Origin of the sequence: Herbiconiux sp. (genome assembly GCF_004297105.1) — a bacterium.
In the GTDB taxonomy this organism is placed as follows: domain Bacteria; phylum Actinomycetota; class Actinomycetes; order Actinomycetales; family Microbacteriaceae; genus Herbiconiux.
Genome location: NZ_SCVE01000009.1, coordinates 1 through 54,530 on the forward strand (window position 1 = coordinate 1; position 54,530 = coordinate 54,530).

At 68.0% G+C, this 54,530-nt stretch carries 55 protein-coding genes and 1 rRNA gene; 51 read left to right on the forward strand and 5 right to left on the reverse strand.

Translation table 11 applies throughout. The features are described from left to right. Positions 1–87 precede the first annotated feature (87 nt). Together EPO52_RS05450 and EPO52_RS05455 are read left to right on the forward strand one after the other, a co-directional pair. The gene (locus EPO52_RS05450; protein ID WP_290803078.1) at positions 88–1,254 is read left to right on the forward strand and encodes an aminotransferase class I/II-fold pyridoxal phosphate-dependent enzyme; all 1,167 of its coding nucleotides are present in this window, start codon (positions 88–90) and stop codon (positions 1,252–1,254) included. Then, on the forward strand, positions 1,251–2,336 hold the full coding sequence (locus EPO52_RS05455; RefSeq protein ID WP_290803081.1) for a ketopantoate reductase C-terminal domain-containing protein: 1,086 nt from the start codon (positions 1,251–1,253) through the stop codon (positions 2,334–2,336). The genes EPO52_RS05450 and EPO52_RS05455 overlap by 4 nt, the downstream gene beginning before the upstream one ends. 88 nt (positions 2,337–2,424) lie before the next feature. On the opposite strand, the gene EPO52_RS05460 is transcribed toward EPO52_RS05455, so the two are convergent. Beyond that, the gene (locus tag EPO52_RS05460) at positions 2,425–3,312 is read right to left on the reverse strand and encodes an NAD-dependent epimerase/dehydratase family protein (RefSeq protein ID WP_290803084.1); all 888 of its coding nucleotides are present in this window, start codon (positions 3,310–3,312) and stop codon (positions 2,425–2,427) included. Positions 3,313–3,391: 79 nt separating this feature from the next. On the opposite strand from EPO52_RS05460, the gene lepA reads away from it, so the two are divergent. From lepA to hemW, 3 genes are read left to right on the forward strand one after another with little or no spacing between them, the layout of a single operon-like run. Continuing rightward, the gene (gene lepA / locus EPO52_RS05465) at positions 3,392–5,242 is read left to right on the forward strand and encodes a translation elongation factor 4 (RefSeq protein WP_290803086.1); all 1,851 of its coding nucleotides are present in this window, start codon (positions 3,392–3,394) and stop codon (positions 5,240–5,242) included. Positions 5,243–5,244: 2 nt separating this feature from the next. Further along, positions 5,245–5,910: a DUF1990 domain-containing protein gene (locus EPO52_RS05470; protein WP_290803089.1), complete on the forward strand. Its 666-nt coding sequence runs from the start codon at positions 5,245–5,247 to the stop codon at positions 5,908–5,910. Between the two features lie 8 nt (positions 5,911–5,918). After that, on the forward strand, positions 5,919–7,139 hold the full coding sequence (gene hemW, locus EPO52_RS05475; RefSeq protein WP_290803093.1) for a radical SAM family heme chaperone HemW: 1,221 nt from the start codon (positions 5,919–5,921) through the stop codon (positions 7,137–7,139). 90 nt (positions 7,140–7,229) lie between these two features. Here the strand turns inward: hemW and EPO52_RS05480 are convergent, their stop codons facing one another. Beyond that, a complete protein-coding gene (locus tag EPO52_RS05480) occupies positions 7,230–7,724 on the reverse strand; it encodes a DUF4870 domain-containing protein (protein ID WP_290803096.1) in 495 nt (164 codons plus the stop codon). A gap of 287 nt (positions 7,725–8,011) precedes the next feature. Here EPO52_RS05480 and hrcA point away from each other — a divergent pair, with 287 nt between their 5' ends. The 20 genes from hrcA (at position 8,012) to dapF (ending at position 28,449) form a co-directional block, all read left to right on the forward strand. Next, positions 8,012–9,046: a heat-inducible transcriptional repressor HrcA gene (gene hrcA / locus EPO52_RS05485; RefSeq protein ID WP_290803099.1), complete on the forward strand. Its 1,035-nt coding sequence runs from the start codon at positions 8,012–8,014 to the stop codon at positions 9,044–9,046. Positions 9,047–9,093: 47 nt separating this feature from the next. After that, positions 9,094–10,206 (forward strand): molecular chaperone DnaJ, encoded by a 1,113-nt coding sequence (gene dnaJ, locus EPO52_RS05490; RefSeq protein WP_290803102.1) that lies wholly within the window; start codon positions 9,094–9,096, stop codon positions 10,204–10,206. Positions 10,207–10,225: 19 nt separating this feature from the next. Beyond that, positions 10,226–10,981, forward strand: a complete 756-nt coding sequence (locus EPO52_RS05495; RefSeq protein WP_290803105.1) for a 16S rRNA (uracil(1498)-N(3))-methyltransferase — start codon at positions 10,226–10,228, stop codon at positions 10,979–10,981. A gap of 95 nt (positions 10,982–11,076) precedes the next feature. Further along, positions 11,077–11,442 carry a histidine triad nucleotide-binding protein gene (locus tag EPO52_RS05500; protein WP_290803109.1) on the forward strand — a complete coding sequence of 122 codons (366 nt, stop codon included), beginning with the start codon at positions 11,077–11,079 and terminating at the stop codon, positions 11,440–11,442. Positions 11,443–11,506: 64 nt separating this feature from the next. Continuing rightward, entirely contained in the window at positions 11,507–12,499 is a 993-nt protein-coding gene (locus EPO52_RS05505; protein WP_290803236.1) for a PhoH family protein, read from the forward strand. 11 nt (positions 12,500–12,510) lie between these two features. Continuing rightward, positions 12,511–12,975 (forward strand): rRNA maturation RNase YbeY, encoded by a 465-nt coding sequence (ybeY, locus tag EPO52_RS05510; RefSeq protein ID WP_290803112.1) that lies wholly within the window; start codon positions 12,511–12,513, stop codon positions 12,973–12,975. Further along, entirely contained in the window at positions 12,975–14,378 is a 1,404-nt protein-coding gene (locus EPO52_RS05515) for a hemolysin family protein (RefSeq protein WP_290803114.1), read from the forward strand. Before ybeY ends, EPO52_RS05515 begins: the two co-directional genes overlap by 1 nt. Continuing rightward, positions 14,375–15,283: a GTPase Era gene (gene era / locus EPO52_RS05520; protein ID WP_290803118.1), complete on the forward strand. Its 909-nt coding sequence runs from the start codon at positions 14,375–14,377 to the stop codon at positions 15,281–15,283. The genes EPO52_RS05515 and era overlap by 4 nt, the downstream gene beginning before the upstream one ends. Before the next feature lie 59 nt (positions 15,284–15,342). Continuing rightward, positions 15,343–16,323: a 4-hydroxy-tetrahydrodipicolinate synthase gene (gene dapA, locus EPO52_RS05525; protein WP_290803122.1), complete on the forward strand. Its 981-nt coding sequence runs from the start codon at positions 15,343–15,345 to the stop codon at positions 16,321–16,323. Between the two features lie 82 nt (positions 16,324–16,405). Then, positions 16,406–18,079 (forward strand): ribonuclease J, encoded by a 1,674-nt coding sequence (locus EPO52_RS05530; RefSeq protein ID WP_290803125.1) that lies wholly within the window; start codon positions 16,406–16,408, stop codon positions 18,077–18,079. Positions 18,080–18,229: 150 nt separating this feature from the next. Further along, positions 18,230–21,052 carry a DNA translocase FtsK gene (locus EPO52_RS05535; protein ID WP_290803128.1) on the forward strand — a complete coding sequence of 941 codons (2,823 nt, stop codon included), beginning with the start codon at positions 18,230–18,232 and terminating at the stop codon, positions 21,050–21,052. 3 nt (positions 21,053–21,055) lie between these two features. After that, positions 21,056–21,664, forward strand: a complete 609-nt coding sequence (gene pgsA / locus EPO52_RS05540; RefSeq protein ID WP_290803131.1) for a CDP-diacylglycerol--glycerol-3-phosphate 3-phosphatidyltransferase — start codon at positions 21,056–21,058, stop codon at positions 21,662–21,664. A gap of 56 nt (positions 21,665–21,720) precedes the next feature. Next, positions 21,721–22,179, forward strand: a complete 459-nt coding sequence (locus EPO52_RS05545; RefSeq protein ID WP_290803239.1) for a CinA family protein — start codon at positions 21,721–21,723, stop codon at positions 22,177–22,179. A gap of 162 nt (positions 22,180–22,341) precedes the next feature. After that, positions 22,342–22,650 carry a helix-turn-helix transcriptional regulator gene (locus EPO52_RS05550; protein ID WP_290803134.1) on the forward strand — a complete coding sequence of 103 codons (309 nt, stop codon included), beginning with the start codon at positions 22,342–22,344 and terminating at the stop codon, positions 22,648–22,650. Positions 22,651–22,693: 43 nt separating this feature from the next. Next, on the forward strand, positions 22,694–22,921 hold the full coding sequence (locus EPO52_RS05555) for a DUF3046 domain-containing protein (RefSeq protein ID WP_290803137.1): 228 nt from the start codon (positions 22,694–22,696) through the stop codon (positions 22,919–22,921). Between the two features lie 313 nt (positions 22,922–23,234). After that, a complete protein-coding gene (gene recA / locus EPO52_RS05560) occupies positions 23,235–24,326 on the forward strand; it encodes a recombinase RecA (protein WP_290803140.1) in 1,092 nt (363 codons plus the stop codon). 6 nt (positions 24,327–24,332) lie between these two features. After that, positions 24,333–24,932, forward strand: coding sequence for a regulatory protein RecX (locus EPO52_RS05565; RefSeq protein ID WP_290803142.1), 600 nt, complete (start codon positions 24,333–24,335; stop codon positions 24,930–24,932). A gap of 38 nt (positions 24,933–24,970) precedes the next feature. Continuing rightward, entirely contained in the window at positions 24,971–26,629 is a 1,659-nt protein-coding gene (miaB, locus tag EPO52_RS05570) for a tRNA (N6-isopentenyl adenosine(37)-C2)-methylthiotransferase MiaB (RefSeq protein WP_290803145.1), read from the forward strand. Positions 26,630–26,632: 3 nt separating this feature from the next. Beyond that, positions 26,633–27,562 (forward strand): tRNA (adenosine(37)-N6)-dimethylallyltransferase MiaA, encoded by a 930-nt coding sequence (gene miaA / locus EPO52_RS05575; RefSeq protein ID WP_290803148.1) that lies wholly within the window; start codon positions 26,633–26,635, stop codon positions 27,560–27,562. A gap of 5 nt (positions 27,563–27,567) precedes the next feature. Beyond that, positions 27,568–28,449: a diaminopimelate epimerase gene (gene dapF / locus EPO52_RS05580; RefSeq protein ID WP_290803151.1), complete on the forward strand. Its 882-nt coding sequence runs from the start codon at positions 27,568–27,570 to the stop codon at positions 28,447–28,449. A 4-nt stretch (positions 28,450–28,453) separates the two neighbouring features. Here dapF and EPO52_RS05585 read toward each other — a convergent pair whose 3' ends face one another. Continuing rightward, entirely contained in the window at positions 28,454–29,074 is a 621-nt protein-coding gene (locus EPO52_RS05585; RefSeq protein ID WP_290803154.1) for a methyltransferase, read from the reverse strand. A 41-nt stretch (positions 29,075–29,115) separates the two neighbouring features. Here EPO52_RS05585 and hflX point away from each other — a divergent pair, with 41 nt between their 5' ends. Beyond that, positions 29,116–30,648 (forward strand): GTPase HflX, encoded by a 1,533-nt coding sequence (hflX, locus tag EPO52_RS05590; protein WP_290803157.1) that lies wholly within the window; start codon positions 29,116–29,118, stop codon positions 30,646–30,648. 75 nt (positions 30,649–30,723) lie between these two features. On the opposite strand, the gene lexA is transcribed toward hflX, so the two are convergent. Next, on the reverse strand, positions 30,724–31,398 hold the full coding sequence (gene lexA, locus EPO52_RS05595; protein WP_290803160.1) for a transcriptional repressor LexA: 675 nt from the start codon (positions 31,396–31,398) through the stop codon (positions 30,724–30,726). 235 nt (positions 31,399–31,633) lie between these two features. On the opposite strand from lexA, the gene EPO52_RS05600 reads away from it, so the two are divergent. The 6 genes from EPO52_RS05600 (at position 31,634) to EPO52_RS05625 (ending at position 36,111) form a co-directional block, all read left to right on the forward strand. Next, positions 31,634–32,047 carry a LysM peptidoglycan-binding domain-containing protein gene (locus tag EPO52_RS05600; protein WP_290803165.1) on the forward strand — a complete coding sequence of 138 codons (414 nt, stop codon included), beginning with the start codon at positions 31,634–31,636 and terminating at the stop codon, positions 32,045–32,047. A 90-nt stretch (positions 32,048–32,137) separates the two neighbouring features. Then, positions 32,138–33,265 carry a histidinol-phosphate transaminase gene (locus EPO52_RS05605; protein WP_290803168.1) on the forward strand — a complete coding sequence of 376 codons (1,128 nt, stop codon included), beginning with the start codon at positions 32,138–32,140 and terminating at the stop codon, positions 33,263–33,265. A gap of 10 nt (positions 33,266–33,275) precedes the next feature. Beyond that, positions 33,276–33,881: an imidazoleglycerol-phosphate dehydratase HisB gene (gene hisB, locus EPO52_RS05610; RefSeq protein ID WP_290803171.1), complete on the forward strand. Its 606-nt coding sequence runs from the start codon at positions 33,276–33,278 to the stop codon at positions 33,879–33,881. Next, positions 33,878–34,513, forward strand: a complete 636-nt coding sequence (gene hisH, locus EPO52_RS05615; protein WP_290803174.1) for an imidazole glycerol phosphate synthase subunit HisH — start codon at positions 33,878–33,880, stop codon at positions 34,511–34,513. Before hisB ends, hisH begins: the two co-directional genes overlap by 4 nt. 91 nt (positions 34,514–34,604) lie before the next feature. Continuing rightward, complete coding sequence (gene priA / locus EPO52_RS05620; protein ID WP_290803176.1) at positions 34,605–35,351, forward strand: bifunctional 1-(5-phosphoribosyl)-5-((5-phosphoribosylamino)methylideneamino)imidazole-4-carboxamide isomerase/phosphoribosylanthranilate isomerase PriA; 747 nt, start codon at positions 34,605–34,607, stop codon at positions 35,349–35,351. Next, a complete protein-coding gene (locus tag EPO52_RS05625; RefSeq protein WP_290803243.1) occupies positions 35,344–36,111 on the forward strand; it encodes an SseB family protein in 768 nt (255 codons plus the stop codon). Before priA ends, EPO52_RS05625 begins: the two co-directional genes overlap by 8 nt. Before the next feature lie 22 nt (positions 36,112–36,133). Here EPO52_RS05625 and EPO52_RS05630 read toward each other — a convergent pair whose 3' ends face one another. Further along, the gene (locus EPO52_RS05630; RefSeq protein WP_290803179.1) at positions 36,134–36,472 is read right to left on the reverse strand and encodes a DUF1844 domain-containing protein; all 339 of its coding nucleotides are present in this window, start codon (positions 36,470–36,472) and stop codon (positions 36,134–36,136) included. A gap of 279 nt (positions 36,473–36,751) precedes the next feature. Here EPO52_RS05630 and infC point away from each other — a divergent pair, with 279 nt between their 5' ends. The 19 genes from infC to EPO52_RS05725 all read left to right on the forward strand — a co-directional run. Continuing rightward, complete coding sequence (infC, locus tag EPO52_RS05635; RefSeq protein WP_290803247.1) at positions 36,752–37,387, forward strand: translation initiation factor IF-3; 636 nt, start codon at positions 36,752–36,754, stop codon at positions 37,385–37,387. Positions 37,388–37,442: 55 nt separating this feature from the next. Beyond that, a complete protein-coding gene (rpmI, locus tag EPO52_RS05640) occupies positions 37,443–37,637 on the forward strand; it encodes a 50S ribosomal protein L35 (RefSeq protein ID WP_259524713.1) in 195 nt (64 codons plus the stop codon). A 42-nt stretch (positions 37,638–37,679) separates the two neighbouring features. After that, positions 37,680–38,066 carry a 50S ribosomal protein L20 gene (gene rplT / locus EPO52_RS05645; protein WP_290803188.1) on the forward strand — a complete coding sequence of 129 codons (387 nt, stop codon included), beginning with the start codon at positions 37,680–37,682 and terminating at the stop codon, positions 38,064–38,066. A gap of 57 nt (positions 38,067–38,123) precedes the next feature. Beyond that, on the forward strand, positions 38,124–38,924 hold the full coding sequence (locus EPO52_RS05650) for an RNA methyltransferase (protein WP_290803192.1): 801 nt from the start codon (positions 38,124–38,126) through the stop codon (positions 38,922–38,924). Between the two features lie 105 nt (positions 38,925–39,029). Beyond that, positions 39,030–39,809 (forward strand): amino acid ABC transporter ATP-binding protein, encoded by a 780-nt coding sequence (locus EPO52_RS05655; protein ID WP_290803197.1) that lies wholly within the window; start codon positions 39,030–39,032, stop codon positions 39,807–39,809. Between the two features lie 77 nt (positions 39,810–39,886). Beyond that, a complete protein-coding gene (locus EPO52_RS05660) occupies positions 39,887–40,750 on the forward strand; it encodes a glutamate ABC transporter substrate-binding protein (RefSeq protein WP_290803200.1) in 864 nt (287 codons plus the stop codon). Positions 40,751–40,829: 79 nt separating this feature from the next. Further along, positions 40,830–41,477 (forward strand): amino acid ABC transporter permease, encoded by a 648-nt coding sequence (locus EPO52_RS05665; protein WP_290803205.1) that lies wholly within the window; start codon positions 40,830–40,832, stop codon positions 41,475–41,477. Continuing rightward, positions 41,474–42,325: an amino acid ABC transporter permease gene (locus tag EPO52_RS05670; protein ID WP_290803208.1), complete on the forward strand. Its 852-nt coding sequence runs from the start codon at positions 41,474–41,476 to the stop codon at positions 42,323–42,325. The genes EPO52_RS05665 and EPO52_RS05670 overlap by 4 nt, the downstream gene beginning before the upstream one ends. 52 nt (positions 42,326–42,377) lie before the next feature. Beyond that, on the forward strand, positions 42,378–43,418 hold the full coding sequence (gene pheS, locus EPO52_RS05675) for a phenylalanine--tRNA ligase subunit alpha (RefSeq protein ID WP_290803211.1): 1,041 nt from the start codon (positions 42,378–42,380) through the stop codon (positions 43,416–43,418). A 2-nt stretch (positions 43,419–43,420) separates the two neighbouring features. Then, positions 43,421–45,952, forward strand: coding sequence for a phenylalanine--tRNA ligase subunit beta (gene pheT / locus EPO52_RS05680; protein ID WP_290803212.1), 2,532 nt, complete (start codon positions 43,421–43,423; stop codon positions 45,950–45,952). Positions 45,953–46,057: 105 nt separating this feature from the next. Continuing rightward, a complete protein-coding gene (argC, locus tag EPO52_RS05685; protein ID WP_290803215.1) occupies positions 46,058–47,110 on the forward strand; it encodes an N-acetyl-gamma-glutamyl-phosphate reductase in 1,053 nt (350 codons plus the stop codon). Beyond that, entirely contained in the window at positions 47,107–48,267 is a 1,161-nt protein-coding gene (gene argJ, locus EPO52_RS05690; RefSeq protein ID WP_290803218.1) for a bifunctional glutamate N-acetyltransferase/amino-acid acetyltransferase ArgJ, read from the forward strand. Before argC ends, argJ begins: the two co-directional genes overlap by 4 nt. Next, positions 48,267–49,184, forward strand: a complete 918-nt coding sequence (gene argB / locus EPO52_RS05695; RefSeq protein ID WP_290803221.1) for an acetylglutamate kinase — start codon at positions 48,267–48,269, stop codon at positions 49,182–49,184. The genes argJ and argB overlap by 1 nt, the downstream gene beginning before the upstream one ends. Positions 49,185–49,227: 43 nt before the next feature. Next, positions 49,228–50,424: an acetylornithine transaminase gene (locus EPO52_RS05700; RefSeq protein WP_290803223.1), complete on the forward strand. Its 1,197-nt coding sequence runs from the start codon at positions 49,228–49,230 to the stop codon at positions 50,422–50,424. Positions 50,425–50,452: 28 nt separating this feature from the next. Further along, on the forward strand, positions 50,453–51,412 hold the full coding sequence (argF, locus tag EPO52_RS05705) for an ornithine carbamoyltransferase (RefSeq protein WP_290803224.1): 960 nt from the start codon (positions 50,453–50,455) through the stop codon (positions 51,410–51,412). Then, positions 51,412–52,878, forward strand: coding sequence for an argininosuccinate lyase (argH, locus tag EPO52_RS05710; protein ID WP_290803226.1), 1,467 nt, complete (start codon positions 51,412–51,414; stop codon positions 52,876–52,878). Before argF ends, argH begins: the two co-directional genes overlap by 1 nt. Further along, positions 52,875–53,042, forward strand: coding sequence for a hypothetical protein (locus EPO52_RS05715; RefSeq protein WP_290803229.1), 168 nt, complete (start codon positions 52,875–52,877; stop codon positions 53,040–53,042). The genes argH and EPO52_RS05715 overlap by 4 nt, the downstream gene beginning before the upstream one ends. 5 nt (positions 53,043–53,047) lie before the next feature. Continuing rightward, the gene (locus tag EPO52_RS05720; RefSeq protein ID WP_290803231.1) at positions 53,048–53,641 is read left to right on the forward strand and encodes a DNA-3-methyladenine glycosylase; all 594 of its coding nucleotides are present in this window, start codon (positions 53,048–53,050) and stop codon (positions 53,639–53,641) included. 510 nt (positions 53,642–54,151) lie between these two features. Continuing rightward, positions 54,152–54,530 (forward strand): 16S ribosomal RNA (locus tag EPO52_RS05725); the annotation flags it as partial.

A 54,530-nucleotide genomic window follows, 5' to 3' on the forward strand; every position in this document is an offset into this window, starting at 1 on the left:
CAGCGCACCGCCCACAGGATCACATCACCCTGGAAATGGCGCCACTTGAAATCCGTCATCGTTCCGTCCGTCCAATCTCCGCCAAGCATGCTCAAGCTTCACGATTTTTGCAACAGAGCCGACGACACCGCCTACACGCCGAACGGGGGCATTCCCGAGCTGCGCCGCGCGATCGTCGACACGGTCGCCGAGCGCAACGGCATCCGAACGGATGTGGAACGCGTCTGGGTCACGAACGGCGCCACCCAGGGGCTCTATCTCGCGATGTCGCTCGTGCTCGATCCCGGCGACGAGGTGCTCGTGCCGGATCCGGGCTACACGACCTTCACGATGAACGCCCATCTGCTGTCCGCGGTGCCCGTGCCGTACCCGCTCCGCGCGGAGAACGGGTTCGAACCCGACCTCGAGGAGCTGGGCCGGCTGGTCACCGACCGCACGCGACTGCTGATCGTGAACTCGCCCTCGAACCCGCTCGGGGCGGTCTTCCACCGAGAAACACTGCAGGCGCTGCTCGACTTCGCCCGCGAGCACGACCTCTGGGTCATCAGCGACGAGGTCTACGAGCGCTTCTCCTACGGTTCGCCGCACACGAGTCTGGCAGCGCTCCGGGCGAGCGGCTCGAGCGGGTCGGATGGCGACGACGAGCGTGTACTCACCGTCTTCTCCGCCTCGAAGACCTATGCCCTCACCGGCGCCCGCGTGGGCTGGCTGCTCACGCCGTCGGGCTTCGCGCCGCTGCTCCGCTCGGCGCAGGAGGCCATGATCAGCTGCGTGAACACGCCGGCCCAGCGCGCGGTGGTGGCGGCGCTCACCGGTCCGCAGCACCACGTCGATGTCGCGGCCACCCACTACCGCGACAACCTCCAGGCGGCGACGCACCTGCTCGCCGAACGCGGCATCCGCTACCTCGAGCCGACCGGGGCGTTCTACCTCTGGGTCGACGTCTCGCACTCCACGAACGGCGATGTGGCGGCGTGGGCCGAGCACTTCCTGCTCACGCAGAAGGTCGCGGTGGCCCCGGGCGCCGCATTCGGGCGCCAGGGCGAGGGGTGGATCCGCCTCTGCGTCGCCGCCTCCCGGGCCGACCTCCTGGAAGGCATCCGCCGCCTCCCGGCCCCATCTGCGCCGGCACCGGCCGCTGTGCTTCCGGAGGCTTCCGCTCCCCGGGTCGCCTCGCCGCGCGCCGCCGTCGCGCCGCCCGAGGCCTCCGGTACCTCCACCGACGGCTCCGCGCCGGAGGCCGGTCGGCCGTGAGGATCGCCGTGATCGGTGCCGGCGCGGTCGGCGGAGTGATCGCCGCCGTCGCCGACCGCGCCGGCTACGAGGTCATGGTGACCGCGCGCGGGGATCAGCTCGAGGCGATCCGGGAACACGGGTTGCATCTCACCGGCGGCTGGGGTGAGCACACCGCCCGACCCCGTGCATCCGCGACTCTGGGCGGTGACGACCGCGCCGCGGGCAGCGGTCGCCACGGCCGTGGACTCGTCCGCGACGACGGCCCCGATGCCGGCGGGGGTGACGGTGGCCGCCCCCAGCTCGCCGTGCTCACGGTGAAGGCGCAGGATGCGCGTGCCGCGCTGGCCGAGAACGCGAACGCCCTGCACGGCGTGCCCCTCGTGGTCGTGCAGAACGGCCTCGGAGGTGCCGACGCGGCGGCGTCTCAGCTCCCCGGCACCCCCGTGATCGGCGGGCTTGCGCTCTTCGCCGCCTCTTACCTGTCGCCGGGCGAGGTGGCGATCACCACCGCCGAACCCACCTACCTGGGCCGCCTCCCCGGAACCTCTCTCGAGGCCTTCGACCTCGCCGCCGACACGCTCGGCGGCTTCCTGGAGATCGAGCGAGCACCCAACTTCCTCGGCGCGCAGTGGACGAAGCTGCTCGTGAACCAGGTCAACGCCCTCCCCGCGATCACGGGACTCTCGGTGCAGCAGACCGTCGCCGACGATGCGCTCCGCGCCGTGCTCACCGCGAGCATGCGCGAGGCCGTGGGCGTGGCCCGCGCTCGCGGCATCCGCTTCGAACCGCTCCTCGGCCTCGACGACGAAGTGCTCACGCGCCTGGCCGCCGCGACGCCCGCGGCCGCCGAAGACCTCCCGCGGGCGATGGCGGCTCGAATGGGACCGACGCCGAATCCCGCGTCGACGTTGCAGAGCATCCGTCGTGGTCAGCTCACCGAGATCGACCACCTCAACGGCGCCGTGGTGGCCGAAGCCGCGAAGGCCGGGCTCGAGGCCCCCGTGAACGCCGCCCTCGTGGCCCTGGTACACGACGTGGAGCGCACCGCCCACTTTCTCACCCCCGCGGAGGTCACCCGCGCCACCCCGCTCCCGCACTGACCCGCCCGCCCGGCGCGGGGTCGCAGAATGTGTCGCCGAATGGCCCGTTGCCCGACACATTCTGCGACCCCGCGTGAGTGCGAGCGGGTCAGCTCGCGTAGGAACCCGAGCGCAGCTCCTCCAGGAGCGAGGGGCCGTTCGGCTCCCAGCCCAGGTCGATGCGGGCGGCCGAGCCTGTGGCCTGCTGGTCGAGCAACAGCGCGTCGCCGAAGGCCTCACCCAGGCGTGCGTGCACGTCGGACACCGACGTCGGCGTCACCCGCCCCTCGAGACCCGCCGCGAGCGACGCGGCCTCGCCCAGCTCGCGCACGGTGGGATTCTGGCCGCTCGCGCCGATGTAGTACGAGCCGCTGTCGGCCAGGTCGAAGGCGAGGATGTAGAGCTCGGCGAGGTCGTCGACGAACACGGTCGTCCAGTGCTGCTCGCCCGAGCCGATCAGGTCGAGCGAGGGGACCGTGCCCGACCCGCGCGACGCATCCTTCACCAGGTTCGGGATGCCGCCCCCGTGTCCGAACACGATGCCGGGCGCGATGATCGTGGTCTTGACCCCGGCGGCCGAGCGCACCCGTGCTTCGACGGGCAGGCGCCAGGCGGTGAGGGCCGGCGGATCGAACGGCGACCGCTCGGTGAGATCGGAACCGTTGCCGAAGATCCAGATGCCACCGGTGTGCACGTAGGGCTTGTCGCTGCCCTCGAGGCCGGCGAAGACGGCGGAGACGAATGCGTCGTCGGTCGGGGCGCTCGTCTCGTCACCCGGGGAAGCCACATGGATGACGCCATCGCTCTCGAGGGCGAGGTGCGTCACGATCTCGCGGTCGGTGATGTCGCCGAGCACGGCGGTGGCGCCCAGCGCCTCCACCTCCCGCGCCTTGTCTTCTGTGCGCACGAGCGCGACGACGTCGCGGCCCTGTGCGCGGAGCTGACGGAGAACTGCGGATCCGATGTAGCCGGTCGCGCCGGTGAGGAAGATAGCCATACACCGATTCAACCCGGTCGGAGCGTCGGCATTCCAGTACATGGCAGAATGGGACGTCCGATCGAGTCCAGAGGAATGCGTGAGCCCCCAAGCCCTGAAGGCCCTTCAACCGGCCTCCACCGACCCCGCTTCCATCCGCAACTTCTGCATCATCGCGCACATCGACCACGGCAAGTCGACGTTGGCCGACCGCATGCTCGGCATCACCGGCATCGTCAGCGACCGCGACATGCGCGCGCAGTACCTCGACCGCATGGACATCGAGCGCGAGCGCGGCATCACCATCAAGAGCCAGGCCGTGCGCATGCCCTGGGCGCTGAACGGCGAGACCTTCGCCCTCAACATGATCGACACCCCGGGGCACGTCGACTTCTCGTACGAGGTGTCGAGAAGCCTCGCCGCCTGCGAGGGTGCCATCCTGCTGGTGGATGCGGCGCAGGGTATCGAGGCGCAGACCCTCGCCAACCTCTACCTGGCGCTCGAGAACGACCTCACCATCATCCCGGTGCTCAACAAGATCGACCTGCCGGCCGCCGACCCCGACAAGTACGCGAAGGAACTCGCGAGCCTCATCGGGGGCGACCCGAACGACGTGCTGCGCGTCTCCGGCAAGACGGGCCTCGGCGTCGAAGACCTCCTCGACCGAGTGGTCGAGCTCATCCCCGCTCCGGTCGGAGATCCGGATGCGGCGGCCCGCGCCATGATCTTCGACTCCGTCTACGACGCCTACCGTGGCGTCATCACCTACGTGCGCATGATCGACGGCAAGCTGAGCCCCCGCGAGCGCATCCAGATGATGTCGACGCGTGCCACCCACGAGATCCTCGAGATCGGGGTCTCGAGCCCCGAGCCCACGCCGTCGAAGGGTCTCGGCGTCGGCGAGGTGGGCTACCTCATCACCGGCGTGAAAGACGTGCGCCAGTCGAAGGTGGGCGACACCGTCACCACCGCGGCGAAGCCGGCCACCGTCGCGCTGCCCGGCTACACCGAGCCCCTTCCGATGGTGTTCTCGGGCCTCTACCCGATCGACGGCAGCGACTACCCGGTGCTCCGTGAGGCGCTCGACAAGCTGAAGCTCAGTGACGCGGCCCTCGTCTACGAGCCCGAGACATCCGTCGCCCTGGGCTTCGGGTTCCGCTGCGGCTTCCTCGGCCTGTTGCACCTCGAGATCATCACCGAGCGCCTCGAGCGCGAGTTCGACCTCGATCTGATCGCCACGGCCCCCAGCGTGATCTACGAGGTCACCACTGAAGACAAGAAGACCATCACGGTCACGAACCCGAGCGAGTTCCCGGGCGGCAAGATCCTGAACGTGAAGGAGCCCACGGTCAATGCCGCGATCCTCGCGCCGAAAGACTACGTGGGCACCATCATGGAGCTCTGCCAGAGCCGCCGCGGCACCCTGCAGGGCATGGACTACCTCGGCGAAGACCGGGTGGAGATCAAGTACACGATGCCGCTCGGCGAGATCGTGTTCGACTTCTTCGACAACCTGAAGTCGAAGACGGCGGGCTACGCCTCGCTCGACTACGAGCCCGCCGGCGAGCAGGAGGCCGACCTCGTGAAGGTCGACATCCTGCTGCAGGGCGAGCAGGTCGACGCGTTCAGCGCGATCGTGCACCGCGACAAGGCCTATGCCTACGGTGTGCTCATGACGGGCCGCCTGCGCGAGCTCATCCCGCGCCAGCAGTTCGAGGTGCCCATCCAGGCGGCGATCGGCGCCCGCATCATCGCGCGCGAGTCGATCCGCGCCATGCGCAAAGACGTTCTGGCCAAGTGCTACGGCGGTGACATCAGCCGAAAGCGCAAGCTGCTCGAGAAGCAGAAAGAGGGCAAGAAGCGCATGAAGATGGTGGGCCGCGTCGAGGTTCCCCAGGAGGCCTTCATCGCCGCGCTCTCGGGCGACGTCGAGAAGAAGGACAAGAAGTGACCGTGGCCGCGCCCCAGCCTGCGCCGGCCGCACCGATCGACACCCCGCTGAGTTACGCCGCCGTCGGCGCCACACAGGCCGCCGATCTGCTCTACTTCCCGCCGAAGGGGTTCCGCCCGATGGAGCGCCGTGCACGCATCGGCTCGGGTGGCGCCCGCTTCGAGACCGCGAGCGCCAAGCTCATGGCCTGGGGTGTGCAGCGCGGATCGGGCATCACCGTGGGCGACATCCAGCTTCCCGCGCCCACCGACACAGACTGGGCCGGGCTCGACTACGACGAGGCCGGCAACCCGCTCGGCCCGCGAGCGGCCGATGCCGAGCAGGGCTACAGCGAAGACGGCACCCCGCTGGTGTCGCCGGGCGCCACCGCGGTGCTCACCATCCGCGCTCTCGGCCGGCGGTTCACCGCGCCTGTTCGCGTGGTCTACGTGCTCGACGAGCCGCGGCGGCGCGGCTTCGCCTACGGAACCCTGCCCGGGCATCCGGAGTCGGGCGAAGAGCTCTTCTCGGTCGAGCACCTCTCCGACGATTCGGTGTGGATCGTCATCCGCGCCTTCTCCCGCCCGAGCACCTGGTTCTACCGCCTCGGCTATCCCGTGCTGCGGGTCATGCAGTGGCGCGCCACGAAGCGGTACCTGCGATCGCTCTCGCCCGCGCGGGGCGTGTAGGGCTCGACGTGCACTCCGTGCTCCCCGTGGGAGACCCCGCCCCCGCCGACGGCCTGCTGCCCCTGAGCGGCGCTGTGTCGTCGGTAGGCCGAGACTTCGGCCTCTACGTGCACGTGCCGTTCTGCCGCGTGCGCTGCGGGTACTGCGACTTCAACACCTACACGGCCACCGAGCTGCGCGGCGCGAAGCAGAGCGACTACTCCTCGCAGGCGATCGAGGAGATGCGGTTCGCAGCCGGCGTGCTCGAAGCATCCGGAGTCGACCAGCGGATGCTCTCCACCGTCTTCTTCGGCGGCGGCACCCCCACGCTCCTCCCGGCGAGCCAGCTCGTCGACATGCTGCACGCGGCTCGCGACATCTGGGGCCTGGCTCCGGATGCCGAGATCACCACCGAGGCCAACCCCGACTCGGTCGACGCCGCCTACCTGCAGACCCTCGCGGATGCCGGCTTCACCCGCGTGAGCTTCGGCATGCAGTCGGCCGTGCCGAGTGTGCTGGCCACCCTCGAGCGTACGCACGACCCCGAGCGCATCCCCGATGTCGTGCGCTGGGCGAAGGATGCCGGCGTCCAGGTGAGCCTCGACCTCATCTACGGCACCCCCGGCGAGACGATCGACGACTGGCAGCGCTCGCTCGACGCCGTGCTGGTCAACGAACCCGACCACGTCTCCGCGTACGCCCTCATCGTCGAAGACGGAACGAAGCTCGCCCGCCAGATCCGTTCGGGCGTCGTGGCCGAACCGTCCGACGACCTGCAGGCCGACATGTACGAGCGAGCGGATGCAGTGCTCGCCTCCGCGGGGTACGACTGGTACGAGGTGAGCAACTGGTCGCGCGACGCCTCCACGCGCTCGCGGCACAACCTCGGCTACTGGGTGGGCAACGACTGGTGGGGCATCGGGCCCGGATCGCACAGCTACGTGGGTGACACCCGGTGGTGGAACGTGAAGCATCCCGCCGCCTACGCTCAGCGCATCGCCGCGGGGGAGTCGCCCGCCGCCGGCCGCGAGACGATCGATGGCGACATCCGGGAACTCGAGCGGATCCTGCTGCTCGCGCGGGTTCGCGGCGCCCTCCCGGTGCGCACGCTGGCACCGGAGGCCCGTCAGGAGGTCGCGGGGCTCATCGCCGACGGGCTGATCGACGGCCCGGCAGCCATCCGGGGCTCTCTCGATCTCACCCTGAAGGGCCGTCTCCTGGCCGACGCGGTGGTACGCCGCCTCACCTGACCCGGAACCGCGGGCACAACGACAGACGTCGCGCCGACCCGACCGGTGAGAGCCGAGGTCGACGCGACGTCTGCAGAAGTCCGCGAGGTCTTACTTGATGAAGCGGAAGTTGAAGAAGTAGCGGTAGGTGCCGCCCTGGTTCACCTTCACGCCCGCGATGATCGCGAAGATGAGTCCGATGATCTGCGCGGCCCAGGCGAGGAAGTAGAACAGGAAGCCGATGAAGATGAAGGCCGTGATGGTGCCGATGATGTAGAGGCCCACCACGAAGATCGCGACCGTGATCTGGAAGTTCAGCGACTCCTTGGCCTCCTGGTTGGTGAGGGGGCCGCGGTCTTTGAAGACCAGCCAGATGATCAGCGGCGGGATCCAGCCGAGGATTCCGCCGAGCTGGCCGAGGAACGCCCACTGCTTGTCTTCGGCGGGCGACAGCGGCGCGGCAGCGACGGGAGCGCCCTGGTAGCCGGGGGGAGGAGTCTGCTGGTACCCGGGCGGCGGGGCCTGGTAGCCGGGGGGAGGGGTCTGTCCGGGCGTCGGCTGGCCAGCGGCCGGGTCGTAAGGCGGTGTTGCGTTGGGGTCGGACATGATGTGGCGCCTTTCAGACGGGGGGAAGATCCGCTCGGGTCTGCGGCCGGCAGGCACGTCGCGCCTTGGGCCACCTCGGCGAGGAACCCTACCGGTCGTGCGCGGGCTCGCGCACAGAGACAAGATAGCGCCCGGGCTGGCGTGCGGCAATGATTTTGCCTCAGGGAGTCCGGAACCGTGACGCCGTGTTGCGGGATATAATTGGCACTCCGGAAGCACGAGTGCCAAAACCGTGGCTCCGGATGTCGGCACATCGGCCGCGGCAGCTCGAGAGGATGGTGTTCCTGATGGTCTCAGAACGCAGTCTCGAAGTGCTCCGCGTGATCGTGCAGGACTACGTGGCCTCGCGCGAGCCGGTCGGCTCGAAGAGCATCGCCGAACGGCACTCCTTCGGGGTCTCGGCGGCCACCATCCGCAACGACATGGCTCTCCTCGAAGAAGAGGAGCTGATCGTCGCCCCCCACACCTCCTCGGGCCGGGTGCCCACCGACAAGGGCTACCGGCTCTTCGTCGACCACCTCTCCGACCTGCGACCGCTCTCGCCGGCTCAGCGCCACGCCATCGAGACCTTCCTCGATTCGTCGGTCGATGTCGACGACGTGCTCGCTCGCACCGTGCGCCTGCTCTCCCAGCTCACCCACCAGGTGGCCCTCGTGCAGTATCCGTTGCGCTCGCAGGCCCGGGTGCGCCACATCGAGCTCGTGGCCCTGGCGCCGCGCAAGCTGATGACCGTCATCATCACCGACAGCGGCCACGTCGAGCAGCGCATCGTGGATGTGCCGGCCGACATCGACGACCAGGTGATCGCCGATCTGCGCGCGAAGTTCAACGAGGCCATCGGCGGCCTCGGTCTCATCGAGGCGGCCGCAGCGCTCGAGGGCGTCACAGGCCGGTTCACCCCCGAACAGGCCCCCACCGCATCCGTCGTCGCCGCCACCCTGCACGAGCAGGTCTCGGCCAACCGTCAGGAGAAGCTCCTCATCGCGGGTGCCGCGAACCTGGTGCGCACCGAAGACGACTTCCACGGCAGCATCCTCCCGGTGCTCGAGGCGGTGGAGGAACAGGTGGTGCTGTTACGTCTCTTCAGCGAGATGGAGGCCGAGCAGCGCGGCGTGGTGGTGTCGATCGGGCGCGAGAACGAGTCGTTCGGCCTCGGCCAGACCTCGATCCTCGCGTCGGGCTACTCCGGAATCGGCAACTCCGTCTCGCGTCTCGGCGTGCTCGGCCCGACCCGCATGGACTACTCGAGCAACATCTCGGCAGTGCGCGCCGTGGCGCGCTACCTGTCCCGCACCCTGGGGGAGTCCGGCAGCGCCAGCTGACCGGCATCCCACCCGAATCCAGACCCAATCCGAAGGAGAAGCCCCTGGTGGCTGACCACTACGACGTGCTGGGCGTTTCGCGTGAGGCGACGCCCGAAGAGATCAAGAAGGCCTACCGTCGCCTGGCGCGCGAGCTGCACCCCGACGTGAATCCGAGCCCGGATGCGCAGGAGAAGTTCAAGCAGGTCACCCACGCCTACGACGTGCTGAGCGACCCCGGCCAGCGCCGCGACTACGATCGCGGCCCCCAGCAGGGCTTCGGCGGGGGAGGTGCGGGCGGCTTCGGCGGCTTCGGCGACATCTTCGAGACCTTCTTCGGCGGCCAGGGCGGCGGTTCGCGCGGCCCGAAGTCGCGTGCCGAGCGGGGCCAGGATGCGCTGCTCCGCGTGGAGGTCGATCTCTCCGAGGTGGTCTTCGGCACGCACCGCGACCTCGAGGTCGACACGGCCGTGATCTGCGAGACCTGCGAGGGCAGCTGCTGCCAGCCGGGCACGCAGCCCATCACCTGCGACATCTGCCACGGTCAGGGGTCGATCCAGCGCACCGTTCGGTCGCTGCTCGGCAACGTGGTCACGAGCGCCCCGTGCGGCACCTGCCGCGGCTACGGAACCATCATCCCGAACCCGTGCCCCACCTGCCAGGGCCAGGGCCGCGTGCGCGCCCGACGCACCATTCCGGTCGACATCCCGGCGGGCGTCGAGACGGGCCTGCGGCTCCAGATGCCCGGCCAGGGCGAGGTCGGCCCCGCCGGCGGCCCCCAGGGCGACGTCTACCTCGAGATGAAGGTCAAGCACCACGACGTCTTCTCGCGCAACGAAGACGACCTGCTCTGCACCCTCGAGGTGCAGATGTGGGATGCGGTGCTCGGCACCACTACCACCATCCAGGCGCTCGACGGCGACATCGAGATCGAGATCAAGCCGGGCACCCAGAGCGCTGAGGTGCTCACGGTGAAGGGCCGCGGCATCACGCACCTGCGCGGCAACGGCCGGGGCGACCTCCGGGTCGGCATCCAGGTGGTCACGCCTACGAAGCTCGACCACAAGCAGAAGGAGCTGATGAAGCAGCTGGCGTCGGCACACAAGTACCCGGCGCCGAGCCTCGGCCAGTTCCAGCAGGGTCTGTTCGCCAAGCTCCGCGACCGTTTCCTCAACGTCTGACGCGCATCCGGAACGCCTCATGAGCTCCCTCTTCCTCTGCGACGACCTCGCTGCAAGCCCCCACGACCGGGGCGACGTGGTGCGTCTCACCGGCGACGAGGCGCGGCACGCCGCCACGGTGAACCGGATGCGCGTGGGCGAGCACACGGCCATCGGCGATGGTCGCGGCGTCATCGTGCGCGGCATCGTCACGCGGGTGGATGCGCGCGAACTCGAGCTCGTGGTCGAGACCGTCGAGCGTCACGCCGAGGTTCGGCTGGCCATCGTGCTCGTGCAGGCCCTCGCGAAGGGCGACCGCGACGAGATGGCCATCCAGGCTGCAACCGAGCTCGGCGTGAGCGGGGTCGTCCCCTGGCAGGCCGAGCGATCGGTGTCGCGCTGGGCGGGACCCAAGATCGCGAAGGGCGTGGAGCGCTGGTCGAGCATCGTGCGCGAAGCGGCCAAGCAGTCGATCAGGCCCTTCGTGCCCGAGGTCGGCGACCTCGCCGACACCGCTGCGTTGGTGCGTCTCGCGGCAGACGTTCGGATGCTCGTGCTCGAGCCCTCGGCCGAGCAGAGGCTCACGGCGCTCACCTTCACCACCCCCACCCACGAGGCGACCGAGACGCCGATCGTGCTCGTCGTCGGCCCGGAGGGCGGCATCTCGCCGCGCGAACTCACACTGCTCACCGGCGCCGGCGCTACTCCCGTGCGCCTCGGCGATGAGGTGCTGCGCACCTCCACCGCGGGCCCGGCGGCGCTCGCCGTGCTGAACGCCGCGCTCGGGCGCTGGTAGCCGCGGGTATCCACAGCTCGACGCTCGTAGCGAACCTCTCCACAGATCCGCACCCGGGCCTCCTGCGTCACGGGGCGGAAAACTAAGATGGAATCATGACCACGCCGCAAACAGAGTCTCCATCGATCTTCACGCGCATCATCGCGCGTGAGATCCCGGCCACGATCGTCTTCGAGTCCGACCGCGTGATCGCGTTCGAAGACATCGCGCCGAAGGCTCCGGTGCACGTGCTCGTCGTCCCCAAGACCGAGCAGTACCGTGATGTGGTCGAGCTCGCCGCCGGCGATCCCGGCCTCCTGGCCGAGGTGGTCGAAGTGGCGAAGCAGATCGCGGCCGAGCGCGCCGACGGCGACTTCCGGCTCATCTTCAATTCAGGCCCGAACTCCGGGCAGACCGTCTTCCACGTGCACGCCCACGTCCTCGCGGGCGGCCTAAAGGAATCAACACTTGGCATCCTCTGAGAACACCTCAGCATCCGTCCCGCAGCCGGTGGGCGAGGCGAAACTCCACATCGACGGCATCGAGATGGTGCGGCTGCTCGGTCCGCAAGACCGGTTGCTCACCACGGTCGAGAGGCAGTTCCCGCTCGTCTCGGTGCTCGTGCGCGGCAACGACATCACCCTCTCCGGCGACCCGGCGCAGGTCGAAGCCGCGCGCCACCTGGTCGACGAACTTCTCGTGATGGTGCGCGGCGGCCACGACCTGACACCCACCGAGGTCAACTCCTCGGCCCGCATCCTCGAGAACGATCGCGCCGCGAGCCCTGCAGAGCTGCTCAGCCAGAGCATCCTCACCTCGCGCGGCAAGAGCGTGCGTCCGAAGACCATGGGGCAGAAGCAGTACGTCGACGCCATCGACGAGAACACCGTGGTGTTCGGCATCGGCCCCGCCGGCACCGGCAAGACCTATCTCGCCATGGCGAAGGCCGTGCAGGCCTTGCAGCGCAAAGAGGTCGAGCGCATCATCCTCACCCGGCCGGCCGTCGAAGCCGGCGAGCGACTCGGCTACCTGCCCGGCACACTCACCGACAAGATCGACCCCTATCTCCGCCCGCTCTACGACGCGCTGAACGAGATGATGGACCCGGAGATCGTGCCCAAGCTGCTGGCCGCCGGCACCATCGAGGTGGCGCCGCTCGCCTACATGCGCGGGCGCACCCTGAACAACTCGTTCATCGTGCTCGACGAGGCGCAGAACACCACGCCCGAGCAGATGAAGATGTTCCTCACCCGTCTCGGCTTCGGCTCGAAGATGGTGATCACGGGCGACATCACCCAGGTCGACCTGCCCACCGGCACCAGCGGTCTGCAGGTGGTGACGCGCATCCTCGACCGTATCGACGACATCCACTTCGCCACCCTCACCAGTGCGGATGTCGTGCGGCACACCCTGGTGGGCCAGATTGTCGATGCCTACACGAAGTACGACCAGATCCAGATGGCGCGCCGCGAGAACGCGGCTCAGCGTACCGATCACCCGAGCGACCGCGACCGGCGCTCCACCACCCCCAAACGATAGGGCCGCCGCACGTGTCAATTGAGGTCAACAACGAGTCGTCGATCCCCGTCGACGAGACCGCGCTGCTTCGTCTGGCGAGCTACGCGCTCGATCAGATGCACGTGCATCCCGATGCCGAGCTCGCGATCGTGCTGGTCGACGAAGCCGCCATGGAGCAGCTGCACGTGCAGTGGATGGACGAGCCCGGCCCCACCGACGTGCTGAGCTTCCCGATGGACGAACTGCGCCCCGGCACCGAAGACGCGCCCACTCCCGCGGGTCTTCTCGGCGACGTGGTGCTGTGCCCGCAGGTGGCCGAGGGTCAGGCGCAGACCGCAGGGCACTCCACTCTGGAGGAGTTGCTGCTGCTCACCACGCACGGCATCCTGCACCTGCTCGGCTTCGACCATGCGGAGCCCGAGGAGGAGCGCGAGATGTTCGGCATCCAGCGCGACATCCTGGTGGGCTTCGCGATGGCCGAGCGCAAACGACGGTAATGACCACCGCCCTGTTCCTCCTCGCCGCACTGGTGCTCGTCGCACTGGGCGGCTTCTTCGCGGCAGTCGATTCGGCCGTGCTGTCGCTCTCCCGCGCCGACGTGCTCGAGCTCGCGGAGCGCTCCCGCGCCAGGCGCTCGCTCGAGGCCATCGCCGACGACCCGGGCGCCCACCTCAACGCGGTCAACTTCACCCGCGTCGTGTTCGAGACCACCGCCGCGGTGCTCGTCACCATCGCCTTCGCCTTCTCGATCGACATCCTGTGGGTGGCCCTGCTCGTCTCGGCGGTGGTCATGACGGGCGTCTCATTCGTGCTCGTGGGCTCGAGCCCGCGCAGCGTCGGGCGGGTGCACGCCCGGGCGGTGCTGCGCTACGGAGCCGTGCCCGTGCACATCGTGCGACTCGTGCTCGGCCCCATCGCCAACGCCCTCGTGGCGATCGGCAACCGCGTCACGCCGGGCCGCATCCGGTCGGGCACCTTCTCGTCGGAGGAGCAGCTGCTGAGCATGGTCGACGAGGCCACAGAGCTCGACGTGCTCGAAGAAGACGATCGCGAGCTCATCCACTCCATCATCGAGTTCAACGACACCGTGGTGCGTGAGGTGATGATCCCGCGCACCGACATGGTCACCATCGAAGACGACGCCACGATCGGCCACGGGCTCGGTCTCTTCCTCAGCAAGGGCGTGTCGCGCATTCCCGTTGTGGCCGACGACGACGTCGACGCGATCTCGGGCGTGCTCTACCTGCGCGACGTGGCGCGCGAGAGCTACGAGCGGCCTGCGAAGCTCGACAGCATGCCGGTTCGCGAGCTCGCCCGCCCCGCGCTCTTCATCCCGGAGTCGAAGAAGGTCGACGACACGCTGCGCCAGATGCAGCTCGAGTCGAACCACCTCGCGATGGTGGTCGACGAGTACGGCGGCATCGCGGGGCTCGTCACCCTCGAAGACCTCATCGAAGAACTGGTGGGCGACATCTCCGACGAATACGACCGCGACGTGGTCGAGGTCGAGCCACTGCAGAACGACGACGGCGATCCCGACGGCTACCGGGTGAGCGCGCGCCTGCCCGTCGACGAGCTCGGCGAGCTCTTCGACCTCGAGCTCGACGACGACGACGTCGACTCCGTGGGGGGTCTCCTGTCGAAGGCGCTCGGCCGCCTGCCCGAGCCCGGATCCGTCGCGCACACCTCGGGCCTCGTGCTCACGGCCGACCGCACCGACGGGCGGCGCAAGCGCATCGTCACCGTGATCGTGCGGCGTGATCCGGATGCCCGTGCCGAGCCCTCGTCCAGCACCGGCCCGGTGCGCATCCACACCGGTCCCATTCGCGTCACCGAACGCACGAATACCGAACGCAAGAACACCGAACGCACCACCACCGAACGCAAGGAGAAGGCATGAGCGACGAGACATCCGGAGACGACTTCCGGGCCGGGTTCGTGACCTTCGTGGGGCGCCCGAACGTGGGCAAGTCCACTCTCACCAACGCGCTGGTGGGCGAGAAGGTGGCCATCACGAGCTCGAAGCCGCAGACCACGAGGCAGACCATCCGGGGCATCGTGCACGACCCTGCGGGCCAGGTGATCGTGGTCGACACCCCTGGAATGCACCGGCCCCGCACGCTGCTCGGCGAGCGGCTGAACTCGCTCGTGCAGTCCACGCTCGGCGACGTCGACGTCATCGGGTTCTGCCTGCCGGCGAATGAGAAGCTCGGCCCGGGCGACCGCTACATCAATGATCAGCTCGATCAGTTCCCGGGCGCGAAGAAGATCGCCATCGTCACGAAGATCGACTCGGCCTCGAAGCAGCAGGTGGGGGAGCAGTTGCTCGCCGTCTCCGAGCTGCGCAACTGGGAGACCGTCATCCCGGTGTCGGCCACGAGCCACGTGCAGCTCGACGTGCTGATCAGCGAGATCATCCGCATGCTGCCGCGGTCGGAGAGGCTCTACCCCGAAGACCAGTTCACCGATGAGGGGCTCGAGTCGCGTATCTCGGAGCTCATCCGGGAGGCCGCGCTCGAGGGCGTGCGTGACGAGCTGCCGCACTCCATCGCGGTCACGATCGACGACATGAGGGAGCGGGAAGACCGCGATCTCGTCGAGATCTTCGCCAATCTCTTCGTGGAGCGTGACTCGCAGAAGGGCATCATCATCGGGCCGAAAGGATCGCGGCTCGGCGAGGTGGGCGCTCGTGCGCGTGCCCAGATCGAACCTCTGCTCGGTCAGCAGGTGTATCTCAACATCCGGGTGAAGGTGGCGAAAGACTGGCAGCGCGACCCGAAACTGCTGGGCCGGCTGGGCTTCTGAGCGAACCATCGGGCAGATGCCCGGGAACGGCGCCTTCGGGAACCGATACCCTTGGAGTCGTGTCTACCGCTACGAATCCATTCGGCCAGGTCCTGGTCGCCATGGTCACCCCTTTCACGGCCGACGGCGAGGTCGATTGGCCCGCGGTCGAGAAGCTGATCGACGAGCTCATCACGGGCGGCGCCGACGGCATCGTCGTCTCCGGTACCACCGGTGAGACGTCGACGCTGACCGACCCGGAGAAGATCCGCCTGGTCGAGGTCGGTAAAGACGTCGCGGCGGGTCGCGCCAAGATCATCACCGGCGGCGGCTCGAACGAGACCGCGCACGCGATGCAGCTGGCGCGGCAGAGCGAGAAGGCGGGCGCCGACGGCAACCTCGTCGTCACGCCCTACTACAACAAGCCCACGCAGGCCGGCATCCTCACGCACTTCCGCATGATCGCCGATGCCACCGACCTGCCGGTGATTCTCTACGACATCCCGGGCCGCACCGGCGTGCCGATCAAGTACGAGACCATCCTGCGCCTGTCGAAGCACCCGAACATCCTCGCGGTGAAAGACGCCAAGGGCGATTTCAGCGAGGTGAGCCGGGTCATCAACCAGACCGACCTGCTGTACTTCTCGGGCGACGACGCCAATGTGCTGCCGCACCTGTCCATCGGCGCCACCGGCCTCATCGGGGTCACGGCCAACGTGGCTCCCGGCCCGTACCGCACCATCGTCGACGCGGTGAACTCCGGCGACCTGGCCACGGCCACCGCGGCGCACAAGTCACTCGAACCGCTCGTGCGGGCCATCATGACTCATGTGCCCGGCACGGTCGCGGCGAAGTACATCCTGCACGGGCTCGGCCGCATCGGCAGCCCCCGCGTGCGACTGCCCCTCGTGGGCCCCGAGGAGTGGGAGGCCGAGATGATCGAGAACGAGATCGACCTCGTTCGCGACATCCCCGGTCTGACCTTCACGAAGAACTTCCGCCCCGACCGCAATGCGGCCGCGGGCGGCGCCCTGCCGAAGGTGGCGGGCACGACGCGCTGAGCGTCGCGCACCCCCGGAGCAGGGCCTCCAACCACAGCGTGAGCACGAAGCCGCGCACCCGCACGACGATCGAGGAGGGCCCATGAGCCCCATTTCCACCCCGCCGGCGCTTGCCGCCGGCACTCTCAGAGTCATCCCGGTCGGAGGGCTCGGCGAGATCGGGCGCAACATGACCGTGTTCGAGTACGAGGGCAAGCTCCTCGTGGTCGACTGCGGAGTGCTCTTCCCCGAGGAGACCCAGCCCGGTGTCGACCTCATCCTCCCCGACTTCAGTGTGGTGCGCGACCGGCTCGAGGACATCGTCGGCATCGTGCTCACGCACGGTCATGAAGACCACATCGGCGCGGTTCCCTACCTCTTGCGCCTGCGCCAGGACATCCCGCTGATCGGCTCGGCGCTCACGCTGGCCCTCGTCGAGGCCAAGCTCAAAGAGCACCGCATCAAGCCGTACACCTTCGACGTCACCGAAGGTCAGATCGAGAACCTCGGTCCCTTCGAGTGCGAGTTCGTGGCCGTGAACCACTCCATCCCCGACGCTCTGGCCGTGGCCATCAAGACGCCCGCCGGCGTCGTGCTGCACACGGGCGACTTCAAGATGGACCAGCTTCCGCTCGACAACCGCCTCACCGACCTGCGTGCCTTCGCGCGTCTCGGCGAGGAGGGTGTCGACCTGTTCCTGGTCGACTCCACCAACGCCGACGTGCCCGGATTCACCGCCCCCGAGCGCGACATCGGCCCGGTGCTCGAGACCATCATCGAGCGGGCTCCGCGCCGTGTCATCGTGGCGAGCTTCTCGAGCCACATCCACCGTGTGCAACAGGTACTGGATGCCGCTGCCGCAGACGGCCGCCGGGTGGCGCTGCTCGGCCGGTCGATGGTGCGCAACATGACCATCGCCGCCGAACTCGGCTATCTCAAGGTGCCCGATGGGGTGCTGGTCGACTTCAAGAAGGCCGGCGACATCCCCGACGACAAGATCGTCTACATGTCCACGGGCTCGCAGGGCGAGCCGATGGCCGTGCTGTCGCGGATGGTCAACAACGAGCACCAGATCGAGGTCGGCCCGGGCGACACCGTCATTCTGGCCTCGAGCCTCATCCCCGGCAATGAGAACGCCGTCTACCGCATCATCAACGGCCTCACGAAACTCGGCGCCAACGTCGTCCACAAGGCGAATGCCAAGGTGCACGTCTCGGGCCACGCGGCCGCGGGCGAGCTGCTCTACTGCTACAACATCCTGAAGCCGAAGAACGTGCTGCCGGTGCACGGCGAGTACCGTCACCTGGTGGCCAACCAGAAGCTCGCGATCGAGACCGGTGTGAAGCCCGAGAACACGATCATCGCCGAAGACGGCACGGTCATCGACCTCCGCGACGGCGTGGCCACTGTGGTCGGCCAGTACGATCTCGGCTTCGTCTACGTCGACGGGTCGACCGTCGGCGAGATCACGGATGCCGACCTGAAAGATCGCCGCATCCTCGGCGAGGAGGGCTTCATCTCGATCATCGTCGTGGTCGAGGCCCAGACCGGCCGCATCGTTTCAGGCCCCGAGATCCACGCGAAGGGCTTCGCCGAAGACGACAAGGTCTTCGACGCGGTCAAGCCCAAGATCAGTGCGGCCCTCGCCGAGGCGGCGCAGAACGGCGTGCGTGAGCCCTACGCCCTGCAGCAGGTGGTGCGCCGCACCGTCGGCCGCTGGGTCAACACGAGCTTCCGTCGTCGCCCCATGATCGTGCCCTTGGTGATCGAGGCGTAACCCGCCCCCTCCCTCCCTCCCTCCTCGCGAGACGCCAAAATCCGGTCCAAAACCTTTCGGATGGACCGGATTTTGGCGTCTCGCGAAGAGTTTTCCCAACACCCAGAGCCGTGACGCCGTGAAGTCGGGGGTCGCCGGTAGCGTGCTTGCATGGCCACGAGTAGTAAGTCGACGCCGCGATCCAGGGCGTCAACCGGGCGCAGTACGGCGGCGACGCCGCGCAAGCCTGCGGCGCGCACCGCCGCGCAGAAGACCGTGAAGTACCCGGTCGCCGAAGAGAAGCCCGGGCTGGTCGTGCGCGCCTGGCTGGGTCTCGCCCACCTGGTCGGCGGCGCAGCCCGCGCGTTCGGGCCCGAGAAGCTCGCCAAAGAGGAGCGCCGCGACGGCCTCCCGTTCCTGTTCTTCCTCCTCGCCGTCACCGGCGCGCTCGTCGAGTGGTTCCTCGTGGCCACCCCGGCCGCCGTCACCCTCAACGCCTGGACGTTCGGGGGCCTGTTCGGCCGCGTCTCCTACGCGCTGCCCGTCATCCTGTTGCTGCTTGCTCTGTGGCTGTTCCGGCATCCGAGTTCCGTGCACGACAACGGTCGAATCGGCATCGGCCTCGCCGTCTTCCTCGTCTCGGTCTCCGGCCTCTGCCACGTCTTCGGCCAGACGCCCGACCCCGCCTCGGGCATCGACTCGCTCGCGGTCGCGGGTGGCATCCTGGGCTGGATCGTGGCGGCCCCTCTCGTGGCCCTCATCACGCCCATCGGCGCCACCATCGTCATGGTGTTCTTCGTGACGCTCTCGCTCTTCATCATCACCAAGACCCCGCCGAACAAGATCGGCCGTCGCGTTCGTGAGCTCTACGCCTACCTGTTCGGCGCCCCGGCGCCCGACCCCGAAGACGTGCAGCCGAAGCCCGGCAAGAAGGGCGACACGGGCACCACGCTCGACGACATGCTCGACTTCGACGCCGAGCAGGATGACTCGTCCGCCCTGCCCTGGTGGCGGCGCAACAAGAGCCAGCGCGAGGTCGACCCGGCGTTCGACACCCCGCTCATCTCACCGCGCATCGAAGACCGCACGCCGCCGGCCGACGGCCCGTTCCTGAGCGCGGCCGAGATCGACGTGCCGGCATCCGGGTCTGCCACCGAAGACTTCGGCAGCTCCCTCCTGCACGACATGGAGGCCGCCGAGGAGGCCATCAAGCGCATCACCGGCGAGATCCTCCCGGGCCGCCGGCAGACGACGGGCCTGCTCGACGACGAGGGAACCGAGGCGCTCGCCGCCTTCGCCACCCCGGTTCCGGATGCCGCCCTCACAGGTGAGGTCATCGCGCCGGCCGAACCCGCTCCCGCCTCCGAGCCGGTCAACTACCGCCTGCCGTCGGTGGCCAACCTCTCCACGGGTGCCCCCTCGAAGGCCCGCTCCGCCGTGAACGACGAGGTCGTGCGGGCCATCACCGATGTGCTCAAGCAGTTCTCGGTCGATGCCACGGTCACCGGCTTCTCCCGGGGCCCCACCGTCACGCGCTACGAGATCGAGCTCGGTCCGGGCGTGAAGGTCGAGCGCGTCACGGCGCTCTCGAAGAACCTCTCGTACGCGGTCGCCTCGAACGAGGTACGCATCCTGTCGCCCATCCCGGGCCGCAGTGCGATCGGCATCGAGATCCCGAACACCGACCGCGAGACGGTCTCGCTCGGAGACGTGCTGCGCTCGCAGAAGGCCATGAACGACCCGCACCCCATGACCATCGGCGTGGGCAAAGACGTCGAGGGCAAGTTCGTGCTCGCCAACCTGGCGAAGATGCCCCACCTCCTGGTGGCCGGTTCCACCGGGTCGGGCAAGTCGAGCTTCATCAACTCCATGGTCACGAGCGTGCTCATGCGTGCCAAGCCGAGCGAGGTGCGCATGGTGCTGATCGACCCGAAGCGGGTCGAACTCACCGCCTACCAGGGTGTTCCGCACCTGATCACGCCCATCATCACCAATCCCAAAAAGGCGGCCGAAGCGCTGTCGTGGGTGGTGAAGGAGATGGACATGCGGTACGACGACCTCGAGAGCTTCGGCTTCCGGCACATCGACGACTTCAACCGCGCGGTCATCAACGACGAGATCCAGCTCCCGCCGGCGTCGCAGCGGGTTCTGAAGCCCTACCCCTACCTGCTCGTGGTGGTCGACGAGCTGGCCGACCTCATGATGGTGGCGCCGAGAGACGTCGAAGACTCGATCGTGCGCATCACCCAGCTGGCGCGGGCATCCGGAATCCACCTCGTGCTCGCCACGCAGCGCCCCTCGGTCGACGTGGTCACCGGCCTCATCAAGGCGAACGTGCCCTCGCGGCTCGCCTTCGCCGTCACGAGCGTCACCGACTCCCGCGTCATCCTCGACCAGCCGGGTGCCGACAAGCTGATCGGCCAGGGCGATGCGCTCTTCCTGCCGATGGGCTCCTCCAAGTCGATCCGGGTGCAGGGCGCGTGGGTGAGCGAGGCCGAGATCGCCAAGGTGGTCGAGCACGTCACGCGCCAGGCGCGTCCGGAGTACCGCGACGATGTGGCGGTCACCGCGGAGAAGAAGCAGATCGACTCCGACATCGGTGACGACCTCGAGGTGCTTCTGGCGGCGGCCGAGCTCGTGGTGAACACCCAGTTCGGCTCCACATCGATGCTGCAGCGCAAGCTCAAGGTCGGTTTCGCCAAGGCGGGTCGCCTGATGGACCTGCTGGAGTCGCGTGAGATCGTCGGCCCCTCCGAGGGGTCGAAGGCCCGCGACGTGCTGGTCACGGCCGACCAGCTGCCTGACGTTCTCGCGATGCTCCGGGGCGAGTCGGGCTCCGGCCCGGCCGCAGCACCCTCGTCCGCGCCGTCGACGGCCGCGTCCTCCGTCACCTCCCGCGGAGGGGTGCCGTACCCCTCCGACAGCGCAGACCAGTACCCTGAAGTGGAGGGCGACTCAGATGAGGATGCCTGGGGTCTGACCGGCAGGGAGTAACACGTGAGCAGCACCGATCACGGCGACGAGGCGGTGACGAAGCCCAGCAACTGGAATCTTCCGAACGCCATCACCGTCCTCCGCATCCTGTTGGCGCCGGTCTTCTTCGTGATGCTGCTGGTCGACAACGGGGCCGACGGCGGGCTGCGCTGGGCGGCTGCGGTGCTCTTCATCCTCGCCATCGCCACCGACGGCATCGACGGGCACATCGCCCGCAGCCGGGGTCTCGTCACCGATCTGGGCAAGCTGCTCGACCCCATCGCCGACAAGGTGCTCACGGGCGCGGCGCTCATCGGCCTCTCGATCCTGAATGAGCTGCCCTGGTGGGTCACCATCGTCATCCTCGTGCGCGAGGTGGGCATCACGGTGTGGCGCTTCGTGCAGCTCTCCGACCGGGTCATCCCCGCCTCGCGGGGCGGCAAGCTCAAGACGCTGGTGCAGTCCATCGCCATCTCGCTGGCCCTGCTCCCGTTCGCCAACCTCCTGGGCGACTGGGTGAACTGGGTGAACGGGGTGTTCATGACTCTCGCCGTGATCCTCACCGTCGTCACCGGTATCGACTATCTGGTGCAGGCGTGGCGGCTCAACCGCAAGCCGGCCGCGACGCCGTGAGCGGGTCCTCGGTGAACGGCGACGCGCATCCGGATGCCGACGGCACCGCCACGCGGATCATCGAAGCCCTCACCGCCAGCCACACCACCATCGCCATCGCGGAGTCGCTCACCGGCGGTCTCCTCACCTCTGCCCTCGTCGACGTACCGGGAGCCTCCGCCGTTCTCCGTGGTGGGGTCATCGCCTACGACACCGCCATCAAGCACGCCGTGCTCGGCGTCGATGCGGAGGTCCTGGCCGCGCACGGTGCCGTGCATCCGGATGTCGCCATGCAGATGGCCGTTGGTGTGCGCACCGCATTGGCGGTCGACGGGGTACCCGCGGAGATCGGCATCGCGACGACGGGCGCGGCCGGCCCCGATCCTCAAGACGGGCAAGCACCGGGAACGGCGTTCGTGGGCCTGGCGATCCGCGGTGAGGTGCGCAGTTTCGCGCTTCACCTGACGGGCGACCGCAACGCCGTGCGAGCCGGTGTTGTGAGCCGCGCTCTCACGATTCTGCAAGAACACCTGTGATTCGACGGGGCGGGAATGCACCGCGTTTCGATCTCGTTACATCTCGTGTCATTCACAAGTATTGTCCAGTCCCAGTCGTTTAGAGTTTCTGCAACGAACCAATGGCAACAACGGTTCGAAAGCCACTCGAAGACACCGTGACCGGAACGCAAGGAGGGTCCAATGATTCTAGTTCGTCAGGAAATCGGCGACGTGCTTCGGGACTTCCGCCTGCAGAAGGGCCGCACCCTTCGTCAAGTGGCAAGCAAAGCGAGCGTCGCACTCGGGTACCTCAGTGAGGTCGAGCGTGGGCAGAAAGAAGCCTCCAGCGAGATCCTCGCCTCGGTCGCCGAAGCGCTCGACACCCCGATCTCCGTCATCATGCGCGAGGTGGGAGACCGTCTGGCCATCGTGGAGGGTATCGATCCGATCCCCGACACCGTGCCCGACGAGTTCGTGGCCGACTTCGACGTCGACCTCGTCGCGCGCTGAGCGGCGCAGGGCGTCTGTCAGACGCGCACTCTGTCGGTGAGCCGTGCGGCTGAGTGAGTTCACGCAGGCCGTCGCCGACGAGTTCGGTGCCGCTTACGGGCAGGTCGTCACGCGTGACCTGGTTCTCGTCGACCTCGGAGATCGAACACCCCAGCAGGCCCTGTCGGCAGGAATAGCACCGCGAGACGTGTGGCTCGCGATCTGCCGGACAGCGGATGTGCCGCCCGAACGGTGGCACGGAGCCGGTCTTCCCGCGGCTCCCCGAAACTGAAGCGAAAGCCCCGGGCTCCGGCCCGGGGCTTTTTCGCGCGCGGATGATTCGAACACGCATCGCGACACGCCGTGGCTTTATCGAACATATCTTCGGATGCGCGTAGGCTCCTGCACAGCGAGAGATTCGAAGAACTTCTCCACAGTTGAACGTCCTCCGGCTCCGATGTCGGCGGTGCTGCCTAACGTGGATGCAGTTCGACACCTCCCGTACAACGCCCTGTCGCCAATCGCTCGGAACGTTCGAACGCAACGACAGCCTGTGGGCACACCATCGCCGCCGAGAGGCCGCACAACGAAGAAGGAGAACCGAGATGCCATCAGACGCCAATCGCGAGAAAGCCCTCGAGACCGCGCTCGCCCAGATCGACCGCCAGTTCGGTAAGGGCTCCGTCATGCGGCTCGGCAGCGACGACCGTGCGCCGGTCGAGGTCGTGCCGACCGGCTCGATCGCGCTGGATGTCGCGCTCGGTATCGGGGGTCTCCCGCGCGGCCGTATCGTCGAGATCTACGGCCCGGAGTCATCGGGTAAGACCACGCTCACCCTGCACGCCATCGCCAACGCGCAGCGTGCCGGCGGCATCGCCGCCTTCATCGATGCGGAGCACGCGCTCGACCCCGATTACGCCAAGAAGCTCGGCGTCGACATCGACTCCCTCCTGGTGTCGCAGCCCGACACGGGTGAGCAGGCGCTCGAGATCGCCGACATGCTCGTGCGCTCCGGTTCGATCGACCTGATCGTCATCGACTCCGTCGCCGCGCTCGTGCCCCGCGCCGAGATCGAGGGCGAGATGGGCGACTCCCACGTCGGCCTCCAGGCCCGCCTCATGTCGCAGGCCCTCCGTAAGCTCACGGGTGGTCTCAACCAGACCAACACCACGATGATCTTCATCAACCAGCTCCGCGAGAAGATCGGCGTGTTCTTCGGCAGCCCCGAGACCACGGCCGGTGGTAAGGCGCTCAAGTTCTACGCCTCCGTGCGTCTCGACATCCGCCGCATCGAGACCCTCAAGGAGGGCACAGAGGCCGTCGGTAACCGCACTCGGGTCAAGGTCGTGAAGAACAAGATGGCGCCGCCCTTCAAGCAGGCGGAATTCGACATCCTCTACGGCATCGGCATCTCTCGCGAGGGCAGCCTGATCGACTTCGGTGTGGAGCACGAGATCGTGCGCAAGTCGGGTGCCTGGTACACCTACGACGGCGACCAGCTGGGTCAGGGCAAAGAGAACTCGCGTCGATTCCTCACCGAGAACCCCGACATCGCGCTGGAGATCGAGAACAAGATCCTCGCGAAGCTCGGTGTCGGCGAGGTGGGCGCGGCGGCGGCGGCTGCCGCGGCCGCTACTGCCGCCACGGCAGGCAACGTCGACTCGATCGCGCCCAAGCTCGCGAAAAAGGGTGCCTAGCCCTCGATGAACGACATCATCAGTCTGGATGCGGTGCGCCGAGGGCGTTCGGCGGCGCGGTCGTCGTCTTCCTCGGCGGCCGTTCCCGACGAGGTCGAGGAGCAGCTCTCCGATGAGGAGCGCATCGCCCGGGTGAGCGACACGGTCATCCGGGCCCTCGGCCGCCGGCAGCTCTCCTCGCGCGAGACGCACGAGCTCCTGGTGGCTCAGGGTGCTTCCGAGATCGAGGCCGACGACCTCGTGCAGCGCTACGAGGAGCTCGGCTACCTCAACGACTTCGCGCTCGCTGAGGCCTTGGTCGACCGGCTGAGCGACCGCAATCACAAGAGCCGCGGCATCATCTCTCGCGAACTCTCGGCTCGCAAGATCCCGGCTGAGCTGGCGAACGTGGCGCTCGAGTCGCTCGACGAGGCGCACGAGTTCGACCTCGCCCTCGAAGCCGCCGAGAAGCGGGTGGGCCAGCTCTCGAGCTACGACGACGCCACGGTGGAGCGCCGGCTGATGGGGTTCCTCTCTCGGCGCGGGTTCGCATCCGGAGTCGTGCGCGAGGCCACCCGACGAGCCATGGCCGGCCGCAAGTCGGTGGGCGGCCCCCGGTTCCGCTGAGCGACCGCCCCTCGCGTGGTTCGTACAATGGAGCCATCATGAACACAGTCAGTCACGCGCCGACGGTCATCGAACCCTCGGCAGCCGCGCTCGACGCGGCAGGCCGCGTGCGCACCTACGAGGTGCGCACCTTCGGCTGCCAGATGAACGTGCACGACTCCGAGCGCCTCAGTGGCTCACTCGAAGCGGCAGGCTACGTGAAGGCTGATGGGGTCGAAGCCGACGTCGTGGTCATCAACACGTGCGCTGTTCGCGAGAACGCCGACAACAAGCTCTACGGCAACCTGGGCCATCTCGCGTCGGTGAAACGGCGGCACGAGGGCATGCAGATCGCCGTGGGCGGCTGCCTGGCGCAGAAGGACAAGAACGTCATCCTCGACAAGGCGCCGTGGGTCGACGTGGTCTTCGGCACGCACAACATGGGTGCCTTGCCCAGCCTCCTCGAGCGGGCGCGGCACAACGAGGAGGCGCAGATCGAGATCCTCGACTCGCTGGAAACCTTCCCCTCCACCCTCCCCACGAAGCGCGACTCGAGCTACAGCGGCTGGGTGTCGATCTCAGTGGGGTGCAACAACACCTGCACCTTCTGCATCGTGCCGGCGCTTCGCGGCAAAGAGAAAGACCGTCGGCCGGGCGACGTGCTCGCCGAGATCCAGTCACTGGTCGACGACGGGGCCATCGAGGTCACGCTCCTCGGCCAGAACGTCAACTCCTACGGCGTCGAGTTCGGCGACCGGTTCGCGTTCGGCAAGCTACTGCGTGCGGCCGGGCAGATCGAAGGGCTCGAGCGAATCCGTTTCACGAGTCCTCATCCTGCCGCCTTCACCGACGACGTCATCGACGCGATGGCCGAGACCCCATCGGTGATGCCCCAGCTGCACATGCCGCTGCAGTCGGGTTCCGACCGCATCCTGCGCGCCATGCGGCGCTCCTACCGCTCGGCGAAGTTCCTGGGCATCCTCGACCGGGTGCGCGAGAAGATGCCCGACGCAGCCATCTCCACCGACATCATCGTGGGCTTCCCGGGCGAGACGGAAGACGACTTCCTCGAAACGCTGCGCGTGGTCGAAGCAGCGCGTTTTGCGTCGGCCTTCACCTTCCAGTACTCGATCCGCCCGGGAACTCCCGCGGCCACACTGCCCGACCAGGTTCCTCACGCTGTCGTGCAGGAGCGCTACGAGCGGCTCGTGGCCCTGCAGGAGCGTATCTCCCTGGAAGAGAACCAGAAGCAGATCGGCCGTCGCGTCGAACTCGTGGTGGCCAACGGCGAGGGCCGCAAAGACAGCGCCACCCACCGCTTGAGCGGCCGAGCCGAAGACAGCCGCCTCGTGCACTTCGAGGTGCCGGCGGGCTCGCCCGCCCCACGACCGGGCGATGTGGTCTCGGTCACCGTCACGCAGGCCGCTCCCTTCCATCTCCTCGCCGACACGGATGGCGCGCCGCTCGAGGTGCGCCGCACCCGCGCCGGCGATGCGTGGGACCGCGCCGCAGCCGAGTCGTGCGCCGTGCCCGCACCGAGCGGATCCGACACAGCCCCTGGTCGTGTCTCGCTCGGCCTGCCGTCACTCCGCGTCGGCAGCGGCGCGGCATCGCGTGACCTCGGCCTCACCGCCGCGACGCCGCACCTTCGGGCAGGGGATCACCAGCACGGCGCCACCATTCCGATCTACCGCTCCGACGACGAGTTGCGGGACTAGCGGGTGAGCACCCGCCTCCCCGATCTGGTCGCGATCGTCGGGGCGACGGGAACGGGCAAATCCGATCTCTCGCTGCAGCTCGCCCATCGCCTCGCCGAGCACGGTCGCGCCGCCGAGGTGGTCAACGCCGATGCCATGCAGCTCTACCGCGGTATGGACATCGGCACGGCCAAACTCTCCCTCGCCGAGCGCCAGGGGATCCCGCACCACCAGCTCGACGTACTCGACATCACCGACGACGCCTCCGTGGCCGCCTACCAGCGCGAGGCGCGTGCCACCATCGAGGCCATCACCGCGCGCGGTGCCACAGCTCTGCTCGTGGGTGGGAGCGGCCTCTACGTCTCCGCGGTGCTCTTCGACTTCCGCTTCCCGGCTCGCGACGACGCCGTGCGCGAGCGGCTCGAGACGGAGCTGGCGGCATCCGGGGAGCGCGCACTCTACGACCGGCTGAAGGCGATCGATCCGGCCGCCGCCGCGTCGATCGGTCAGTTCAACGGCCGCCGCCTCGTGCGTGCCCTCGAGGTGGTCGAACTCACGGGCGAACCCGTCTCCGGCACCCTGCCCGACGAACCGGTGCCCTGGCGCGCGGCGAGCATCCTGCGCCTGGGAATCCCTCGCGAGATCCTCGTGCCCCGCCTCGACGAGCGGGTCGAACGGATGTGGCAGGCCGGCCTGGTCGACGAAGTCGCCACCCTGCTCCCCGCGGGGCTTCGCAACGGCACCACTGCGGCCCGGGCCATCGGCTACGCCCAGGCGCTCGCCCAGCACGACGGCACGATGACCGAGGCCGACGCGATCGCTGAGGCGCAGGCGCTCACACGCCGTTACGCCCGCCGCCAGGTGAGCTGGTTCAAGCGCTACGCCGACGCCAGAGATGTCGATCCGCTCTCGGCGGACGCCGTGCGAGCGGCCCTCGACGCCGTCCTAGACTGATTCCCATGGCAGTCGAGCTTCACTTCACCAAGGGTCAGGGCACCGGCAACGACTTCGTGCTCTTCAGCGATCCCGATGGAGAGGTCGACCTCACCCCCAGCCAGATCGCCGCCATCTGCGACCGCCACTTCGGTGTCGGAGCCGACGGCGTGCTGCGCGCGGTTCGCTCGGCGAACATCGATGCGGGCGCGGCATCGCTCGCCGAAGACGACGCGGCCGAATGGTTCATGGATTACCACAACGGCGACGGTTCGATCGCCGAGATGTGCGGCAACGGCATCCGGGTGTTCGCGCGCTACCTCATCGACAACGGCCTCGCCACCCTCGCACCAGGAGACACTCTCGTGATCGGCACCCGCAGTGGCGTGCGCGACGTGCAGCTGAACAAGCTCGGCTTCCAGGTCGACCTCGGTCGCTGGTCCCTCGACGGTGGCGAGCCGCTGGTGCGTGCAAAGAACCTCCAGGTGGCCCGTCCCGGCCTCGGTATCAACGTGGGCAACCCGCACGTCGTGGTGGCCCTCGCCGACGACGAGGAGCTCGACGACGCCGATCTCTCCTTCATCCCGCACCTCGAGCCCGTTCCGGCGGATGGCGCCAACGTCGAGTTCGTGGTGCCGAGCGATCCGCTCGTGCGGGATGGTGTGGGGCGCATCCGGATGCGGGTGCACGAGCGGGGGAGCGGCGAGACGCTCTCCTGCGGCACCGGCGCGGCGGCGGCGGCCCTGGCCACGCGGTACTGGGCCGGCGAGGGCGCCCCCAACAACTGGAGTGTCACCGTTCCCGGCGGCGTGGTGGGCGTTCGGATGTTCCCCACCGAAGACGGTGAGCACGTCGCACTCTCCGGCCCCGCAGAGCTCGTCTACGAGGGCGATCTGTCGCTCGGCTGAATCGTCAGGCGACCGGAGCGGCGCGCTTTCGCGCCTTCAGGATGCGGAACCCCTTGTTGGTGCTCGCCCGCGTCACGCTCAGGTCGGCGAACTCGGCGTCGAGCCACCGCTGCAGCGAATCAGACCCGAGGTTCTTCTGCACCACGAGCCACGCGTCCGACCCCACCTCGAGCCGGGGGAGCCAGCGTTCGAGCATCGAGTGCAGCTCGTTCTTGCCCACCCGGATGGGCGGATTCGACCAGATCGTGGTGAAGGCCACGTCATCGGGAACATCTTCGGGCCGGCAGGCGTTGACATGATCGAGACCCAAAATGTGAGCATTCCGCCGAACCAACTCAAGCGCACGTTCGTTGACGTCGACCGCCCACACCGTGGCGCGCGGTGACTGGAGAGCGAGCGTCAGTGCGATCGGCCCCCATCCGCACCCGAGATCGAGCAGATTGCCGCCGGGAGGGGGCGGGGGAACCTGCGACAACAGCACCTGGGTGCCGACGTCGATGCGATCGGGACTGAAGATGCCGGAAGCCGTCGTGAGGCGGTAGTGCGAGCCGGCGAGAGCGACCGCGAGGTCTCTCGGCACGAGTTCCCCTGCGGGCTGCGCAGAGAAGTAGTGCTCGCCATCCATAGAGGGCAATCTAGCAAACAAGGAGGCTAGTCTTGACTGCAATGTCAGACCACGAGACCCGGGAATCAGATCCCACCGCAGCAGACGACGTCGTCGCGCGCGTTCTCGCGTCGGCCGAGAAGCGCTCGAGCGGCTACGCATTGTTCGAGCAGGGTTCGGCGCAGGCGCTCCAACGACCGGAGACGACCAGCGGATCCGGCTACGACGGCGAGCAGCTCGATCGCGAAGACCGGCAGTCGCTCCGGCGCGTGGCCGGGCTCTCCACCGAACTCGAAGACGTCACCGAGGTCGAGTACCGGCAGCTGCGACTCGAGAACGTCGTCATCATCGGCGTCTACTCGCAGGGCTCGCTCGACGACGCCGAGAACTCGCTGCGCGAGCTCGCCGCCCTCGCCGAGACCGCGGGAGCGGTGGTGCTCGACGGACTTCTGCAGCGGCGCCCGCATCCCGACCCCAGCACGTACTTCGGCAAGGGCAAGGCGGAGGAGCTGCGCGCCGTCGTCCAGTCACTCGGCGCAGACACCGTCATCGCCGACACCGAGCTCGCCCCGAGCCAGCGGCGTGCGCTGGAAGACGTGGTGAAGGTCAAGGTCATCGACCGCACGGCCGTCATCCTCGACATCTTCAGCCAGCACGCCAAGAGCCGGGAGGGCAAGGCCCAGGTCGAACTGGCGCAGCTCGAATACCTGCTGCCGAGGCTCCGTGGCTGGGGTGACTCGATGTCGCGCCAGGCCGGTGGTCAGGTGGGTGGCGCCGGCGCCGGTATGGGGTCGCGTGGCCCCGGTGAGACGAAGATCGAGCTCGATCGCCGCCGCATCCACACCCGCATGGCCAAGCTGCGCAAGCAGATCAAGGAGATGAAACCGGCGCGCGATGCGAAGCGGGCGAACCGCAAGCGCAACGCGGTGCCGTCGGTGGCCATCGCCGGGTACACCAACGCGGGCAAGTCATCGCTGCTCAACCGCATCACGAGCGCCGGCGTGCTGGTGGAGAACGCGTTGTTCGCCACGCTCGACGCCACGGTGCGCAAGAACCAGACGGCCGATGGGCGCCCCTACACGATCGCCGATACCGTGGGCTTCGTGCGGCACCTGCCGCATCAGCTGGTGGAGGCGTTCCGTTCGACGCTCGAAGAGGTCTCCGATTCGGATGTGCTGGTGCACGTCGTCGACGCATCGCACCCCGATCCGGCAAGCCAGATCACCACGGTGCGCGACGTGATCGGCGATGCGGGAGCCCGGGGCATCCCCGAGATCGTGGTGTTCAACAAGAGCGATCTGGTGTCGGATGACGACCGGCTCGTGCTGCGCGGCCTCGAGCCCACGGCCATCTTCGTGTCGGCCCGTACCGGCGAGGGCATCCCCGAGCTGCTCGCGGCGATCGACGAGATCATCCCGAAGCCGACCGTCGAGGTCGAGCTGCTCGTGCCCTACGAGCGGGGTGACCTCGTGACGTTGCTGCACGAGAAGAACACCGTGCTGAGCACGGATTACGAGGAGTCGGGCACTCACGTGCGCGCGCTGGTGAACCCGGAGTTCGAGGAGCGGCTCGTGGAGTTCGCCGTTTCTCGCTGAACGTCGCATCCGCCTGTCAGCGAGGCCCCCGCCGGTGATCCGGCGGGGGCCTCGCTGTTGTGAGGGACGTCTGGGTCAGACGGCCCGGAGGACCGCCACGACCTTGCCCAGCACGGTGGCGAAGTCGCCGAGGATGGGCTCGAAGTTCGAGTTGCGGGGGAGCAGCCAGGTGTGGCCGTCGCGCTGGCGAAAGACCTTGACGGTGGCCTCCTCGTCGAGCATGGCGGCCACGATGTCGCCGTTCTCGGCGGTGTTCTGCTGCCGGATGACCACCCAGTCGCCGTCGCAGATCGCGGCGTCGATCATCGACTCACCCACGACCTTCAGCATGAAGAGGTCGCCGTTGCCCACGAGCTGACGGGGGAGGGGGAACACCTCGTCGACCTGCTGCTCGGCCGTGATCGGGATGCCCGCGGCGATGCGGCCCACGAGAGGCACGAGGGTGGCGTCTCCCACGGGAGGAGCGGAGTCGGCATCCGGTGCGGGATCGGACTCGGGACTCGGGATGTCGATCAGCACCTCCATGGCGCGCGGCCGGTTGGGGTCACGTCGGAGGTAGCCGCTCAGTTCGAGCTGGTTGAGCTGATGGGTGACGCTCGAGAGCGAGGAGAGCCCGACCGCGTCGCCGATCTCACGCATGCTCGGCGGGTAGCCGCGTGCCACGACCGATCGCTGGATCACGTCGAGGATCGCGAGCTGCTTGTCGCTGAGGCTCTTGCGCCGCCTTGTGCGACCCGTGTCGTTGGCCACGTCTCCCTGCTTTCTCACTGCGCACCACCGGCGATGTCGGTGGCTGGTGATTGAGTTCACCTGTTGATCGAAACTGTATCCGAGAACTGCTCGAAAACGCACATGTCTTCGAGTGTGTCGCCGATTTCGGGTCTGTATTCGACTTGACGCATTCGAAAATCGAATATACATTCGGAACATAGCTTCGTACCGGCCCTCTCGGCCGAGGGTCGGTACGAATCCCTCAGGAGGAATCATGAGCATCGCAGCAGCACAGTTCGGTACCACCGCTTCTCGTCCCGCCGCGCGTCGTGCCGCATCCACCCCGGCTCCGCGTCCGGCTGCCGTGGTCGCCGCGCCGCGACTGCGCATCACCTCACGCGGCCGCAAGGTGCTCGCCGTGCTCATCGCTCTGCCGGTCATCACCGTGCTCGGCCTGCTCGCCATGTTCAGTGGCGGCTCCGCCATCGCGTCGCTCGGTTCGAGCAGCACCGAGTTCGACTACGTGACCGTGCAGGCGGGGCAGAGCCTGTGGAGCATCGCCGAGACCGTCGCGCCGTCGGCCGACCCGCGCGACGTCATCGCCGAGATCCGCTCGCTCAACCAGCTCGAGACCTCGTCGGTGCAGCCCGGCCAGCGCATCGCCATCCCGGCCGACCTGGCCGAGTAGCAGCGCCCGCCTCCGCTGCCTCCGTCTCCGGCGCATGGCGCCTTCTGATGGTTCGTCTTCGGTGTAGTCCGACGCCGATAGAATTCACCGGTGACTACCCTCGATGACCTGCCCATTCGAGACGACCTTCGCGGTCTGAGCCCGTACGGCGCTCCGCACCTGCACCTTCCGGTCGAACTGAATGTCAACGAGAACACGCACCCGATTCCCGAAGACGTCGCCCGCGACATCATCGAGTCGATCGCGCGCGAGCTGATGACGGTCAACCGCTACCCCGACCGCGAGTTCAGTGATCTGCGCGACTCGCTCGCCGCCTACCTCAACGCGGATTCCTCCGCCCCCGGCCTCACCCGAGAGAACATCTGGGCGGCGAACGGCTCCAACGAGGTGCTCCAGCACATCCTGCAGGCTTTCGGTGGGCCGGGGCGAACCGTGCTCGGTTTCCCTCCCACGTACTCCATGCACTCGATCATCGCCGCCTCCACCGGCACCGAGTGGGTGGCGGGAACACGCGACGCGGAGTTCCAGATCTCGCCGGCCACGGCCGTCGACTGGATCGAGCGCACCAAGCCCGACATCGTGTTCTTCTGCGCTCCCAACAACCCCACCGGCACCGCCCTCGGCCTCGACACCATCGCGGCGGCCTATGACGCCACCGACGGGATCGTGGTGGTCGACGAGGCCTACGCCGAATTCATGCCGGATGGCGATCCCACCGCCCTCTCGCTTCTCGAGGGCCGCCCCCGCCTCCTGGTGTCGCGCACCATGAGCAAGGCCTTCGCCTTCGCCGGGGCGCGTCTCGGCTATCTCGCCGCCGATCCCGCGGTGATCGACGCGATGCGGCTCGTTCGCCTCCCGTACCACCTGTCGGCGCTCACCCAGGCGGCCGCGGTCGCCGCGCTCGCTCACGCACCCGAGATGCTGGCCATGGTCGATGACATCAAGCACCAGCGCGACCGCATGGTCGAGGTGCTCACCGAGCTCGGCTACACCCCCTGGCCGAGTGCCGCGAACTTCGTGCTCTTCGGGGGTGTCTCCGACCCCGAGGGGCTCTGGCAGCAGCTGCTCGATAGGGGCATCATCATCCGCAATCTGAGCATCCCGGGTCACCTCCGGGTGAGTGCGGGCACTGCGGCCGAGACCACGGCCTTCCTCGACGCGATGCGCGAGCTGACGCCCATGGTCGCGCCCGGTGGGGCATCCGACGACCCTCGATAGGATTGCTGACATGACCGCACACCGCACCGCCCGACTGCAGCGGGAGACCAGCGAGTCGTCGATCGAGCTGTCGCTCGACCTCGACGGCACGGGCGTCTCCGACATCCAGACCTCGGTGCCGTTCTACGACCACCTGCTCACCGCCTTTGCGAAGCACTCGCTCACCGATCTCACCGTGCGCGCCAAGGGCGACATCGAGATCGATGTGCACCACACCGTCGAAGACATCGGGATCGTCCTCGGTCTGGCCATCCGTGAAGCGCTCGGTGACAAGGCAGGCATCTCCCGTTTCGGCGACGCCCTCGTGCCGCTCGACGAGGCGCTCGTGCAGGCCGTCGTCGACATCTCGGGCCGCCCCTACCTCGTGCACTCCGGCGAGCCCGAGGGCTACGAGTTCCACCTCATCGGCGGCCACTTCACCGGCTCCATGGTGCGCCACGTGTTCGAGGCCATCACCTTCAACGCGGGGCTCACCGTGCACGTCACCGTGCTCGGTGGCCGTGACCCGCACCACATCGCCGAGGCCGAGTTCAAGGCCTTCGCGCGCGCATTCCGTCAGGCCAAGGCCCTCGATCCGCTCGTCTCCGGCATTCCCTCCACCAAGGGTGCGCTGTGACCCGACCCTCGGTCGTGGTGCTCGACTACGGCAGTGGCAACATCCACTCGGCCGCGAAGGCGCTCGAGCGCGCCGGGGCCGATGTGCAGGTCACCGCGAACCGCGCGGCCGTCATGGAGGCCGACGGTCTCCTGGTGCCCGGGGTCGGTGCGTTCCAGGCCGTGATGGATCAGCTCGAGGCCGTGCGCGGGGGAGAGCTGATCGGCCGTCGTCTCGCCGGGGGTCGCCCGGTGCTCGGTATCTGCGTCGGCATGCAGGTGCTCTTCACCGACGGCATCGAGCGCGGCGTCGACTCCCAGGGTCTCGGCGAATGGCCGGGAACGGTCGAGCTGCTCGAAGCGGATGTCGTGCCCCACATGGGCTGGAACACCATCGACGCCCCCGAGAACTCGGTGCTCTTCGACGGAATCCGCGACGAGCGCTTCTACTTCGTGCACTCCTACGCCGCGCAGAAGTGGGAGCTCACCGACGAGGTCACCCGTCGTCCGCCCCTGGTCACCTGGGCGGAGCACGGATCCCGGTTCGTGGCGGCCGTCGAGAACGGTCCACTGTCGGCCACCCAGTTCCACCCCGAGAAGTCCGGCGACGCCGGCATCCGGCTGCTCTCGAACTGGCTCGGCACCCTGACTTGAGCTCGTTTCGACGTGGGCGACGCGAGTCGCTACGATCGCGGGGGGCCGTGGCACGCGCGGTACCCGAGACACCATCTACCGAGGGCACGCAATGAGTGAGTTCAACAAAGCACCGGGTCTTGTTCTGCTGCCCGCCGTCGATGTCGCAGGCGGCAAGGCCGTGCGCCTGACGCAGGGCGAAGCGGGCACCGAGACCTACCACGGCGACCCGGTCGACGCCGCCGCCGACTGGATCGCCCAGGGCGCGGAGTGGATCCACCTCGTCGATCTCGATGCCGCTTTCGGCCGGGGCAGCAACCTCGGGGTGATCAAGAAGGTCATCCGTCAGGCGAAAGGCGTGAACGTCGAGGTCTCGGGTGGCATCCGCGACGACGAGAGCCTCGAGACGGCGCTCGAGTCGGGCGCGAAGCGTATCAACCTCGGCACCGCGGCGCTCGAGAACCCCGAGTGGGCGGCGAACGTCATCGCGCAGTACGGCGACGCCATCGCGGTCGGCCTCGACGTGCGCGGCACCACCCTCGCCGCTCGCGGCTGGACGAAGGACGGCGGCGACATCTGGCAGGTCATGGACCGCCTCGAAGAGGCCGGCTGCGCCCGCTACGTCGTCACCGACGTCACCAAAGACGGCACGCTGAAGGGCCCGAACGTCGATCTGCTCCGCCAGGTGATGGAGCGCACCTCACGGCCGGTCATCGCCTCGGGCGGCATCTCCAGCCTCGACGACATCGCCGAGCTGCGTAGCCTCGTGCCGCTCGGCCTCGAGGGCGCCATCGTAGGACGTGCGCTCTACGCCGGCGCGTTCACGCTCGCCGAAGCACTGGACGTGGCAGCTGACTGAGCACGATCCGCACCTCACCGATTCGGCCGGCCAGCCCTGGAAGGGCCGGCACTTCGAGTCGCACGGCAGCGAGTCCGACGACGGTAGCGCTCCGGAGCGTCTGCTCGCCGCACTGACGGGTTTCCGCGCGGGAACGTCTACGAGCGTCGACGTCCTCGAGGCCCTCCGCGACGCGCGCCTGCTGGTTCCTCTCGTCGCCCACGCGGGCGAGGAGGGCCTGACGGATGCGGGCCTCCGCGTCGACAAGACCCAGGAACTCTCTCTCGTCACGGTCGAGGGTCCGGATGGCCGCACCGTGCTGCCCGCCTTCACCTCGGTGGAGGCGCTTACGGCCTGGAACCCGCGCGCGCGGCCCATCCCCGTGGCCGCGCGACGTGCCGCTCTCGCGGCCGCTGCGGAGTCGACAGAATTGATCGTGCTCGACCCGGGTTCGGTGACCGAGTTCGTGCTGCGCCGGCCCCTGGTGTGGGCGCTGGCTCAGGATGCGGCGTGGCAGCCGCCGCACGAGAGCGCCGAGGTGCTCGATGCCTTCGAGCTGTCGATCGCGAGCGAACCGGCGGTGGCGGGCATCCGTCTCGTGGCAGGCGACCCGGAGTCGCGCCAGCGAGGCCCGGAGCTCCTCGTGGTTCTCGCGCTCGTGCCCGGCCTCGATCAGGCCGCACTCGCCGATCTCGTGGCGCGACTGCAGACGACCTGGTCGTCGCATCCGGTGATCACCGAGCGCGTCGATTCGCTGGGCGTTCGCCTCACGGCCGTCTGAGCGGGCGCCGGCGCCGGCCGGTTCAGCTCACCGGGCCGGTGAACTTCTCGCCCGGGCCTTCGCCGATCGGGTCCTGCACGGCCGAAGCCTCGCGGAAGGCCAGCTGGAGCGAGCGCAGCCCGTCGCGCAGACTCCGCGCGTGCTGGTCGCCGAGGAACGGGGCGGAGGCGGTGACGAGCCCCGCGAGCGCCGTGATGAGCTTGCGCGCCTCGTCGAGATCCGTCTCCACCGACGGATCGTCGGAGAGTCCGCACTTGACGGCGGCGGCGCTCATGAGGTGCACCGCGGTGGTCGTGATGACCTCGATCGCGGGCACTTCTGCGATGTCGCGGATCGCATCCGATTCGTAGTTGTCGCTCATCGCGAGAGTTCCTTACTGATTTCGCCAAGTCTCTGATAGACTCTGTGCGGCTCTGAGACCATTGGCCTCAGCTCGAAAGTGGAGAATCTCCCACCCGCGCAAACCGCTTCATCAGGTTACCGGGTCGATTGCACTCCCTGCGTTTATGGTTCGGCCTTCGGCCGACACAGATGCGCAGAGTAAGGGTGCGGTTTGAATATGTGTGTAGTGCGGGTGACTGCAATGCGCACGCGGGATTCCTATGCTTTCGTGACAACGAACGAAACTAAGGAGTAACGCATCAGCGATCCCCGTACCAACGACCGTATTCGAGTCCCCGAGGTGCGCCTCGTGGGGCCGGGCGGCGAGCAGGTCGGCGTCGTCAGCATCGACGTCGCCCTTCGGCTTGCCCAGGAGGCTGACCTCGACCTCGTCGAGGTCGCACCCAACTCCAAGCCCCCGGTCGCGAAGATCATGGACTACGGAAAGTTCAAGTACGAAGCCGCGCAGAAGGCGAAGGAAGCCCGTCGCAACCAGGCGAACACCATCCTCAAAGAGGTGCGTTTCCGTCTGAAGATCGACGTGCACGACTACGAGACCAAGCGCAAGCGCGCCGAGGGATTCCTCAAGGCGGGCGACAAGGTGAAGGCCATGATCCTGTTCCGAGGCCGCGAGCAGTCGCGCCCCGACCAGGGTGTGCGCCTCCTTCAGCGCTTCGCCGAAGACGTGGCCGAGTTCGGCACCGTCGAATCCACCCCCACCATCGATGGCCGCAACATGGTCATGGTCATCGGCCCGTTGAAGAACAAGGCAGAAGCCAAGGCCGAGCAGAACGCCAAGCGCGATGCCTCGAAGGCCCGGGCGCACGAGACCGCGCCCACCACCCCCGAAGACTCCGACCAGGCACCGGCTCAGCCGGCCGCCTCGGCCGAGTAGTAAGCCCCGCCGGCCGTCCCGGCCGCGACAAGCCAGAACACACAAGGAGAACCCCATGCCGAAGATGAAGACGCACTCCGGTGCCAAGAAGCGATTCAAGGTCACCGGTACCGGCAAGCTCATGAAGCAGCAGGCCGGTATGCGCCACAACCTGGAGGTCAAGGCCCCGGGGCGCAAGGCTCGCCTGAACAAAGACCAGACGCTGTCCAAGGCCGACACCAAGGTCGCCAAGAAGCTTCTCGGCCTGTAGTCCTCGACTGCGCCGACCAGACACCAGAAGGAATAAAGAACAATGGCAAGAGTAAAGAGGGCTGTCAACGCCCACAAGAAGCGTCGCGTCATCCTCGAACGCGCCGAGGGCTACCGCGGTCAGCGTTCGCGCCTGTACCGCAAGGCCAAGGAGCAGGTCACCCACTCCCTCGTCTACTCGTACCGTGACCGCCGTGCGCGCAAGGGCGACTTCCGCCGCCTGTGGATCCAGCGCATCAACGCTGCGTCGCGCGCGAACGGCCTCACCTACAACCGCCTCATCCAGGGTCTCGGCCTCGCCGGCATCGAGGTCGACCGCCGCATCCTGGCCGAACTCGCCGTGAACGAGCCCGCCACCTTCGCGGCCCTCGTCCAGAGCGCGAAGTCGGCCCTTCCGGCCGACACCTCCGCGCCCAAGGCTGCAGCGTAGGCACTACGCCGATCGCGATAGGCCACGACACACAACTGAATAGATAGAGTGAGCCACATGCTGGACAATCCGAGATCACCTCGCGTTCGGGCAGTGGCGAAACTCGCCAAGAAGGGAGCCCGGTCTGAGACCGGGCTCTTCCTCTTGGAGGGGCCGCAGGCCGTCTCCGAGGCGCTGACCTTCGCCCCTCACCTGGTGGTCGACCTGTTCGCCACTCCCACGGCCCTCGAGCGCTACGGCGACATCGCCGCGGCCGCCGAGAAGGCCGAGCTCGAGGTGGAGTTCGTCACCGAGCAGGTGCTCGACACCATGGCCGACACGGTCACGCCCCAGGGCTTCGTGGCCGTCGCACGGCAGTTCCCCACCGCCGTGAAAGACATCTTCGCCGCGAAACCGCGACTCATCGCGGTGCTCGAAGAGGTGCGCGACCCCGGCAACGCGGGCACCATCATCCGGGCCGCGGATGCGGCGGGAGCGGATGCGGTCATCCTCACCGGTCGCTCGGTCGACCTCTACAACCCCAAGGTGGTGCGCTCCACCACCGGGTCGCTGTTCCACCTCCCGGTGGCCGTCGAGGCCACCCTCCAAGACGTTCTCGACCGCGCCCGTGCTGAGGGCCTCCAGACCCTGGCCGCCGACATCAAGGGCGACGACCTGCTCGACGTGCGTACCGCCGGTCTCCTCGATGCGCCCACCGCGTGGGTCTTCGGCAACGAGGCGCGCGGCCTCCCCGACGAGTACCTCACCCTCGTCGATCGCGCCGTGTCGCTGCCGATCTACGGGCAGGCCGAGTCGCTCAACCTGGCCACGGCCGCATCCGTCTGTCTCTACGAGAGCGCGTTCGCCCACCGCTCCTGAGCGCCGCCTCCGCGCACTGCGCCCTGTTTCCGCCGGGTTTCGGTTCGGTCACGGATCCCTATGTTTCGTTGCTACCCCCCGAAGGGGTGTGCTTATGTGTACCCCATGAGTTTGCCCAGTACCCCCGTTCGAGGCACAGGGGGTGTAGCTGATCCGCTCGTCGTCATCGATCACATCGACAAGCACTTCGGCGAACTCCACGTTCTGAGAGACATCTCCACCACGGTGGCCCGAGGCGAGGTCGTGGTCGTCATCGGCCCGAGCGGATCGGGCAAGTCCACCCTCTGTCGTGCCATCAACCGCCTCGAGACCATCGACTCCGGTTCCATCTCGATCGATGGCATCCGTCTGCCGAGTGAGGGCCGCGAGCTCGCAGCCCTTCGCGCCGACGTCGGCATGGTCTTCCAGTCGTTCAACCTTTTCGCCCACAAGACCGTGCTGCAGAACGTCACGCTGGCCCCGATGGCGGTGCGCAAGGTGTCGAAGAAAGAGGCGGAGCGCCGCGGCATGGAGTTGCTCGACCGCGTGGGAGTGGCGAACCAGGCTGCGAAACTCCCGGCGCAGCTCTCCGGTGGCCAGCAGCAGCGCGTGGCGATCGCCCGTTCGCTCGCCATGGACCCGAAGCTCATCCTGCTCGACGAGCCCACCAGCGCGCTCGACCCCGAGATGATCAACGAGGTGCTCGACGTCATGGTCTCCCTTGCCAAAGACGGCATGACCATGATCGTGGTCACCCACGAGATGGGGTTCGCGCGCAAGGCCGCCGACCGCGTGGTCTTCATGGCCGACGGGCGCATCGAGGAGCAGGCGACTCCGGAGGAGTTCTTCTCCAACCCCCAGTCACCGAGAGCGAAAGACTTCCTCTCCAAGATCCTCGCCCACTAGGCGTGGCTCGATCCATTCCTCACAAGGGGCCCGCCACAGCAGCTGAGCGGGAACAGCACACACGAGAGGTACGACCAATGAGGCACAAGAAGCTATCGTTTCTCGCACTTGCGGCGGCAACAGCCATCGCTCTGTCCGGATGCGCGGGCGATTCCGCCGGCGACACCGCGGTGACCCCGGTGGCGGAGCCCACCTTCGCCGCGGGCTCCACCATGGAGAAGCTGGCGAGCGCAGGTGAGATCACCATCGGCACCAAGTTCGACCAGCCCCTCTTCGGACTCGTCGGCCCCGACGGCACCCCCGAGGGCTTCGACGTCGAGATCGGCAAGATCATCGCCGCGAAGCTCGGCATCGCGGCCGAGAACATCAACTGGGTCGAGACCGTGTCGGCCAACCGTGAGCCCTTCATCCAGCAGGGTGAGGTCGATGTCGTCGTCGCCACCTACACGATCAACGACAAGCGCAAAGAGGTCATCTCGTTCGCCGGGCCCTACTACCAGGCCGGCCAGTCGATCCTGACCCTCTCCGACAACGACTCGATCTCGAGTGAAGACGACCTCGTGGGCCAGCCGGTCTGCTCGGTCACCGGTTCAACGCCGGCCGCCAACCTCGAAGCGCTCGGCGCGAACGTCGTACTCACCGACACGTACACCAACTGCCTCGAGCCGCTGCGCACCGGCCAGGTCGTGGCCGTGTCGACCGACAACGTCATCCTCGCGGGCCTCGCGGCTCAGAACGAGGGCGAGTTCAAGGTCGTGGGGGAGCCGTTCACCCAGGAGCCCTATGGCATCGGTCTGGCGCTCGACGACACCGACTTCCGCATGTTCATCAACGACGTGCTCGAGGAGTCGTACGCGGATGGCACCTACGAGGCGGCGTGGGAGGCGACGGCCGGCCAGGTGCTGCCCTTCGTCGAACCGCCGGCGGTCGACCGCTACTGATCGACTGACGGTGAGGGGCATCCGGATGACGGGTGCCCCTCGCTCCTGACATCCGAACCGACACCAGAGAGGAGGCCTCGTGAACGTCGTCATCGACAACCTCCCGCTGTACCTCGAGGGCTTCGGGCAGACGCTCTCGCTGCTCGTCATCGCGGGGCTCGCCGCCCTCGTGGTCGGCACGATCGTGGCCGTGATGCGGGTCTCGCCCGTGCCCGCGCTCACCGGGTTCGCCGCCGTCTACACCGAGGTGTTGCGCAACACGCCGCTCACTCTCGTGCTCTTCTTCTGCGCCATCATCCTTCCCTATCTGGGGTCGGAGCTGCCCTACTTCTGGTGTGCGATCATCGCGCTGACCGCCTACACCTCGCCCTTCGTGGCCGAGGCGCTGCGCTCGGGCATCAACGGCGTGCCCGTCGGCCAGGCCGAGGCCGCCCGTAGCCTCGGTCTCGGGTTCGGGCAGACCGTGAGCATCGTCGTGTTCCCCCAGGCGTTCCGGATGGTCATCCCACCCCTCATCAACGTGCTGATCGCTCTCACCAAGAACACCTCGGTGGCGGGCGCCTTCTTCGTGGCCGAGCTCTTCGGCGTGGGCCGTACGCTCGCCAACGCCAACGGCAACGCGGTGGTGCCCGTGCTGCTGGCCGTGGCCACCTTCTACCTCCTCATCACCATCCCGCTCGGCATCCTGGCCGGGCGGCTCGAGAAGAAATTCGTGGTGCAGCGATGAGCGCCTCCGTTCTGTTCGACGCCCCCGGTCCCCGGGCCCGCCGGCGGTCGCGCATCGCCTCCGTGGTGGTGATCGTCGTGGTGCTCGCCGGCCTCGGCTGGGTGGTGTTCACGCTCGCCCAGCCCCGCGAATCCGGCGGCATCACCGTGCCCGGGTACTTCGACTGGAGCCGCTGGGAGAAGCCGGTCACCGATCCGGAGTTCTGGGGTGCGGTGGGCCGCGGCCTCCTCAACACGCTGCAGGCCGCGGCCATCGCTGCGGTGATGGCGCTCATCGTGGGGGTGTTGTTCGCCCTGCTGCGCACCTCACCACGGGCCGCGGTGCGGGTGCCCGTCACGATCGTGCTCGAGTTCGTGCGGGGCATGCCGGTTCTCCTGATGATGCTCTTCATCCTCCTCGTGGCCTCGACCGGTGCCTTCTGGGCCGTGGTGCTCGCGCTCGGCCTCTACAACGGGGCCATCATCGGCGAGGCGCTGCGCGCGGGAATCGCCTCGCTGCCACGCGGCCAGCGCGAAGCAGGATTGAGCCTGGGGCTCACCCGGCTGCAGACGAAGATGCGCATCGAGTTCCCCCAGGCCTTCCGGCAGATGCTGCCGATCATCGTGGCCCAGCTCGTGGTGTTGCTGAAAGACACCAGCCTCGGTTTCATCGTGGGGTACAACGAGCTCATCCGCACCACGATGAACAACCTGTCGAGCTTCTACGGCAACCGCTACCTGTTCACCCTCTTCTTCATCACGCTCGCCATCTACCTCACCGTGAACCTCACCCTGTCCTGGGTGGCCCGCCGGCTGGCCCGCCGCCGCAGTGGAGTTGTGCAGAACCCCGAGAACGACGCCGTCGAATAGTCATCCACAGGCCGCCGCGGGTGGTTCGGCGGAGAAGCTAAACTTGTGAACCGTGTCTGAACCCATCGCAATCACCGAGCAGGCGGTGAACGACGCGGTCGACGCGGCGCTCGCAGCCCTCGAGACCGCCACCGATTCCGCCACGTTGCGCGCCGTGCGCTCGCAGCACGCCGGCGAGAACTCGGTGCTCGCTTCGCTGAACGGGGCGATCAAGTCGCTCCCCGGCGACCAGAAGGCCGCCGCGGGCAAGCTCGTCGGTCAGGCCCGGGCCCGTGTGAACCAGGCCATCGCGGCCCGGGAGGCCGAGGTCGTGACGCTGGAGGAGCAGCAGAAGCTCGCGGCCGAGGCGATCGACGTGACGGCGGTGGCCACCCGGCGCCGTATCGGTGCGCGCCATCCGCTCTCCCTGCTCCAAGACCGCATCGCCGACATTTTCGTGGGCATGGGCTGGGAGGTGGCCGAAGGCCCCGAGGTCGAGAGCGAGTGGTTCAACTTCGACGCCCTCAACTTCGACGCCGACCACCCGGCGCGCGCCATGCAAGACACCTTCTTCATCGACCCGCCCGAATCGCACCTCGTGCTGCGCACCCACACCTCTCCCGTGCAGGTGCGCAGCCTGCTCGAGCGCGACCTGCCGGTCTATGTCATCGCACCAGGTCGCGTCTACCGCACCGACGAGCTCGACGCCACGCACACGCCCGTGTTCAGCCAGGTCGAGGGCATTGCCATCGACAAGGGCCTCACCATGGCGCATCTGCGCGGCACGCTCGAGCACTTCGCCCGGCAGATGTTCGGCGATGGGGCGAAGATCCGCTTGCGCCCCAACTACTTCCCCTTCACCGAGCCGAGTGCCGAGATGGATGTCTGGCAGCCCAACGCCAAGGGCGGCGCGCGCTGGGTGGAGTGGGGCGGCTGCGGCATGGTGAACCCCAACGTGCTCCGTTCCGCCGGCATCGACCCCGACGAGTACTCGGGCTTCGCGTTCGGCATGGGCATCGAGCGCACCCTCCAGTTCCGCAACGACCTGAACGACATGCGCGACATGGTCGAGGGCGATATCCGGTTCAGTCAGCAGTTCGGAATGGTGGTCTAGAGATGCGGGTTCCGATCAGCTGGCTCGGCGAGTACGTCGACGTCCCGGCAGATGCGTCGATCGACGACATCCACGCCGCCCTCGTCAAGGTGGGCCTCGAAGAGGAGGGGTCGCACGACTTCGACCTCCAAGGTCCCATCGTCGTCGGCGAGGTGCTCTCGTTCGAGCCCGAGCCGCAGTCGAACGGCAAGACCATCCGCTGGTGCCAGGTGCGTGTCGCGCCCGAGGGCCAGCAGGCGGCCGACGGGGGAGCGGATGTGCGCGGCATCGTCTGCGGCGCCGGCAACTTCTTCGTCGGCGACAAGGTGGTGGTCACGCTCCCGGGCGCCGTTCTGCCCGGCGGCTTCACCATCGCGGCCCGCAAGACCTATGGCCACGTCTCCGACGGCATGATCGCCTCGGCGCGCGAGCTGGGCCTCGGCGACGACCACGACGGCATCCTGCGTCTCACCACGCTCGGCCTCGACCCCGAGGTGGGCACGGATGCCCTGGCCCTGTTGAGCCTGGATGACGCGGCCGTCGAGGTCAACGTCACCCCCGATCGCGGCTATGCATTCTCCATCCGCGGCATCGCGCGCGAGTTCTCGCACTCCACGGGCGCGGCCTTCCATGACCCGGTGGCACGGGTCGTTCCCGTCACCGGCACCGGGTTCCCTGTCGAGATCCACGACGAGGCTCCCATCCGCGGCCGCGTCGGGGCCACGGTCTTCGTCACGCGTGTGGTGCGCGGCATCGACCCCACCCGGCCGTCGCCGGCCTGGCTGGTGTCGCGCCTCACGCTCGCGGGCATCCGCTCGATCTCGCTCGTGGTCGACATCACCAACTACGTGATGCTCGAATTCGGGCAGCCCATCCACGCGTACGACCTGGATGCCCTTCAGGGCGGTATCGTCGTTCGCCGTGCGGCCGAGGGGGAGACCCTCGAGACCCTCGATGGCAACACGCGCGCTCTGCACGCTGAAGATCTGGTGATCGCCGATGACCGCGGTGCCATCGGCCTGGCCGGCGTGATGGGCGGCGCGTCGACCGAGATCGGCGACGGCACGACGAACGTGCTCATCGAGGCCGCGAACTTCGACCCCGTGTCGATCGCGCGCACCGCCCGCCGGCACAAGCTGCCGAGCGAGGCCTCGCGCCGCTTCGAGCGCGGCGTCGACCCCCAGGTCGCGCAGCCCGCGGCGGCCCGCGTGGTCGAGCTGCTCGAGACCCTCGCCGGAGGCACGGCCGACGGGCTCGGCTCGCTGCACCACGAGCACCCCGAGCTCGGCTCGATCATGCTCCCGTTCGGGTACGTGCAGCGCCTCGTCGGGGTCGACTTCACCGCCGACGAGACCGCGGGAGCGCTGGCCGAGATCGGTGCGCAGGTCGAGGAGAACGCCGCCGGCTTCGTGGTCACGCCTCCGTCGTGGCGGCCCGACATCATCGACAAGGCCTCGCTCGCCGAGGAGGTGGCCCGCATCGTCGGGTACGACCGCATCCCGAGCATCCTGCCCGTCGCCCCTCCCGGGCGCGGCCTCACCGTGGGTCAGCTCACGCGCCGGCGCGCCGCCGACGTGCTCGCGGCCGGAGGGCTCGTCGAAGTGCTCGCCTACCCGTTCCTCACCGAGGCGCAGAATCAGATGTTCGGCAGTGCCGACGGTTCGGTCGTGCCCGCCGTCCGCGTCGCCAACCCGCTCGACTCCGAGGCGGCCCTGCTGCGCACCTCCCTGTTGCCCGGCCTCGTCGACATAGCCCGTCGCAACCTCTCGCGCGGTCTCACCGACCTGGCACTGTTCGAGATCGGCCTCGTCTTCCTTCCCGAAGGCGGTCGTCGGTACGGGCAAGACGTCCTGCCGTTGGGTGCAGCCCTGCCGAGCGACGACGAGCTCGGCGAGCTCCACGCGGGCATCCCGCCGCAGCCGCGCCACGTGGGCGTGCTGATGCTCGGCAACTCGGTCGACAAGCAGCCGGGCCAGCCCGCCGTGGCCGCCGGCATCGCCGACGCGCTCGACGCGGTGCGGCTGCTCGAGTCGGCGCTCGCCGTCGAACTGCGGATCGAGACGGGCTCGCACAGTGCCCTTCACCCGGGCCGCACCGCCGATCTCTTCATCGAGACACCGGATGGCGCGGTCAAGGTCGGTGTGGCCGGCGAACTGCTCCCGGCTCTGGCCCACGAGCTCGACCTGCCGCGCGTGGTCGCGGTGGCCGAGGTCGACCTCGACGCTCTCATCGCGGCCGCCGGCTCAACCATCGATGTGGCCCCCATCAGCGGCTACCCGGCCGCCACGCAGGACCTGTCGCTCGTGGTGGCCGACGGCGTACCGGCCGGCGACGTGGAGCGCACGGTGGTCGAGGGGGCGGGGGAGCTGCTCGAGAGCATCCGCCTCGTCGACGACTACCGCGGCCCCGGGCTCCCGGATGCGTCGAAGTCGCTCACCTTCGCACTTCGCTTCCGCGCGTCCGACCGCACCCTGACGGCGGCCGAGGCCAGCGAGGCCAAGCTCGCCGGCGCAGCACGCGCTGCAGAGCGGCATGGCGCCGCGATCCGCGAGTAGCACCAGCGTCACCGCGCGAATTGCGCCGAATGGCCGCCCGTGGATCGATCGGGCGGCCATTCGGCGCAATTCAGAGCGACAGTTCGGAACGAGTAGGTTGGATTCATGGTCTTTTCAGTCGCAGTAGCCGGAGCCAGCGGATACGCGGGCGGCGAGTTGCTGCGCCTGCTTGCGGCCCACCCCGAGCTGGAAGTGCGAACCGTCACCGCGCACTCGAACGCCGGCAATCTGCTGACGGATGCGCATCCGCACCTCCGCTCGTATGCCGGCTTGCGCCTGGAAGCCACCACGGCCGAGAACCTGAAAGGCCATGACGTGGTCTTCCTGGCTCTGCCGCACGGTCATTCGGGTGCACTTGCCGAGGAGCTCGGTGACGCGAGCCTCGTGGTCGACTGCGGGGCCGATCATCGGCTCACGAGCGGTGGCGCCTGGGAGCAGTTCTACAAGTCGGAGTATCACGGCTCCTGGCCCTACGGCCTGCCCGAGCTTGTTCTCGCATCGGGCGGGAAGCAGCGTGAGAACCTCGCCGGGGTGAACCGCATCGCGGTGCCCGGCTGCAACGTCACGGCGGTGAGCCTCGGGCTGGCCCCGGGCATCCGAGCAGGCGTCATCCAGCCCACCGACATCGTCGCCGTGTTGGCGGTCGGTCCTTCGGGAGCAGGCAAGTCGCTGCGCGTCGACCTGCTCGCCGCGGAGCTCCTCGGCTCGGCGCACGCCTACGGCGTCGGGGGAGTGCACCGGCACGTGCCCGAGATCGTGCAGAACCTCGGCGGCGCGTCGAACGACCAGGAGACGGTCACCGTCTCGTTCACGCCGGTCCTCGTGCCGATGGCCCGTGGCATCCTCGCTACCTCCACTGCGCGTCTGCAGCCGGGTGTGAGCGCGGCCGACGTGCGTTCGGCGTGGGAGCTCGCCTACGCCGACGAGCCGTTCGTGCACCTCCTGCCCGAGGGGCAGTTCCCGTCGGTGAGCGACACGATCGGTGCCAACACGGCTCTCATCGGTCTCGCGGTCGATGAGGCCGCCGAACGCGTGGTCACCGTCACCGCGCTCGACAACCTCGTCAAGGGCACGGCCGGTGCCGCGATCCAGTCCACGAACATCGCCCTCGGCCTGCCCGAGAGCACAGGCCTCCCTGTGAACGGAGTCGCCCCGTGAGCGTCACCCATCCTGCCGGCTTCGTCGCGTCGGGCGTCGTCGCCGGTCTGAAGTCCACCGGCGCGCGCGACCTCGCCCTCGTCGTGAATCAGGGCCCGAGCATCGCCGCCGCTGCCGTGTTCACGTCGAACCGCGCCAAGGCCAACCCCGTGCTCTGGTCGGAGCAGGCCGTGAAAGACGGCCGCATCGCCGCCGTCGTGCTCAACTCCGGGGGAGCGAACTGCTTCACGGGCTCCTTCGGCTTCCAGACCACGCACGCCACGGCCGAGGCTGTCGCTACGGCGCTGGAGGTCTCGGCATCCGACGTGCTCGTGTGCTCCACGGGTCTCATCGGTGTAGGAGACCAGACGTTCCGCGACGCCATCCTCGACAACGTGCCCGCTGCGGCCGCGGCCCTGAGCCCCGATGGTGGAGCGGATGCGGCCCAGGCCATCATGACCACCGACACCAAGCCGAAGCAGTCGGTGGCCGAGTCTGCGGCCGGCTGGTCGATCGGCGGCATGGCCAAGGGCGCCGGGATGCTGGCGCCGGGCCTCGCCACCATGCTCGTGGTCATCACCACCGACGCCGACCTCCCCGCCGATGTGCTCGACCGCGCCCTCCGCGCGGCCACCCGGGTCACGTTCGACCGGGTCGATTCCGACGGCTGCATGTCCACCAACGACACCGTCACCCTGCTCGCGTCCGGCGCCTCCGGGGTTGCGGCCGACGAGGGGGAGTTCACGGCCGCTCTCACCGACCTGTGCCGCGACCTCGCCATCCAATTGCAGAAGGATGCCGAGGGCGCGAGTCACGACATCTCCATCGAGGTCGTCAACGCCGCGAGCGAAGACGACGCCGTCGTCGTGGGCCGCGCCGTGTCGCGCAGCAACCTGCTGAAGGCGGCCATCTTCGGCAACGACCCGAACTGGGGCCGCGTGCTCGCCGCGCTCGGCACCACCGACGCCGTCTTCGACCCCTATGAGATCGATGTCTCGATGAACGGCGTCATGGTGTGCCGCCGGGGCGAACCGTTCGAGAGCCGCGACCTGGTCGACCTCGCACCGCGGGCCACCACCATCCTCATCGACCTGAAGTCGGGTGACGCCGAGGCCACGATCTACACGAACGACCTCACGCACGACTACGTGCACGAGAACAGCGCGTACGCCAGCTGATGCCCGAGTACTCCAGCCCCTCCGCCGACGACGCCGCGCTCGCGCACGTCAAGGCGAGCACCCTCATCGAGTCGCTGCCCTGGCTCAAACGCTTCCACGGGCAGATCATCGTGGTGAAGTTCGGGGGCAACGCCATGGTCGACCCCGACCTGCAGCGCACCTTCGCCGAAGACATCGTGTACCTCCGCTACGCCGGCCTGCGCCCTGTGGTGGTGCACGGCGGTGGCCCCCAGATCTCGAAGATGCTCGACCGGCTCGGCATCCAGAGCGAGTTCCGTGGCGGCTACCGTGTCACGAGCCCCGAGGCGATGGACGTGGTGCGCATGGTGCTCACCGGCCAGATCTCGCGCGACATCGTCAGTCACATCAACGAGCACGGGCCCTTGGCCGCCGCACTCTCCGGCGAAGACGCGGGCCTGTTCGAGGGGCGCAAACGCGGCGTCGAGATCGACGGCGAACTCGTCGACCTCGGCCTCGTCGGCGACGTCATCGGCGTGAACCCCGAAGGTGTCATGGCCCAGCTCGAGGCGGGCCGCATCCCGGTCATCTCCTCGATCGCGCCCGACGTCGACGAGCCCGGCCAGGTTCTCAACGTCAACGCGGATGCGGCCGCTGCCGCGCTCGCAGTGGCTCTCGGCGCGGCGAAGCTCGTCATCCTCACCGATGTCGCCGGCCTCTACAGCGACTGGCCGAACCGCGATTCGCTCGTCTCGGTCATCGGCAGCGACGAGCTGCGCGCGCTGCTCCCGTCGCTCGAGTCGGGCATGATCCCGAAGATGGCCGCGTGCCTCGAGGCGGTCGACAACGGCGTGGCGAAAGCGGCCATCATCGATGGCCGCGAGCCGCATTCCATCCTGCTCGAAGTCTTCACCCAGGGCGGTGTGGGCACGGAGGTCGCGCCCACCGACGCTCATTGACCCCGCATCACCGACCCGAGATCACGAACCGGAGGCAGTACACGTGGTAGGCGCTGAGACCGACACGCCCTGGAAGGGTCGCTTCGACTCGTCCCTGATGCGCACGATGGGCATGCCGTTGCGCTGCCTCGTGCGCGGCGAGGGCGCGTGGGTCTGGGATGACGAGGGCACGAAGTACCTCGACTTCCTCGCCGGCATCGCGGTGAACTCGCTCGGTCACGCGCATCCGGTGTTCGTGGAGGCCGTCTCGAAGCAGGCCGGAACGCTCGCGCACGTCTCCAACTACTTCTCCACGCCGCCGCAGCTCGAGCTCGCCGAACGGCTGAAGCGCATCACGGGAGCCGGCGACGCGGGCCGCGCGTACTTCTGCAACTCGGGCGCGGAGGCCAACGAAGCCGCCTTCAAGCTGGCCCGCCTCAACTCCACCGATCGGCGCACGACGATCGTGGCCCTCACGAACGCCTTCCACGGCCGCACGATGGGTGCTCTCGCGCTCACGGGCAAGCCCGCGATGCGCGAGCCGTTCGAGCCGATGCCGGGCGGGGTCGTGCACATCGACAGCACGATCGAAGCCCTCGAGGCCACGATCGACGACACCGTGGCCGCCGTCTTCATCGAGCCCATCAAGGGTGAGGCCGGCGTGGTCGACCTTCCGCCGGGCTTCCTCGTGCGAGCCCGTGAGCTCACGGCCGAGCACGGTGCGCTGCTCATCATCGACGAGATCCAGACAGGCGTCGGGCGCACGGGCGCCTGGTTCGCGTACATGAACGCGGGAATCGTTCCGGATGCCGTCACGATCGCCAAGGGCATGGCCGGCGGTTTCCCCATCGGCTCGCTCGTGACCTTCGGCTGGGCCTCCGATCTCTTCCAGCGCGGTCAGCACGGCAGCACCTTCGGTGGCAACCCACTTGCTACGGCGACGGCCAACGCGGTGCTCGACCACATCGAGACGGCCGGCCTCGTCGAGAACGCCGTGCTGCGCGGCGGCCAGATCCGGGCCGTACTCAGTGAGATCGACACGGATCTGATCGACGAGGTGCGCGGGCACGGCCTGCTCATCGGGGTGGGCCTCCGCGAGCCCGTCGCCGCCCAGCTGTCGGATGCCGCACTCGCCCACGGCCTCATCATCAATGCCGCGAACGACTCCAGCCTGCGTCTCGCGCCTCCGCTCATCATCGGCGACGAGGAGGTGCGCGAGTTCGGCAACCGCATCCGCGCGGCCTTCGCGACGCTATCCTGATTCTTTCGACACCAACCCGAGGCGAACCATGACCAGGCACTTCCTCCGCGACGACGACATCACTCCCGACGAGCAGGCGCAGATCCTCGACCTCGCGGTGCAGCTGAAGCGCGACCGATTCCAGGCCCGTCCGCTCGAGGGCCCGCAGACCGTCGCGGTGATCTTCGACAAGTCGTCAACCCGCACCCGGGTCTCCTTCGCGGTCGGCATCGCCGATCTCGGCGGCATCCCGCTCATCATCTCCACCGCTTCGAGCCAGCTCGGCGGCAAGGAGACGGCGTCCGACACCGCTCGCGTGCTCGAGCGGCAGGTGGCCGCGATCGTGTGGCGCACCTACGCGCAGTCGGGTCTCGAGGAGATGGCGGCCGGCACCCGGGTGCCCGTGGTGAACGCGCTCTCCGACGACTTCCACCCCTGCCAGCTGCTGGCCGACTTCCTCACCATCCGTGAGCACCGCGGAGAGCTGAAGGGCCTCACGGTCTCGTTCCTCGGCGACGGCGCGAGCAACATGGCACAGTCGTACCTGCTCGCCGGAGCCACGGCGGGCATGCACGTGCGCATCGCCAGTCCCGCTGAGTACTCGCCGTCGGCGGATGTCGTCGCGGATGCCGCGAAGCGCGCGGCCGAGACCGGGGGATCGGTGGTGGTGCTGAACGATCCGGCCGCCGCGGCCGATGGTGCCGATGTCATCGTCACCGACACCTGGGTGTCGATGGGCAAGGAAGACGAGAAGGCCGCCCGCATCGCCACGTTCGGCGGGTACCAAGTCGACACCGCGATGATGGCCCGGGCCAAAGACGATGCGCTCTTCCTGCACTGCCTCCCCGCCGACCGCGGCTTCGAGGTGGCGGCCGACGTGATCGACGGCCCCCAGAGCGTCATCTGGGACGAGGCGGAGAACCGCCTGCACGCTCAGAAGGCCCTGCTCGTCTGGCTCTTCGAGCAGAACGAGAAGGCCAAAGCCCCTGCTCGCAAGGCGGGCTTCTGATGAGCGTCCACGACTCCGCAGCAACCGACACCAACCGCGCGGCAGAGGCGGGTGCTCTCTGGGGCGGCCGCTTCTCCGGCGGCCCTGCGCCAGAACTCGCCGAGCTCTCGCGTTCCACGCACTTCGACTGGCAACTCGCCCAGTACGACATCGACGGATCCCGCGCCCACGCGAAGGCCCTGGCCCGCGCCGGCTACCTCACGGCCGTCGAGCTCGAAGGCATGCTCGACGCGCTCGACAAGCTCTCGGCCGCCGTCGACTCGGGGGAGTTCGCACCCCTCTCCACTGACGAAGACGTGCACTCCGCCCTCGAACGAGGCCTGATCGAGTTCTCCGGTGCCGAGCTCGGCGGCAAACTCCGAGCCGGGCGCAGCCGCAACGACCAGATCGCCACCCTGGTGCGTATGCTCCTGCGTGACCACGCGGCCACCCTCATCCGCATGCTCGTCGACCTCATCGACGCCACGGCCTCGCAGGCCGACACGAACTTCGACGCCATCCTGCCGGGCCGAACGCACCTGCAGCACGCCCAGCCCGTGCTGCTCGCCCACCAGCTGCTGGCGCACTGCTGGCCGCTCGTGCGCGACATCGAGCGTTTCCGCGACTGGGATGCGCGGGCGAACGCCTCGCCCTACGGCTCCGGAGCACTCGCAGGCAACACCCTCGGCCTCGACGCCGAACTGGTGGCCCACGACCTCGGCTTCGCCCATGGCGTCGAGAACTCGATCGACGGCACCGCCTCGCGCGATGTCGTCGCCGAGTTCGCGTACATCACCGCACAGATCGGCATCGACCTCTCCCGGTTCGCCGAGGAGATCATCATCTGGAACACCAGGGAGTTCGGTTTCGTCACCCTGAGTGACTCGTACTCCACGGGCTCGTCGATCATGCCGCAGAAGAAGAACCCCGACATCGCCGAGCTCGCGCGCGGCAAGTCGGGCCGCCTGATCGGAAACCTGACGGGCCTGCTGGCCACGCTCAAGGGCCTGCCGCTCGCCTACAACCGTGACCTGCAGGAAGACAAAGAGCCGGTCTTCGACTCCATCAAGACACTCGAGGTGCTGCTGCCGGCCTTCACCGGCATGGTGGCGACGCTCACCTTCCACACCGAGCGCATGGCCGAGCTCGCACCCCAGGGCTTCTCCCTGGCCACGGATGTCGCCGAGTGGCTCGTGAAGCAGCACGTCACCTTCCGCGACGCGCACGAGATCACGGGGTCGCTCGTGAAGTTCGCCGAAGATCACGATCTCGATCTCGACGGCCTGAGCGACGAGGAGTTCGCTGCGATCTCCCCGCACCTCACTCCCGCGGTGCGGGAGGTGCTCACCATCGAGGGGTCGGTGGCGAGCCGTGACGGCTCAGGCGGCACCGCAGGCGTGCGGGTACGCGAGCAACTCGTCGCGCTCACCGAACGTGTGCGCGCACTCGTCGCGCAGAAGCCCGCACTGACCGGAGACGACCAATGAGCGATCCCACGAAACCCGAGAAGCCCGAGCGCAGCCCCGACGACCCGGGATTCTGGCGCCGACCGTTGTCGAGCCGTGTGGTGTGGGGGCTCATCGCCCTCGCCGCGGTAGTGCTCGTCGTGGGCATCGTGGTGAGCATCTCGATGGGCATCAAGCTCTTCTGACCGCGGTGATCGACCTCTCCGCCTCGGCACTCGAGGTCGCGCCGCTCCTCCTCGGGGCTGTGCTCCGGCACGACTCCCCAGAGGGAGCCGTGGCAGTGCGCCTCACCGAGGTGGAGGCCTATCTGGGCGAGGGCATCGATCCGGGTTCGCACGCCTTCCGCGGGCGCACCCCTCGGGTGTCCTCGATGTACGGTGATCCGGGCCATCTCTACACCTACTTCACCTACGGAATGCACGTCTGCGCGAACGTGGTGTGCTCGCCGGCAGGGGAGGCCTCCGCCGTTCTTCTGCGCGCGGGAGACGTGGTCGAGGGGCACGACGTGGCCCGGATGCGGCGCCCCACCGCCAAGAGCGACCGGGATCTCGCGCGCGGCCCGGCCAACCTCGTGCGTGCCTTGGGAATCACCCTCGCCGACGACGGCGCACTTCTCTTCGCTCCGCCTTTCGGGTTCACCTTCCCGGATCAGCCGGAATCGGATGTCGCGGAGAGCCTTCGCACAGGGGTGAGCGGTGACGGCGGGCGGGCCCCGTTCGCCTGGCGCTTCTACCTCGAGAACGAGCCATCCGTATCGCCCTACAGGCCGCATCCGAAGCTCTGACGGCAGCGACACGCCCGGGCGTCACAGTGATTTGCAGGGCACGAAACATACACGTAATGTTCTAACTCGTCACCCCACAGGTGCGGCAAGCGGAAGAGCTAGCCGGCCTCAAGCGGGACATCAATCCACCGCCTTCTGGCTGAGCTTTCTCCTTGAGAGAACCTTACCGAGGGCGTACGATTGAAACCCCTTCCACACCGAGTCGCTCGGCATGTCGAATTGACAGGCCAGCAGCAAGTGGTAGGGTTGAGAAGTTGCCCGGAGAGTCGCCCTGAGGGGTGTGGCTGGTGCATCCGATCCTTGAGAACTCAACAGCGTGCACAATGTCAAATGCCAAAAACCCGTGCGATTTTCGGATCGTTCGGATTCCTTTTGGGAAACATTTATAACGAAACAAAGCAAGTCAGTAATGATTTGTTCTGTCAGTTTCAAACTCGTGTGGCTTGGACCTATTCCGGTCGGGTTGCACAAAGAAATGTGCCGTCGGTTTTGCTGGCGTGCAGATAAACATTTACGGAGAGTTTGATCCTGGCTCAGGACGAACGCTGGCGGCGTGCTTAACACATGCAAGTCGAACGATGAAGCTGGGGCTTGCTCTGGTGGATTAGTGGCGAACGGGTGAGTAACACGTGAGTAACCTGCCCTTGACTCTGGGATAAGCGTTGGAAACGACGTCTAATACCGGATACGAGCCTCCGCCGCATGGTGAGGGGTTGGAAAGATTTTTTGGTCAAGGATGGACTCGCGGCCTATCAGCTTGTTGGTGAGGTAATGGCTCACCAAGGCGACGACGGGTAGCCGGCCTGAGAGGGTGACCGGCCACACTGGGACTGAGACACGGCCCAGACTCCTACGGGAGGCAGCAGTGGGGAATATTGCACAATGGGCG

What these genes read in the sequence shown, in the direction of transcription:
- EPO52_RS05450 (WP_290803078.1), top strand. Translation starts at nt 88, where the DNA reads ATGCTCAAGCTTCACGATTTTTGCAACAGAGCCGACGACACCGCCTAC.
- EPO52_RS05460 (WP_290803084.1), bottom strand. Translation starts at nt 3,312, where the DNA reads ATGGCTATCTTCCTCACCGGCGCGACCGGCTACATCGGATCCGCAGTT.
- EPO52_RS05480 (WP_290803096.1), bottom strand. Translation starts at nt 7,724, where the DNA reads ATGTCCGACCCCAACGCAACACCGCCTTACGACCCGGCCGCTGGCCAG.
- hrcA (WP_290803099.1), top strand. Translation starts at nt 8,012, where the DNA reads ATGGTCTCAGAACGCAGTCTCGAAGTGCTCCGCGTGATCGTGCAGGAC.
- EPO52_RS05495 (WP_290803105.1), top strand. Translation starts at nt 10,226, where the DNA reads ATGAGCTCCCTCTTCCTCTGCGACGACCTCGCTGCAAGCCCCCACGAC.
- EPO52_RS05500 (WP_290803109.1), top strand. Translation starts at nt 11,077, where the DNA reads ATGACCACGCCGCAAACAGAGTCTCCATCGATCTTCACGCGCATCATC.
- EPO52_RS05505 (WP_290803236.1), top strand. Translation starts at nt 11,507, where the DNA reads ATGGTGCGGCTGCTCGGTCCGCAAGACCGGTTGCTCACCACGGTCGAG.
- EPO52_RS05515 (WP_290803114.1), top strand. Translation starts at nt 12,975, where the DNA reads ATGACCACCGCCCTGTTCCTCCTCGCCGCACTGGTGCTCGTCGCACTG.
- era (WP_290803118.1), top strand. Translation starts at nt 14,375, where the DNA reads ATGAGCGACGAGACATCCGGAGACGACTTCCGGGCCGGGTTCGTGACC.
- EPO52_RS05530 (WP_290803125.1), top strand. Translation starts at nt 16,406, where the DNA reads ATGAGCCCCATTTCCACCCCGCCGGCGCTTGCCGCCGGCACTCTCAGA.
- EPO52_RS05535 (WP_290803128.1), top strand. Translation starts at nt 18,230, where the DNA reads ATGGCCACGAGTAGTAAGTCGACGCCGCGATCCAGGGCGTCAACCGGG.
- EPO52_RS05550 (WP_290803134.1), top strand. Translation starts at nt 22,342, where the DNA reads ATGATTCTAGTTCGTCAGGAAATCGGCGACGTGCTTCGGGACTTCCGC.
- recA (WP_290803140.1), top strand. Translation starts at nt 23,235, where the DNA reads ATGCCATCAGACGCCAATCGCGAGAAAGCCCTCGAGACCGCGCTCGCC.
- EPO52_RS05565 (WP_290803142.1), top strand. Translation starts at nt 24,333, where the DNA reads ATGAACGACATCATCAGTCTGGATGCGGTGCGCCGAGGGCGTTCGGCG.
- miaB (WP_290803145.1), top strand. Translation starts at nt 24,971, where the DNA reads ATGAACACAGTCAGTCACGCGCCGACGGTCATCGAACCCTCGGCAGCC.
- dapF (WP_290803151.1), top strand. Translation starts at nt 27,568, where the DNA reads ATGGCAGTCGAGCTTCACTTCACCAAGGGTCAGGGCACCGGCAACGAC.
- EPO52_RS05585 (WP_290803154.1), bottom strand. Translation starts at nt 29,074, where the DNA reads ATGGATGGCGAGCACTACTTCTCTGCGCAGCCCGCAGGGGAACTCGTG.
- hflX (WP_290803157.1), top strand. Translation starts at nt 29,116, where the DNA reads ATGTCAGACCACGAGACCCGGGAATCAGATCCCACCGCAGCAGACGAC.
- EPO52_RS05600 (WP_290803165.1), top strand. Translation starts at nt 31,634, where the DNA reads ATGAGCATCGCAGCAGCACAGTTCGGTACCACCGCTTCTCGTCCCGCC.
- hisB (WP_290803171.1), top strand. Translation starts at nt 33,276, where the DNA reads ATGACCGCACACCGCACCGCCCGACTGCAGCGGGAGACCAGCGAGTCG.
- priA (WP_290803176.1), top strand. Translation starts at nt 34,605, where the DNA reads ATGAGTGAGTTCAACAAAGCACCGGGTCTTGTTCTGCTGCCCGCCGTC.
- EPO52_RS05630 (WP_290803179.1), bottom strand. Translation starts at nt 36,472, where the DNA reads ATGAGCGACAACTACGAATCGGATGCGATCCGCGACATCGCAGAAGTG.
- rpmI (WP_259524713.1), top strand. Translation starts at nt 37,443, where the DNA reads ATGCCGAAGATGAAGACGCACTCCGGTGCCAAGAAGCGATTCAAGGTC.
- rplT (WP_290803188.1), top strand. Translation starts at nt 37,680, where the DNA reads ATGGCAAGAGTAAAGAGGGCTGTCAACGCCCACAAGAAGCGTCGCGTC.
- EPO52_RS05650 (WP_290803192.1), top strand. Translation starts at nt 38,124, where the DNA reads ATGCTGGACAATCCGAGATCACCTCGCGTTCGGGCAGTGGCGAAACTC.
- EPO52_RS05655 (WP_290803197.1), top strand. Translation starts at nt 39,030, where the DNA reads ATGAGTTTGCCCAGTACCCCCGTTCGAGGCACAGGGGGTGTAGCTGAT.
- EPO52_RS05660 (WP_290803200.1), top strand. Translation starts at nt 39,887, where the DNA reads ATGAGGCACAAGAAGCTATCGTTTCTCGCACTTGCGGCGGCAACAGCC.
- EPO52_RS05670 (WP_290803208.1), top strand. Translation starts at nt 41,474, where the DNA reads ATGAGCGCCTCCGTTCTGTTCGACGCCCCCGGTCCCCGGGCCCGCCGG.
- pheT (WP_290803212.1), top strand. Translation starts at nt 43,421, where the DNA reads ATGCGGGTTCCGATCAGCTGGCTCGGCGAGTACGTCGACGTCCCGGCA.
- argC (WP_290803215.1), top strand. Translation starts at nt 46,058, where the DNA reads ATGGTCTTTTCAGTCGCAGTAGCCGGAGCCAGCGGATACGCGGGCGGC.
- argB (WP_290803221.1), top strand. Translation starts at nt 48,267, where the DNA reads ATGCCCGAGTACTCCAGCCCCTCCGCCGACGACGCCGCGCTCGCGCAC.
- argF (WP_290803224.1), top strand. Translation starts at nt 50,453, where the DNA reads ATGACCAGGCACTTCCTCCGCGACGACGACATCACTCCCGACGAGCAG.
- argH (WP_290803226.1), top strand. Translation starts at nt 51,412, where the DNA reads ATGAGCGTCCACGACTCCGCAGCAACCGACACCAACCGCGCGGCAGAG.
- EPO52_RS05715 (WP_290803229.1), top strand. Translation starts at nt 52,875, where the DNA reads ATGAGCGATCCCACGAAACCCGAGAAGCCCGAGCGCAGCCCCGACGAC.